The following is a 55,520-nucleotide window of genomic DNA, read 5'->3' on the forward strand; positions in this document are numbered from 1 at the left end:
GCCGCCAGGGCCGCCCCGCCGCCAGGGCCGCCCCGCCGCGTCCGCCGCCCCCGCCGCGTCCGCCGCCCCCGCCGCCCGTGCCGCGGACGCCGCCCGTGCCGCGTCCGCCTCGCCCAGTGGCTCCCGCCTCACCGCGAAGCGGCAGTGGAGCGGGGCGGACACCGCCCGGATCACCTCGCCCGCGTCCGTACCGGCCGGGACCTCGTCGTCGACCAGGGCATCGGCGGCAGCCTCGTCCTCAACGACTCCGCCTGGTACGGCGAACGCGCCACCGCCCGCTTCGGCCGCGACGCCCCCGGCCGGCCGGGCGTCTCCACCGTCGTCGTCCTCGAAGGGCTCAACGACATCGGCTTCAGCGGGGCGAAGGACCGGCCCACCTGCAAGCCGTCCCCCCTCGTCTCCCCCGTCGTCTTCTCCGCCGAACTCGTCGCCGGCTACCGGAAGCCGATCCGCGCCGCCCACGCCGAGGGCCTGCGGGCCGTCGGCGCGACACTGCTCCCGCTCGCGGGCTCCGACCCCTGGGGACCGCACGTGGCGCAGGTCAGCGACGAGGTGAACCACTGGATCCGTACGTCGGGGGAGTTCGACGCGTACGCCGACTTCGACAAGGCGCTCGCCGACCCGGCCGACCCCGACCGCCTCGCCCCGGCGTACGACCACGGCGACGCGCTGCACCCCAACGACGCGGGCTACCGGCTGATGGCGAAGACCGTCGCCGAGGTCCTGTGAGGCGACAGCGGCGAAGGCCGGACCCGCCGCCTGCGCGCGGGTCCGGCCTTCATTCGTCTCGCGGTGCGGCTAGCCGGGCCAGTACGTCCGGCCCCACGCCGTCGGTCCCGGCTGCGGCAGCCCCTGCCGCGCCACCCTGGCCGGGTCCGACCAGGCGGCCGGCGGCTGCGCCGCGCCGGACGGCGGGCCGGCCGCCGCCGCGGCGCGTGCCCGGACCACCGCCAGGGCGGCGGCCAGCTCCTCCGGGGTCGGATTGCCCCGTACGACCTTGATCATTGTCAGCGGCCCTTTCTGGAGCTCCTAGAGCGGAATGTTGCCGTGCTTCTTCGGGGGGAGGGATTCCCGCTTGGTGCGCAGCTGACGCAGCCCGCGCACGATGTGGCGGCGGGTGTCCGACGGCGTGATCACCGCGTCCACGTAACCGCGCTCGGCGGCGACGTAGGGATTCAGCAGCGTGTCCTCGTAGTCGGCGATCAGCTCCGCCCGGACCGCCTCCGGGTCGTCGGCGGCCGCGATCGTACGCCGGTGCAGGATGTTCACCGCGCCCTGCGCGCCCATCACCGCGATCTGCGCGGTCGGCCAGGCCAGGTTCAGGTCCGCGCCCAGGTGCTTGGAGCCCATGACGTCGTACGCGCCGCCGAAGGCCTTGCGTGTGATGACCGTGATGAGCGGGACGGTCGCCTCCGCGTACGCGTAGATCAGCTTCGCGCCGCGCCGGATGATGCCGCCGTACTCCTGGTCCACGCCCGGCAGGAAGCCCGGCACGTCCACGAAGGTCAGCACCGGCACGTTGAACGCGTCGCAGGTGCGCACGAACCGCGCGGCCTTCTCGGAGGCGTTGATGTCCAGACAGCCCGCGAACTGCATGGGCTGGTTGGCGACGATGCCCACCGGCCTGCCCTCGACCCGGCCGAAACCGGTGAGGATGTTGGGCGCGAAGAGCGCCTGCGTCTCCAGGAACTCGCCGTCGTCCAGCACGTGCTCGATGGCCGTGTGCATGTCGTACGGCTGGTTGGCGCTGTCCGGGATCAGCGTGTCCAGCTCGCGGTCCTCGTCGGACGTCGCCAGGTCCGCCTCCTCCGGGAAGGCCGGCGGCTCGGAGAGGTTGTTCGACGGCAGGTAGGACAGCAGCGACTTGACGTACTCGATCGCGTCCTTCTCGTCGCCCGCCATGTGGTGCGCGACGCCCGAGGTGGTGTTGTGGGTGCGCGCGCCGCCCAGCTCCTCGAAGCCCACGTCCTCGCCGGTCACCGTCTTGATGACGTCCGGACCCGTGATGAACATGTGCGAGGTCTGGTCGACCATCACCGTGAAGTCGGTGATCGCGGGCGAGTAGACCGCGCCGCCCGCGCACGGTCCGACGATCAGCGAGATCTGCGGCACGACCCCCGACGCGTGGACGTTGCGGCGGAAGATCTCGGCGAACAGGCCGAGCGCGACGACACCCTCCTGGATGCGCGCGCCGCCGCCGTCGTTGATGCCGATGACCGGACAGCCGGTCTTCAGCGCGAAGTCCATGACCTTGACGATCTTCTCGCCGTAGACCTCGCCGAGCGAACCGCCGAAGATCGTGAAGTCCTGCGAGTAGACGCAGACCGGGCGGCCGTCGACGGTGCCGTAGCCGGTGACGACACCGTCGCCGTACGGGCGGTTCTTCTCGATGCCGAAATTCGTCGAGCGGTGCCGGGCGAACTCGTCGAGTTCCACGAACGACCCCTCGTCCATGAGCAGGTCGATCCGCTCACGGGCCGTCAGTTTTCCTTTGGCGTGCTGTTTTTCGACCGCGCGCTCGGAGCCGGCGTGCGTGGCTTCGTCGATACGCCGTTGCAGATCCGCGATCCTGCCCGCGGTCGTATGACGGTGTGCATCGGAGTTGGCAGTCTCGGGCTCGGACATCGCGTTGCGGCTCCCTGCCTGGTCAGCGGACGGCTACTGGCACGTAGCGTATCGGCGCGTGTGGCGCTCGGCAGTGCGTCGTTTGCCACACCTACGCTGGGTTGCATGACGCCTCCCGATGCTTCAGACAGCCGCTGGTCCGACCTCGGCCGACCGCCGCTCAGCGCCGACGCGCTGCGCCGCGCACTGGTGCGAGAGGGCGGCCTGTGGACGTCCCTGGACGTCGTCCCCTCCACCGGCTCCACCAACACCGACCTGGCCGCGCGGGCGGAGGGCCTGCCCGAAGGGGCGGTGCTCGTCGCCGAGGAGCAGACCGAGGGCCGCGGACGCCTCGACCGGCGCTGGTCGGCGCCCGCGCGCTCGGGGCTCTTCTTCTCCGTACTGCTCAAGCCCACCGAGGTCCCCGTCGAGAAGTGGGGCTGGCTGCCGCTGCTCGCCGGCGTCTCGGTGGCGACCGGGCTGTCCCGGTCCGCGGGCGTCGACACGGCGCTCAAGTGGCCCAACGACCTCCTGGTGACAGTCGGCAGCGAGGAACGCAAGGCCGGCGGCATCCTCGCCGAGCGGGCGGCGGACGGTGTCGTCGTCGGCATCGGCGTCAACGTCACCCTGACCGAGGAGGAGCTGCCGATCCCCGGCGCGGGGTCGCTCGCGCTCGCCGGAGCGGTCTCGACGGACCGCGACCCGCTGCTGCGTTCCGTCCTGCGTTCGCTCGGACAGTGGTACGGCCAGTGGCGGGACGCCGGGGGCGATCCGGCGGCCTGCCGCCTCCAGGAGGCGTACGCGGTGGGGTGCGCGACACTCGGCCGCACCGTACGGGCGGAACTGCCCGGCGGCCGGTCGGTGACCGGTGAAGCGGTGGCCGTCGACGGCCACGGGCGGCTGGTGCTGGCGACGGCGGAGGGGGTCCAGCAGCCGGTGGGGGCCGGTGACGTCGTCCACCTCAGGCCGGGGCCGGGCCCAGGGGCGGCGCACGGGACGGAGGAGTGAGGTAGGGCACACCTGCCGTATCGTTGAGGCGATCCGCGACGGATCGCGCGACAGACGATCGGCAGGACACAGGGCAGTGCGCAGGGAACGGGCAGGAGGCGGTACGTGACCGTCGACGACACGGGGTCCCCTGCGGGCGAGGGGCGGGACCCGGGCACGGACCCGGAGCCGGGCACGGCCGCGCCGTCCGGCGCGGGCGCGGGCAAGGGGCCGTCCGCGGGTGCGACGTCCTCGTCCCGCCCCGGCGCGTCCTCCTCCCGCCCCGGCTCCGGCGACGGCGCGGTGCACGGTGTCGTCCGGGCGGACGGGACCGGGAGCGGGGTGCCCGCCGCCGTGGAGCCCTCGCCGTACCCCACGCCCCACCACGCCGTCGACCACACCGCCGAGCCGACCGACGATCCGCTCGCCATCCGCCTGGAGCAGCTGATCCTCGGCGCCGAGCGCCGCTACACCCCCTTCCAGGCCGCCCGTACCGCCGGTGTCTCCATGGACCTCGCCTCCCGGTTCTGGCGGGCCATGGGCTTCGCCGACATCGGGCAGGCCAAGGCCCTGACCGAGGCGGACGTCCTGGCCCTGCGGCGGCTCGCCGGTCTCGTCGAGGCGGGGCTGCTCAGCGAGCCGATGGCGGTGCAGGTCGCCCGGTCCACCGGGCAGACCACCGCCCGGTTGGCGGAATGGCAGATCGATTCCTTCCTGGAGGGGCTGACCGAGCCGCCCGAGCCCGGCATGACCCGTACCGAGGTCACGTATCCGCTCGTCGAGCTGCTCCTGCCCGAGCTGGAGGAGTTCCTGCGCTACGTCTGGCGGCGCCAGCTCGCCGCCGCCACCGGACGGGTCGTCCAGGCCGCCGACGACGAGGAGATGGTCGACCGGCGGCTCGCGGTCGGCTTCGCGGACCTCGTCGGGTTCACACGGCTGACGCGGCGCCTGGAGGAGGAGCAGCTGGGCGAGCTGGTCGAGGCGTTCGAGACGACCTGCGCGGACCTCGTCGCGGCCCACGGCGGCCGGCTCATCAAGACGCTCGGCGACGAAGTGCTCTACGCGGCGGACGACGCGGGCACGGCGGCCGAGATCGCGCTGCGGCTCATCGAGACCATGGAGGCCGACCGGACGATGCCGGCCCTGCGCGTCGGCATCGCCTTCGGCACGGTCACCACGCGGATGGGCGACGTCTTCGGCACGACCGTGAACCTGGCCAGCCGGCTCACCTCGATAGCGCCGAAGAACGGGCTCCTCGTCGACGGCGCGCTCGCCGAGGAGCTGTCGCGGACCGGTGACGCGCCGGTCTCCGAGGCGGAGGCGGCGGCCGAGGCGGAGAAGGCGGAGCAGGAGGGCGTCACCCCGCCCTCGTACCGCTTCGCGCTCCAGCCGATGTGGCAGCGGCCGGTGCGCGGGCTTGGCACGGTCGAACCATGGCTTCTGACCAGGCGCCCCACCTAGGATCCTCCTGGTAACGATCGTTAACCGGGAGGGTGTGCGGCATGACTGGGGAACAGGAACGCTTCGGGGAGTTCGTCGGCGTACGGCGGCACGGTCACGTCGCCGAGCTGGTCCTCGACCGCCCCGAGGCGATGAACGCGGTCTCGACCGACATGGCCCGTTCCGTCGCGGCGGCGTGCGACGCGCTGGGCGCGGACCCGCGGGTGCGCGTCACGGTGGTGACGTCCAGCCACGAGCGGGCGTTCTGCGTCGGCGCGGACCTCAAGGAGCGGAACTCCTTCACGGACGCCGAGCTGGTACGTCAGCGCCCGGTCGCCCGGGGCGCGTACACCGGCGTACTGGAACTGCCCATGCCGGCGATCGCCGCCGTGCACGGCTTCGCGCTGGGCGGGGGCTTCGAGCTGGCGCTGGCCTGCGACCTGATCGTGGCGGACCGCACGGCGGTGGTCGGGCTGCCCGAGGTGTCGGTGGGCGTCATCCCGGGCGGTGGCGGTACGCAGCTGCTGCCCCGGCGGGTCGGGGCGGCGCGGGCGGCGGAGCTGGTGTTCACGGCGCGGCGGGTGGAGGCGGACGAGGCGGCCGGGCTCGGCCTCGTCGACGTGCTGGTGGAGGCCGGGCGGGACCGGGGGGAGGCGCTGGCGCTGGCGGCCCGTATCGCGGGGAACTCGCCGGTGGGGCTGCGGGCGGCGAAGCGGGCGATGCGGCTCGGGCACGGGCTCGATCTGCGGGCCGGCCTGGAGGTCGAGGACGCGGCATGGCGGTCGGTGGCCTTCTCGGGCGACCGGGCGGAGGGGGTGGCGGCGTTCAACGAGAAGCGCGCGCCCCGGTGGCCGGGCGAGTAGGGCGGGTAAGCCGGGCAACGGGCATATCAATACAAATCTCACCAAACTCCCTAAGCTGAGGAGATGGGTGAGGATGCGCGGTTGCGGGCCGTGGTGACGCTGGCGCAGGCCATGGCGGCGGCGCACACCCCGCGCGAGTCCTGGCGGGCGGCCGCACTGGGGGCGAAGGAGGCCCTGGGGGGCAGCTTCGCGGCGATCTCGGTGTGGGAGCGCGAGCTGGGGCGGTTGCGGGTGCTCGTCAACGCGGGGGCGCGGGTGGTGGGGGAGGAGGAGTTCCCCGAGGAGGAGACCTACCCCGTGCACCAGTTTCCGGAGATCGCGGAGTTCCTGCACGAGCGGTGGGCGGGCGGGGGCGGCCCGCACGCGTGGGTCGAGACGGCGGAGGGGCCTCCGGAAGGGACCGCGGGTCCCTCCGGGTACTGCCACCAGCGGGTGGCGGCCCTGCGGCGGCGCGGGCGCGGATCGTGCGTGGTCGCGCCGATCGTGCTGCGGGGGCAGGCGTGGGGGGAGCTCTACGTGGCGCGGCCGGCCGGGGAGCCCGTCTTCGGCCGGCCCGACGCGGACTTCGCGACGGTGCTCGCGTCGGTGGTGGCGGCCGGGATCGCCCAGACGGAGCTGCTGGAGGAGGTCCGCAAGCTCGCGTTCACCGACCCGCTCACGGGGCTGGCGAACCGGCGGGCCGTCGACATGGGGCTCGACGGGGCGGTGGAGCGGCACCGGGAGTCCGGGGCGGTCGTCAGCCTGGTCGTCTGTGACCTGAACGGCCTGAAGCGGGTCAACGACTCCCTCGGCCACGCGGTGGGCGACCGCCTGCTGGAGCGCTTCGGCTCGGTGCTGTCCGTGTGCGGCGCGATGCTGCCGGGGGCGCTGGCGGCGCGGCTCGGGGGCGACGAGTTCTGCCTGCTGGCGGTGGGGCCGTCGTCGGACGCGGTGGTGAGGGTGGCCGAGGACCTGTGCGTACGGGCGGCGGAGATGGACCTGGGGGAGGGCGTCGCGTGCGGCGTCGCCTCGACCGGCGATCCGATCGGGCCGGTGCGCACCGCGCGCCGCCTCTTCCGGCTGGCGGACGCGGCGCAGTACCGGGCGAAGGCGGCACGTTCGGCGAAGCCGGTGGTCGCGGGGCGGGACGGGGCGGTGGTCCGCCTCGCCGACGCGCCCCCGGCCGCGCCGCACGAGCGGCGGGCGTTCCGGGGGCGGTGGCCGGGTGGGTGACGGGGCGGGGAAGGTGCCGCGGGCCAATCCGCACCGCACCCGGCCCGGTAAGGGGCTCACACCCCGCCCACTAGTGACAGAGGCGGATTCAATCCGTAGGGTTCTGAATATGAATATGCAAACAGTCGTGCTGGGGACGTCCGGGACCACCGCGGCGGACGTCATCGCCGTCGCCCGGCACAACGCCAGGGTCGAGCTCTCCGAGGAGGCCGTCGCCGCCCTCGCCGCCTCGCGCGAGATCGTCGACGCGCTCGCCGCCAAGCCCGAACCCGTCTACGGCGTCTCGACCGGATTCGGCGCCCTCGCCACCCGGCACATCAGCCAGGACCTGCGCGCCCAGTTGCAGCGCAACATCGTCCGGTCGCACGCCGCCGGCATGGGCCCGCACGTCGAGCGCGAAGTCGTACGCGCGCTGATGTTCCTGCGGCTCAAGACCGTCGCCTCCGGCCACACCGGCGTACGCCCGCACGTCGCCCGGACCATGGCGGCCCTGCTCAACGCCGGGATCACCCCCGTCGTCCACGAGTACGGTTCGCTCGGCTGCTCCGGCGACCTCGCCCCCCTCAGCCACTGCGCCCTCGCGCTGATGGGCGAGGGCGACGCCGAAGGCCCCGACGGGGTCGTCCGCCCCGCCGGGGAGCTGCTCGCCGCGCACGGCATCGTCCCCGTCGAGCTGCGCGAGAAGGAGGGCCTGGCCCTCCTCAACGGCACCGACGGCATGCTCGGCATGCTGCTCATGGCGATAGACGACCTGAAGCGGCTCTACACCTCCGCCGACATCACCGCCGCGCTCAGCCTCGAAGCGCTGCTCGGGACCGACAAGGTCCTGGCGCCCGAGCTGCACGCCATCCGGCCCCACCCGGGCCAGGGCGCGTCCGCCGACAACATGCTCCGCGTCCTCGCCGGGTCCGGCCTCACCGGCCACCACCAGGACGACGCCCCGCGCGTCCAGGACGCCTACTCCGTGCGCTGCGCCCCCCAGGTCGCCGGCGCCGGGCGCGACACCCTCGCGTACGCGCTCACCGTCGCCGAGCGGGAGCTCGCCTCCGCCGTCGACAACCCCGTCGTGCTGTTTGGGGGCACCTCCCAGGCCGAAGGCTCCGGGGAAGGCCGCGTCGAGTCCAACGGCAACTTCCACGGGGCGCCCGTCGCGTACGTACTCGACTTCCTCGCCATCGCCGCCGCCGACCTCGGCTCCATCTGCGAGCGCCGCACCGACCGGCTCCTCGACAAGAACCGGTCGCACGGGCTGCCGCCCTTCCTCGCCGACGACGCCGGCGTCGACTCGGGCCTGATGATCGCCCAGTACACGCAGGCCGCCCTGGTCAGCGAGATGAAGCGGCTCGCGGCTCCCGCCTCGGTCGACTCGATCCCGTCCTCCGCCATGCAGGAGGACCACGTCTCCATGGGCTGGTCGGCGGCGCGCAAGCTGCGGACCGCGATCGACAACCTCACGCGGATCGTCGCCGTCGAGCTGTACGCCGCCACGCGCGGCATCGAGCTGCGCGAGGGACTCACCCCCGCGCCCGCCTCGCAGGCCGTCATCAAGGCCGTGCGGGAAGCGGGGGTCGAGGGCCCCGGGCCCGACCGCTACCTCGCGCCCGACCTGGCCGCCGCCGACGCCTTCGTACGGGCGGGCGGGCTCGTCGAGGCCGTCACGGCGGTGACCGGGCCCCTCGCGTAACCGGACGGAACGTCGGAGGGCGACAAGGGCCGCGCGTCAGACCGGGCGCGCGGCCCTTCGCGTCGAGAACACCAGGAAACCGGCGCCCACGCCGAGGAACGCCGTGCCGCCGAGCAGATACGGGGTCGTGTCCACGCTGCCCGTGTCGGCGAGCGCGAGCTCCTGCGAGGCGTTCACCCCGGTCTGCTGGAGCTGAGGCTGGGACTGGGGTCGGGACGGGGACTGGGCTGGTGTCTCCTTCTCCGCCGTCGCGTTGGCGGACGGGACGAACCAGAGGGCACACAGCAGTGTGCCCGCAGCGGTGGCGGTCAGCAGCGGTCGGCGTGCGGACACGTGATCGATCCCCCTTGGGGCAACCGGGAATTGGCCGTGTACGCCGATGCTAATGAAAGCAGCGGGTCGCAGGAAAGTCGCGAGAGCCCGTGGGCCTACGCTCCGACGCATGAACGCAACTGACACGTCACGCTTTGTCCGTCTCCAGGTGGAATTGGTGCTGGAAATTTCCGACGCCGAAGCGCTCACCGGCGCCGCTCTGGCCCACGTCACGGAGGACACGCACGCCCAGGACGCCGAACGTACGCATGCCCGGTCCGCGGTGCGGGAAGACGTCGCGGAGGCCCTCGCTCATCTCGTGGACCCGTTCGACCTGATCGGCGACGTACCCGGGGTGGAGCTCGCGCAGGCGTCGTGGAGCAGCGAGCGGATCGACTACAACCCGGACGCCGTGGAGTGGGATCTGGATGAGGACGACGAGGACGACGAGGACGAAGAGGACGGCACGGAAGGGCCGGCATAGCTTCTCGGGTAAGCCCGGCGAAGAAAAACACGCCGCCGCCGCAACCGGCGGCGGCGTGGCCGCGTCGATGAGTGGTGTTCCCCACATCCCCCCCAGATGTGGAACGGACGGATCGGTCCAGGAGTTCTAAGACATTGGCAGGGAAGCGCTGCCCAGCGCCCCTGCCCGGGGATGTGTGGGGAATCGGCAATGATGGAGAAGCGTGTGATCACGGACAGCAAGCGGCGCAGGGGCCTCATGGCCGCTTCCGCACTGCTCAGCGGCGTTCTGGTCCTTTCGGCCTGCAGCGAAGGCGGCGACCGGAGCGGCACCACGGCTGCCGAGAGCTCGAAGAAGTCACAGGCCGAGGTCGACGAGGCGGCGGCCAAGGACACCTCCGAGGCGCGAATAGCGATCACGCCCAAGGGCGGGGCCGACAACGTCAGCATCAACCGCGGCACCGAGGTCACCGTCAGCGACGGCAAGCTGACCGAGGTGACCATGACCTCGTCGGCCGGCGAGAAGGTGGCGGGCACCATCACCGCCGACGGCAGGAGCTGGAAGCCGGACGCGCAGCTGGAGCGCTCGACGACGTACAAGATCTCGGCGACGGCGGCCGACTCCAAGGGCCGTGAGGCGCACGAGAACGGGTCCTTCACCACCGTCTCGCCCGCCAACAGCTTCATCGGGAACTTCACGCCCGACGACGGCTCCAAGGTCGGCGTCGGCATGCCGGTGTCGATCAACTTCGACAAGCCGATCACCGACAGGGCCGCCGTCCAGAAGGGCATCACGGTCACGTCGAGCAGCGGCCAGGAAGTCGTCGGCCACTGGTTCAGCGCGCAGCGGCTGGACTTCCGCCCCCAGGAGTACTGGAAGGGCGGCTCCACGGTCACCATGAAGCTGGAGCTCGACGGAGTCGAGGGCGCCGAGGGCATCTACGGCGTCCAGGACAAGACCGTCACCTTCAGCGTCGGCCGCAACCAGGTCAGCACCGTCGACGCCCGGACGAAGACCATGACGGTCACGCGGGACGGCAAGACGGTCAAGACGATCCCGATCTCCGCGGGCGCGCCCGAGAACCCGACGTACAACGGCCAGATGGTGATCTCCGAGAAGTTCAAGGAGACCCGGATGAACGGCGCGACGGTCGGCTTCACGGACGACGACGGCAAGGGCGAGTACGACATCAAGGACGTGCCGCACGCCATGCGGCTGTCCACGTCGGGCACGTTCATCCACGGCAACTACTGGGGCGCCGACTCGATCTTCGGCAGCGCCAACACCAGCCACGGCTGCGTGGGCCTGAACGACGCCAAGGGCGCGAACGACCCGAACCAGCCGGGTGCGTGGTTCTTCGACAACTCCCTCGTCGGTGACGTGGTCATCGTCAAGAACTCCCCGGACAAGACCATCAAGCCCGACAACGGCCTCAACGGCTGGAACATGGACTGGGAGCAGTGGAAGGCCGGCTCCGCGGTCTGACCAGAGCTCTCCGGGCCCCTTCCCCGGTTCTCCGCGGAAAGCACGGCGGCGGGCGCCGCCCCAGTCTCCGGGGGCGGCGCCCGCCGCCGTTCGCGTTCCCGCTTCCCCTGCGGCCCTCAGGCCGGCGGCGCCCACACGTAACGGACGTCCGGCTCGCGCTCCTCGTTGCGCGAGCCGTCCGTCCGCTCGGCCGCGCGGAAGCCGTGCCGTGCGTAGAAGCGGTGGGCGGGGCCGTTGACCTGGAAGGACCACAGCTCCAGACCGCCGGGCGAGCGCTCCTTCGCGAGCTGGACGAAGCGGTCGCCGATCCCGCGCCCCCGGTGGTCCGGCGCCAGGTACAGCTGCTCGATCCGGCCGGGCTCCAGCGCCATCATCCCCACCACGGCGCCGCCGCTCTCCGCCACCCATGTCTCCTGCTCCGGCACCACGACGTACCGGAAGAAGTCCCGCACCCCGTCGTCGCCGTGCGCCCGCTCCACGGTGGGCAGCGCGGCGTCGTACGACCGCAGCCACACCTCGGCCAGGGCGGCGGCGTCCTCGGGTCCGTCCGCCCGGCGCAGGGTCACCTCCGTGTCGCTCATCCACGTACCTCCACGGCCACGTCCGTCCCCCAGTTCGCCAGCAGTTGCAGGGATTCCCACGAGGGCGAGCCCGGCTCCGCGTGGAAGGTGATCAGATGCTGCTCCGGGTCGTCGGGCAGCGTCAGTGTCTCGTACGCCAGGGTCAGCTCACCCGCCAGGGGGTGGTGCAGGCGCTTGGTGCCGTGGCCCTTGTCCTTCACGTGGTGCGCGGCCCACAAGCTCCTGAACAGCTCGTTCTTCACCGACAACTCGCCGACCAGCGCGGACAGCAGCGGATCGTCCGGGTGGCAGCCCGCGTCCAGCCGCAGGTAGCTGACGACCTCGCACGCCTTGAGCTCCCAGTCGGCGTACACGTCCCGGAAGCCGTCGCCCAGGAAGAGGAGACGCGCGAGGTTGCGCTCCTCGGCGGGGAGCGCGGTGATGTCGCCGAACAGCACGCGCGCCATGCGGTTGCAGCCGAGGACGTCGGTGCGCCGCCCCATGACGTACGCCGGCACCCCTTCCATGGCGTCCATCAGCTGCTGGAGACCGGGCCGCAGACGCTGCGGCCGCGTCGGACGCCTGCGCTTCTGCGAGGGCTTGGCGAGGTGCGTGAGGTGGTCGCGCTCGGCGTCGGACAGCCGCAGGGCGCGGGCGATCGCGTCCAGTACGCCCATGGAGACGTTGCGGCCGTTGCCCTGCTCAAGACGGGTGTAGTACGCGACCGAGACCCCCGCCAGCTGTGCCAGCTCCTCGCGGCGCAGGCCCGGGACGCGGCGGTGCCTGCCGAAGTCGGGCAGGCCCACGTCCTCGGGCTTGAGCCGCGCACGGCGGGAGCGGAGGAACTCACTCAGTTCGGCGCGCTGGTCCATAAGGCCAAGTATCGCCTGTCGTACGACGGTGATCCTGACCCCGCCAGTGGTACGCACGGCGGACGTACGCTCAACAGGGGGCTGGGTGGATGCCCGCGGTTCCCGCAGGCTGGTCGCCATGAGCACTTCTGTTTCCCCTGCCACCCCTGTTACTTCTGTCGCCGCATACGCCGCCCCCTCCGCCGGCGCCCCGCTGGAGAAGACCTCCGTACCGCGCCGCCCGGTCGGCGAGCACGACGTGCTGATCGAGATCAAGTACGCGGGCATCTGCCACTCCGACATCCACCAGGCCCGCGACGGCTGGGGCGAGGGCATCTACCCGATGGTCCCCGGCCACGAGATCGCCGGCATCGTCACCGCGGTCGGCCCCGGCGTCAGCAAGTACGCGGTCGGCGACCGGGTCGGCGTCGGCTGCCTCGTCGACTCCTGCCGGGAGTGCGAGGCCTGCCTCGCGGGCCAGGAGCAGCACTGCGCGAAGGGCTCGACCGGTACGTACAACGCCCTCGACAAGAACGGCGAGCCGACCTACGGCGGCTACTCCACCCACCTCGTCGTCGACGAGAACTACGCCGTCCGCATCCCCGAGGGCCTCTCGCTGGACGTCGCCGCCCCGCTGCTGTGCGCCGGCATCACCCTCTACTCGCCGCTCAACCACTGGCAGGCGGGCCCCGGCAAGAAGGTCGCGATCCTCGGTCTGGGCGGTCTCGGCCACATGGGCGTCAAGATCGCCGACGCGCTGGGCGCCGAGGTGACCGTACTGAGCCAGACCCTCCGCAAGAAGGAGGACGGGCTGAAGCTCGGCGCCGACCACTTCTACGCGACCAGCGACCCGAAGACCTTCGAGGAGCTGGCCGGCTCCTTCGACCTGATCGTCTCGACGGTCTCCGCGCCGCTCGACATGGACGCCTACCTGAGCCTGCTCAAGGTGGGCGGGGCGTTCGTGAACGTCGGCGCCCCCGAAGAGCCCAACTCGCTCAACATGTTCTCGCTGATCGGCGGCAACAAGACCCTGGCCGGCTCGATGATCGGCGGCATCCCCGAGACGCAGGAGATGCTCGACTTCTGCGCGCGGCACGGGCTGGGCGCGGAGATCGAACTGATCGACGCGGACCGGATCAACGAGGCGTACGAGCGGGTGCTCGCGAGCGACGTCCGCTACCGCTTCGTGATCGACGCGGCGACGATCTGACGCCGGGGCCGGGGCCGGGGCCGGGAGCCGGTTCCGCATCGCACGGTCCCGCATGACCCGGGAGGTAATCGACGGCCGTGGCGCCCCCCGGAAGGATGTGACGCACCAGCTCGTCACATCCTTCCGGGGAGGAAGACCATGAGCGCCTACGCCGTCGGTCACCTGCACGCCGCCGCCCGGCACGAGGACGTCTTCGTGTACATGGAGCGGATCCAGGCCACCCTCGACCCCTTCGCGGGCCGCTTCCTCGTCCACGGGACCGAGGTGGAGGTCCGTGAGGGGGAGTGGCCCGGGTACCTGGTCGTCATAGGTTTCCCGGACATCGACCAGGCGCGTGGCTGGTACGACTCCGACGCCTACCGGGAGATCGTGCCGCTGCGTACCCGGCACATCACCGCGGACGTCGTCCTGGCGGACGGCGTGGCCCCCGGCTACGAAGCGGCGCACACGGCGGCGAGGATGCGGCAGCAGGCGGGGTGACGCGGTGCCGCCCCCGGCTGCCCGCTACGGGCGGCCGGCGTCGCCGCGGCCGTTCCACCGGCTCCGCTCCAGGGCGTACTCGACGTCCCCGTGCTCCCAGCCGTCGATCCTGTCGGGCCACTCCCCGTACCACCGGCGTACGAAGACGAGCCCCGCCTTCTCCATCACGCGCCGCGAGCGGGAGTTGACGTACATGGTGTCCGCGGTGACCCTCTGCACGCCGAAGTCGGTGAACCCCTTGCGGATCAGGGCGCGGGCTCCCTCGGTGGCGTAACCGCGCCCCCAGGCGGACCGCCCCAGCCGGTACCCGAGCTCGACGGCATCGGCGCAGTCGTCCGCCGGCGGCCGGAACTCGAACCAGCCGAGGAACGCGCCGGTCGCCTTCTCCTCGGCGGCCCAGAACCCGCGGGTCCCGATGCACGGGTGATCGTGCGTCAGCCGCGGAAGCACCCGCTCGACGACGTGCGCGCGGGAGGTGGGCCGCCCGCCGTTGACGAAGCGCATGACTTCGGGGTCGCTGTCGAGCCGGACCAGCCGCTCGACGTCGTCGTCCTCGCCGAACGGCCGCAGTACGAGCCGCTCGGTCTCCAGGAAGGTGCGCATTCCCCGATGCTCGCGCCTGCCGCCGCCGGCCGCCAACGAATAAACGAAGGACGGAGCGGGAACGGCGGCGGGCCCGAGCGGCCGGCGGGCAGCGCCTCCGGCGTCGCCGCCGCGGCCGGCCGGGGGGCTCAGCCGTCGGCCTTCGCGACGCCGATCGGGCAGGAGACGCCCGTCCCGCCGATGCCGCAGTAGCCCGCCGGGTTCTTGTCGAGGTACTGCTGGTGGTACGGCTCGGCCGGCCAGAACGGGCGGGTGTCGGCCGGGAGGATCTCCGTGGTGATCGTGGAGTGGCCGGAGTACGTGAGGACCTTCTGGTACGCCTCGCGGGAGGCCTCCGCCGCCGCGGCCTGGGCGGGGGAGTGGGTGTAGATCGCCGAGCGGTACTGCGTGCCCACGTCGTTGCCCTGGCGGAAGCCCTGGGTCGGGTCGTGGTTCTCCCAGAAGACCTTCAGCAGCTGCTCGTACGAGACGACCGACGGGTCGAAGACGACGCGCACCGCCTCCGTGTGGCCCGTCAGGCCCGAGCAGGCCTCCTCGTACGCCGGGTTCTCGGTGTAGCCGCCCTGGTAGCCGACGAGCGTCGTCCAGACGCCCTCCGTCCGCCAGAACGTGCGCTCCGCGCCCCAGAAACAGCCCATGCCGAAGTCCGCGGTCTCCAGGCCGTCCGGATACGGGCCCACGAGCGGGTTGCCGAGGACCGTGTGGCGGGAGGGGAGCTCGAACTCGGGGGCCGGGCGGCCCTTCAGGGCCTGCTCGGGGGTGGGGAGCTGGGGGGTACGGCCGAACAGCATGAGTCGGTCTCCTTCACGGGGGCGTGGGGCGTGGGGCGCGGGGAGCGGCACCGGGATCAACGCTCCGGCGCCGCCCGGAATTCCGCGTCGGCCGGCCGCCGCCGTGGCGGCCACGCCTGCGACGCGCAGCTCGCAGTACGACGCCGCCGGGTCGCCCCGGTGGCGCCACGGCAGGGCGTCGGCATGGCCGTCGACGAGGCCGTCGACGAGGCGGAACTGTTCGACGGCGGCCTCGTCGCGGTCCTGGAGGGACAGGTAGTACGCCAGCAGGTGGCGGACCTCCGGCAGGCGCGGGTGGTCCGGGCCGGCCGGGGCCGCGTCGGCCGGCGCGTGCATCCCGGGCGTGCGGTCGGCGTCCGTGGAGTCCGACTCGTCGTGCTCGAAGTGCGCGATCAGCGGGAACGCCGTCATCAGGCTGCCCGGCGGAGCGTTTCGCGCCGCCTGCGCGGCGAACGCGCGGGCCGGCTCCTCCGAGCCGCGCCACTTCCCGCACCCGTACCGGAGCGCCGAGAAGGGGCCTCGTAGTGGTGCGGGGCGCGCTCGGTGACCTCCTGGCGGATGCCGGCCGGGCAGGGCGGAGGCGCTGCCCGCGAGGACGGGGCGTCAGTGGGGCAGCGTCGCCGGGCTGCCGCCGTTCGCCTCGTACCCGGCGACCGCCAGCGCCCGGTACACCGCGTAGTCCGCCGCCGGGTCGGGGCTGTGCGTCCAGGGCAGGGCGCCGACGTGCCCGTCCACGTGCCGCAACTGGTTCATCGCCTCGGACCAGCGTTCGGCGCGTACGAGGAAGAGGACCAGCAGGTGGCGCACGTGCGCCAGCATCGGGTCGTCGGGCCGTGCGGCGTGCACCGCGTAGAGCGCGCCCTCCATCGCCCTCGACACGACCGCGCTCTGGTAGAAGCCGTTCACGAGATTGACCTCGGGCAGGTGCTCGTACACCGCGAACAGGGGCAGCGCCGCGAGCAGCGACCCCTGCGGGGCGCGGGCGGCGGCCGCGGTGGCGAAGGCGTCGGCGGCCTCGCGCGAGCCGTGCCACTTCTCGCTGCGGTAGCTCAGCGCGGCGAGGTGCGCGCCCATGTGGTCCGGCGCGCGGTCCAGGACCTTCGCCCACAGCTGGTCGAACTCCGGCTCGGAGTAGGCCAGTCCGCGCGCGACGGCGAGCTCGGTGATGCAGGGGACGGGGTCGCCCGGCGCCAGCAGCGCCGCCTCGCCGCACACCGTACGGGCCTCCTCCAGGATGATCCGGAAGTCGTCGGTGCCCGGCGTCGACGTGCGCCACGCCTGCTGCACCAGGAACTCGGCGTGCACCTGCGCGCCGCCCGCGTCCTTCGGCGAATCCGCCCGCCATGCCCGCAGCCAGCGCCCGCCCTCGCCGGGCCGGCCCGCCAGTTCCAGCGACGCGGCCCCGGCGAAGGCCTGCACGCGCTGCCAGCGCACCTCGCCCTCCCCGGGCGTCCCGGCCAGCAGCTGCGCGGCGGCCCGCCAGTCCTGGGAGCGCTGCACCACTTCGAGTACGTCCTCCAGGTCCTGGTCCGGGCCCGGCATGCGGACGTCGAGCAGTTCCTGGCGTACGAAGCCGTAGTCGGCCGGGTCGGCGGCGTCGGGGGAGCCGGGCGCGACGAGGCGGATGCCGCCGCCGCGCCTGCGCAGTACCACGGGGCCGATGACCGCCGCCAGCATGCACAGGGCGATCAGGAACCAGAGAATCTCCATGGCTCCATTGTCCCGGACGCTCGCGGACGCTCACGGGCACTCCCGGACGCCGGCGGGACGGGACAGGGAAGGGACAGAAAAGGGACCGGGACGGGACCGGGACGGACCCGAATGCAGCCGGGGCGCGGGCGCCGACGAACTACCCTCGTTCCCATGAGCGACCAGCACAGTTTCGAGACCCTCGCGATCCACGCCGGCAACACCGCGGACCCCCTCACGGGCGCGGTCGTCCCGCCGATCTACCAGGTGTCCACGTACAAGCAGGACGGCGTGGGCGGACTGCGCGGCGGCTACGAGTACAGCCGCAGCGCCAACCCGACCCGCACCGCGCTGGAGGAGAACCTCGCGGCGCTCGAAGGCGGCAGCCTCGGGCTGGCCTTCGCGTCGGGCCTGGCGGCGGAGGACTGCCTGCTGCGGACCCTGCTGAGCCCCGGCGACCACGTGGTCATCCCGAACGACGCGTACGGCGGCACCTTCCGGCTCTTCGCCAAGGTCGTCTCCCGGTGGGGCGTGACCTTCTCGGTCGCGAACACCTCCGACCCCGCGGCGGTACGGGCCGCCCTCACCCCGAAGACCAAGGTCATCTGGGTCGAGACGCCCTCCAACCCGCTCCTGGGCATCAGTGACATCGAGGCGCTCGCGGGCGTCGCGCGCGCGGCCGGTGTGCGCCTGGTCGTCGACAACACCTTCGCGAGCCCCTACCTCCAGCAGCCGCTCGCGCTCGGCGCGGACGTCGTGGTGCACTCGACGACGAAGTACATGGGCGGGCACTCGGACGTCGTCGGCGGCGCGCTGATCGTGAGCGACGCGGCGCTGGGCGAGGAGCTGACGTACCACCAGAACGCGATGGGCGCGGTCGCCGGGCCGTTCGACGCGTGGCTCGTGCTGCGCGGCATCAAGACGCTGGCGGTGCGGATGGACCGGCACAGCGAGAACGCCACGCGCGTCGCGGACATGCTGACCCGCCACCCCCGGGTCAGCCAGGTCCTGTACCCGGGGCTGCCGGAGCACCCGGGCCACGAGACCGCGGCCAAGCAGATGAAGGCGTTCGGCGGCATGGTGTCGTTCCGCGTCGACGGCGGCGAGGAGGCGGCGGTCGAGGTCTGCAACCGCGCGCGGCTCTTCACGCTGGGCGAGTCGCTGGGCGGCGTCGAGTCGCTGATCGAGCACCCGGGCCGGATGACGCACGCGTCGGCGGCGGGGTCCGCGCTGGAGGTTCCGGCGGACCTGGTGCGGCTGTCGGTGGGCATCGAGTCGGGCGACGACCTGCTGGCCGACCTGAAGCAGATGCTGGGCTGAGGCGCCGCGGCGGGCTAGAAGCCCTCCAGGGGCGGTGTCACCTCCGTGGGCGGCGCCACCCACGGCTGCTCCACCGACGCCCACACCGCGAACGCCACCGCCGCCACCACGAGCAGCAGCCACAGCAGCCGCCGCACGCGCCGCCGCCGTCGCAGGACGCGTGCGCCGCGTGCGGCGGCGCGCGGGCCGAGGTCCGCGGGGACCGGCGGGTGCGCTCCCTCCAGCATCCGCCGGACCTCGTCCTGCTTGCGGTCGGGGAAGCTCACGGGGGCGTCGCCGCCTTCGGTACCGGCCCGGCCGGCGCGGGCGGCCGGCTGCGCATCGCCGCCACCGCGCGCGTGCAGATCGCCCGGACCCGCTGCGCGGAGAGGCCGAGCTGCGCCGCGGCCTGCTCCTCGGTGACGCCCTCGTACAGGCGCAGGACCAGGACCAGCCGCTCCTGCGGGGTCAGCCGCGCCAGGACCCCGTCCCCGGTGCGGGGCCCGCGGCGGTGCCACGCGGTGCGCGCGAAACGGGTCGCGAGTTCCTGGCGGGTGTGCTCGTACGGGTCCTCGCCGCGCAGCCGTTCCCAGGCCGCGTACGTACGGGAGAGCGCGGCCGTCAGCAGCCGCCGGGCCCGCGGGTTGTCCTCCCGGGGCTCGGCCGTCAGCAGTGTCGCGGCATGCAGCAGCCGTCCTGCCGCGCCCGCGACGAACGCCTCGAACTCACGGGTCCTGCGGCGGTGCCGGACCGCCTGCCGCTCTCGCACGCCCTCATATCAGGGCAGGAGAAGGCCCCGGGTCAAGAGGCCGGAGGCACCTCGGATCCGGCTGCGGGCCCGGCCTCGAATCCGGCTGCGGGCCCTGCCCCGGACCCGGTCACGGTCAAGGTCCCGGCCTCGGCGCCGCTCCCGGGGCCGGCTTCCGCCCCCGCCGCGCTCTGGCGCGCGGACAGCGCGGAGTTGAAGCGCGTGAGGAGCGTGCAGAAGGAGTCACGTTCCTCCTGGGTCCAGCCCTCGGTCACCTGCGCCATCAGTTCGCGCCGCGACGACCGCACCTCGTCGAGCCGCGCCTGGCCGCGCGGGGACAGCTGGAGCACGACCGCGCGGCCGTCCTCCGGGTGCGACGTGCGCTTGACCAGGCCCGTGTCGACGAGCGGCGCGACCTGCCTGGTCACGGTCGAGGAGTCGATCCCCATGCCCGCGGCCAGTGCCTTGACGCCCATCGGGCCCTCCCGGTCGAGCCGGTTGAGCAGCAGGTAGGCCGCGCGGTCCATGGAGTTGCGGACCTGGCCCACTCCGCCGAGCCGGGTCTGCTCGGCACGGCGGGCGAAGACGGCCACCTGGTGCTGGAGGGCATCGAGGAGGCCGGTGTCCGGATCAGTCGTCATGTCCTGGGAAATGGGCATGGCTGGGGGCTCTCTTCGTGCGGCGGTCGGTGTGGTGGGGGACAGAGTACGCGGGTGGCAGCGGACGCGTACCGGCGCTGCGGGAAACGGTGGCGGGGCCCGGGCCCGGACCGTCCCGTGGCGGGTGAGCTGCCAGACTTGCCGTCATGAGCTTCAGTACGCCCGACCCCTTGCGCACCCTCCTCCTCGACGACATCCGCGGGGCGCAGAAGATGCTCTCCGGTGTGGCGCGGGCCACGGCGATGGAGGGCAGCCGGTACCTGTCGCACCTGGTCGGCTCCCCGGTCCACCTGAAGTGCGAGAACCTCCAGCGGACCGGTTCGTTCAAGCTGCGCGGCGCGTACGTACGGATCGCCGGACTGTCCCCGGAGCAGCGCGCGGCGGGAGTGGTCGCCGCCAGTGCGGGCAACCACGCGCAGGGCGTCGCCCTGGCCTCGACCCTGCTCGGCGTACGGTCCACGGTCTTCATGCCGCTCGGGGCGCCCCTGCCGAAGGTCGCGGCGACCCGGGAGTACGGCGCGGAGGTGCGCCTGCACGGGCAGGTCGTCGACGAGACGCTGGCCGCCGCGGAGGAGTACGCCGACACGACGGGCGCGGCCTTCATCCACCCCTTCGACCACCCCGACATCGTCGCCGGGCAGGGCACCCTCGGCCTGGAGATCCTGGAGCAGTGCCCCGAGGTGCGGACGATCGTCGTCGGGGTGGGCGGCGGCGGACTGGCCGCCGGGATCGCGATCGCGGTCAAGGCGCTGCGCCCCGACGTGCGGATCATCGGCGTCCAGGCGGCGAACGCGGCGTGCTACCCGCCGTCGCTGGCGGCGGGGCGGCCGGTGTCGATCGACACGGCGCAGACGATGGCGGACGGCATCAAGGTGGGGCGTCCCGGCGACGTGCCGTTCGCGGTGATCGACCAGCTGCTCGACGGGGTCGTGACGGTTTCCGAGGACGAGCTGTCGAGTGCCCTGCTGCTCTGCCTGGAGCGGGCCAAGATGGTCGTCGAGCCGGCCGGGGCGAGCCCGGTCGCGGCCCTGCTGAGCAAGCCGGACACGTTCGAGGGGCCGGTGGTCGCGGTGCTGTCGGGCGGCAACGTCGACCCGCTGCTGATGCAGCGCATCCTGCGGCACGGCATGGCGGCGGCGGGCCGGTACCTGTCGCTGCGGCTGCGTCTGACGGACCGGCCCGGGGCCCTGGCCACGCTCCTGGGGGCGCTGTCGGTGGTGGACGTCAACGTCCTGGACGTGGGTCATGTACGGACCGACCCGCGGCTCGGGCTCACGGAGGCCGAGGTGGAGCTGCACCTGGAGACGAAGGGGCCCGAGCACTGCTCGGAGATCGGGGCGGTGCTGCGGGAGGCGGGGTACACGGTTCTGCCGTAGGAGGCGCAAGGGTTGCGCAAAACCCTCCCCCGACGCGATGTATCGCGTTATGGTGTGCCGTGCGTCACTGTTTCGTCGCGCACGAAAAGTGCGGCAAACCTAGGATTCGCGTAGGAAATCACCGGAAACCATGGGGGACCCCTTATGCCAGGCGCCATCTACGCCGAAGGTCTGGTCAAGACCTTCGGCGACGTGAAGGCCCTCGACGGTGTCGACCTCGACGTGCCGGAAGGCACGGTCCTGGGCCTGCTCGGCCCCAACGGCGCCGGCAAGACCACCGCCGTGCGCGTCCTGACCACCCTCCTGCGGCCCGACAGCGGAACGGCGGTCGTCGCGGGCATCGACGTCCTCAAGCACCCCAACGAAGTGCGCCGCTCCATCGGGCTGTCCGGCCAGTTCGCCGCCGTCGACGAGTACCTCACCGGGCGCGAGAACCTCCAGATGGTCGGCAGGCTCTACCAGATGTCCGCGAAGGCGTCGAAGGTACGGGCGGCCGAGCTGCTGGAGCGCTTCAACCTGGCCGACGCCGCCGACCGCACGGCCAAGACGTACTCCGGCGGCATGCGCCGCCGCCTCGACCTCGCCGCCGCGCTGGTCGTCTCCCCGCCCGTGATGTTCATGGACGAGCCGACGACCGGACTCGACCCGCGCAACCGCCAGCAGCTGTGGGAGGTCATCCAGGAACTGGTCGCGGGCGGTACGACGCTCCTGCTCACCACCCAGTACCTCGAGGAGGCCGACCACCTCGCCCACAACGTCTGCGTCATCGACCACGGCCGTGTCATCGCACGCGGCACCTCCGACGAGCTCAAGGCCCAGACCGGCGGGGAGCGCATCGAGGTCGTCGTGCACGACCCCGAGCACCTCACCACCGCCGACGAGGTACTGCGCGCCTTCGGCAAGGGCGCGAGCAAGACCGAGCGGCACACCCGCAGGATCACCGTCCCGGTCACCGGCGGCGCCAAGCTGCTCGCCGAGGTCATCCGCGAGCTGGACACCCGCGGGGTCGAGATCGACGACATCGGACTGCGCAGGCCGACCCTCGACGACGTGTTCATCTCCCTGACCGGCCACGCGGCCGAGGCCGCCGAGGAAGAAGCGGAGGCTGCCAAGTGAGCGTCATGACGGACACCACACCCGGTACCCGGGCCCCGAGGCCGACCGGCGGCCTCTCCCAGTCGGTCACCGACTCGCTCGTCATCGCCAAGCGGAATCTGATCCGGATGGCCCGGATCCCCGAGATGGTCATCTTCGGGCTGATCCAGCCCATCATGTTCGTGGTGCTGTTCACCTACGTGTTCGGCGGCTCCATCCAGGTCGGCGGGTCCACCTCCGCCGCGGCGTACCGCGAGTTCCTGATGGCGGGCATCTTCGCCCAGACCGTCACCTTCGCGACCGCCGGCGCGGGCGCGGGCATCGCGGACGACATGCACAAGGGCCTGATCGACCGCTTCCGGTCGCTGCCCATGGCCCGCGGGGCCGTCCTCACCGGCCGTACCCTCGCCGACCTCGTGCAGACCGCGCTCACCCTGGTGGTGCTGGCGATCGTCGCCCTCGTCGTCGGCTGGCGCGTCCACGAGAACATCGGCAAGGTCCTGGCCGGCTTCCTGCTGCTGCTCCTGCTCGGCTACGCCTTCTCCTGGATCGGCGCCCTGATCGGCCTCTCCGTCCGGACTCCGGAGGCGGCGACGTCCGGCGGGCTGATCTGGCTCTTCCCGCTCACGTTCATCTCGAACGCCTTCGTCGACGCGAACCAGATGCCGGCGTTCCTGCGGCACATCGCCGAGTGGAACCCCTTCAGCGCCACCGTGCAGGCCTGCCGCGAACTCTTCGGCAACCTGCCGCCCGGCTTCCAGGCATCCGACGCCTGGCCCATGCAGAACCCGGTCCTCGCCTCGGTGCTGTGGTCGCTGCTGATCCTGGTGGTCTTCCGCACCCTCGCGGTCCGCAAGTACCGCTCGGCGTCGGTCTGACCGTACGGACGCACGAAGCCCCCGGCCGGGGCATCCCGGCCGGGGGCTTCGGCTCTCTCCCGCTCAGCCCTGGTACGGCGTGGCTTCGAGGATCTTCACCGAAGCCTTCTTGCCGTTCGGCAGTTCGTACTGCGCGTCCTCGCCGACCTTCTTGCCCATCACGCCGGTGCCCAGGGGGGACTGCGGCGAGTAGGTCTCGATGTCGGAGCTCGCGTACTCACGGGACGCGAGCAGGAACGTCGTCGTGTCGTCCTCGTCACCGTCGAAGGCGATCTTGACGACCATGCCGGGGGCCACGACGCCGCTGGTCGTGGGGGCCTCGCCGACCTTCGCGTTCTCCAGGAGCTGGGTCAGCTGGCGCACACGGAGCTCCTGCTTGCCCTGCTCCTCCTTGGCCGCGTGGTACCCGCCGTTCTCCCGCAGGTCCCCCTCTTCGCGGGCAGCCGCGATCTTGCCGGCGATCTCCGTGCGTGCGGGACCCGACAGGTACTCCAGCTCGGCCTTGAGCTGGTCGTACGCCTCCTGGGTCAGCCAGGTGACGCTCTCGCTGGTCTGGGTCACAGGTGCTCCTCGTCGGTACTGGGAATACAAAGCAAGCATCGCCCTCCCCAGAAGGATGTGCCTCCAGGGGCGGGCGAAACCACGAGCCTAACAATTCAGGCGGAAAAGGGGGAGGAAGAAAACGGCCGGACGGGCGTCGGGGCAGGTCAGCCCGCGGAACCGCCGTCCGCGGAGCAGCCTGTCAGCTCGGTGCTCGTCGCCCTGGACGTCGTACGCACGGTGTAGATCTCGTCGGTGCGCCCGGCGCCCGACGCGTCGATACGGACGTCCCTGCGGCCCACTTCGGTGCCGTCCTCCGCGAGGGAGCGCAGCGTGCAGGTGCCGGCCGCGTCCGCCTGCTTGCGCACTTCGAGATGGACCTTGACCTCGGAGTCCGAGACGGTGTCGAACTTGATCAGCTCGGCGCTGATCTTCTGGCCCGCGACGTAGTCGTAGCCGAACCAGCCGACCATCGCCACGAGCGCGGCGCCCAGCACGGCGCCCACGATCTTGAGCTTGCGGTCCGCGCGCTCGTCCGCCGAGCGGCCGTAACGGCCTTCGGGAAGCCGGGCGGCGGAACCGCTGACCTGGCCGTCGCGCACCGTGGTCATGATCGTTCCTCCTGGGTCGGGGTCTCCGGAATTTTCCGCCCCTCGATTCGGTCACTATAGAAGCCGCTTATTGCGCCGAATCACTGAGGATCGAGTCTTGACTGAGCAGCTGCGACTGATGGCCGTTCACGCCCACCCCGACGACGAGTCGAGCAAGGGTGCGGCGACCATGGCCAAGTATGTGTCCGAGGGGGTGGACGTGCTGGTCGTGACCTGCACGGGAGGCGAGCGCGGCTCCATCCTGAATCCGAAGCTCCAGGGCGACAGATACATCGAGGAGAACATCCACGAGGTCCGCAGGAAGGAGATGGACGAGGCCCGCGAGATCCTCGGCGTCCGCCAGGAGTGGCTGGGCTTCGTCGACTCCGGCCTCCCGGAGGGCGACCCGCTGCCGCCGCTGCCGCAGGGCTGCTTCGCGCTGGAGGACGTCGACGTGGCGGCGGGCCGGCTGGTGAGGTCGATCCGCTCGTTCCGCCCGCAGGTCATCACGACGTACGACGAGAACGGCGGCTACCCGCACCCCGACCACATCATGACCCACAAGATCACGATGGTGGCGTTCGAGGGGGCCGCGGACACCGGGAAGTTCCCGGAGGCGGAGTTCGGCCCGGCCTACCAGCCGCAGAAGCTCTACTACAACCAGGGCTTCAACCGGCCGCGCACCGTCGCGCTCCACGAGGCGCTGATCGAGCGCGGCATGGAGTCGCCGTACGGTGAGTGGCTGGAGCGCTGGAAGGAGTTCCAGCGCGCCGAGCGCACGCTGACCACGTACGTTCCGTGTGCGGACTTCTTCGAGATCCGCGACAAGGCGCTGATCGCGCACGCCACGCAGATCGACCCCGACGGCGGCTGGTTCCGCGTCCCGATGGACATCCAGCGGGAGGTCTGGCCGACGGAGGAGTACGAGCTGGCCAAGTCGCTCGTCGATACGTCCCTCCCCGAGAGCGACCTGTTTGCGGGCATCCGCGACAATGTCTGACGTGAACGTAACCCTGGCAATGACGCAGTTCGTGCCGCTCGCCGCGGACAAGTTCGACAAGAACAAGGTGACCCCGGGCGTTCTGGGGTTCCTGGTGTTCGCGGCGCTGGCCGTCGGCGTGTGGATGCTGATGAAGTCGATGAACCGCCACATGGGACGGGTCGACTTCGAGGAGGCGCCGGATCCGGCGGCGGAGCGGGAGAAGGCCGCCGCCCCGGCTTCCGCTTCCGGCTCCGCCCCGGCGCCCTCCCCGGCCCCGGAGGACGGTCCCGCGGGGGGCCGGCCCAAGGACGCGTAGGGCGGGGGCGGGCCCCGGACCCCGGACGCCCTTCGGGCGTGTCCTCGACCGCCGGGCGGGCCGGATTTTCCGGCCCGCCCGGCGATCGAGGGCCGGAGGCCGGGGCGGAACCCTTCACGCGGCGGAGCCGCACGATCATGCGGGAGGACGCCCAGCGGCAGGGCAAGCACTACGGCTTCAAGGACGTGCTGCTGATCGCCGAGGTGGTGTCGGTCTCCTGTACACAAGGACTACGACGACTGCACCGTGAAGTACGGCCGCTACGGCATCCCCGTCTACCCGGTGGTGGGCCCGTGCGCCAGGGAGGTCGCCGCCACACCCAGCCCACCGGCTCCGGCTGCATCGCCGCCCACACGCACAAGTACGGCTCGGTCAACTGCCCATCAAACTGGCCGGCGGACGGACCTAGACCCTTGACCTGGACGAACTGCCCGGGCCTGAGTCGGACGCCTGCTGACTGTACAGCGGAGTTCGGCTCACACCCCGCGGCCGGAGGTGTCGTACACGTGCCTGGCGAGGGCCTGGTACTACCACTCTGTACGGCGCAGGAACTGCCAACCCAGTACGGCCAGGGCGAGCGTCTGCCCGAGAGAAGCGAGCATGAGCACGGGCTGAACTACGGGGAAGCACCAGAACGCGGTCGTGCAGACCATGGGCAGGACCAGGTACGTGAACAGGTCCACCGCAGTCTGAAGCCGCTTGCGCATGGTGCGGCCCGCGACGTTGCGGTGGTAGATCTCCCAGCCGAACACTGCGCCGTGGGCGGAGGTGAGTTCCCCCAGGCGCGGTCCCAGCCGGTCGCGGACGTAGCAGCCGATTGCCGAAATTTTCTCGTCGTTGACCAGGTAGGTCCAGCCCAGGATCAGACAGATCGCGGGGACGGATAGCAGCAGTCGGGACTGTCCGCTCTGGGCGGTGATCGCCACGACCGCAGTGGCTGCGGCGAGCGTGAAGTAGAGCAGGTTGTCGCGGAACCCTATGCGGGTCTTCTGTTCCTCCTTGAGGCGGTCGTACTCGGCCAGCAGGATCTTGCTCTCGGTGACGTCATCCGTGGAGGTCACAGGCACTCCTTTGCTCGAGTTCAGGATCAGCCGGCGATCTGGAAGGGCGCCAGGCTGTCGGGGCCGCGCCGTTCGATCCAGCTCTTCCCGTCCGCCGCGATCCCCTCCAGGAGGCGGAAGGTGTGGGTGGAGCCGGCTGCGCTGAGGTTGATCTCGGAGATTTCCTGGGAATTCTCGGTCGGCGCCAGTTGATGGGCGTCGGCGTCCTTGACGCGGATCTTCCTGGCCTGTCCGTTGGCGAGGACGAGCTCCAGGTCGTAACCGACGTCGGCGTTCTCCGTCACCTGCACGGAGGTCAACGCGTCGAACCGGTAGTTGCTCCGCTGCTCGTTCCTGCGCGTTGCGTCGGAGAAGTTGAACTCGGAGCTGATCTCGCGGATGCCGTACTGGGTGAAAAGGAACAGGCGGAACACGTAGTGCGAGTACCGCCATGGGCCGCCTCGGACCCGGCCACGCTTGTAGGAAGGACCCGGGGCCACCAGGATGGTGTGGGTGATCAGGTCGCGCCAGGTGAGCCGGTGGTGCCGGAGCGCCTCATCGACGAACGAAGTCTTGTCGCAGGCGAGCCAGGTCTCCATCTCCAGTTCGCTGGGGCGCGTCTCGTCCAGGAACGACCGCCAGCGCTGGTAGGCGATCTGTCGTCCGGTCAGCTGTTCGAGGTACTCCTGGGTCTCCCGGTCCAGCCGGTGCTCTTCACGCCGAACCTCCAGCCATCGGGAAGCGGTCGCGTGCCCGGACCAGGCCGCACCGAGCACGGCCAGGAACGCCCACAGGGGCCGCGGTTGGGCGGCACCGGTGACCGCCGTGCCGAACGCGGCCAGAGCCGCGACGCCGAGAACGGCGAGGGCCGCCACGGTCAGGGCCTTTGTCCTGCCCGAAGCCTGGTCCTGGCGGTGCCGATCGAACAGGGTGCCGTTGTTGTGGCGATTTCGGGCGTCCTCGGCGAGGTACCGGATCAGCCAGTCGACCCGCTCCACACCGATTCGACTCTCCCGGTAGAGGTCTGCGATCTCGGCGGCGAGGCTGCTGCGGATCTGAACCGTGTGGGCGAGCCAGGCATCCGAAGTGAACCCGTGGGGCCTGCGAACGCTGAAGTAGTGATCGAACGAATGACGGACGCGTTTGGTGAACCCGTCCTCGGCGACGGCGGGATCGCGCGGGTGCGGGACGTGGGCCTCGGCCGTGAGGCCTGGCTTGGGCTCCCGGCCCCACCACCGGACGCCGAAGCGGGCCGCGGTCAGGCCCGCGCCGAGTGCCACCGGTAACTCGACGATCGCTTGGGCCGGATCCGCGATCAGTGCCAGGGCCCAGAGGAGCGCACTGCTGATGACGAACAGGACCGCCCGGACAGGGAGGGCCGCCTTGGCGGCGGCAGCGGTGCTCGGGCGGGGCCGAACGGCCCGCGCCCCGATGGGGGCGGGTGCGAAGTAGGCCCAGACCCGCTGGACCCGGTCGTTGCCGAAGCGCTCCGCCCTGGCCCGTCCGAGGGTCTCCGCCCACAGGTCGTCCTTCAGCCCTCCGGTGAGTATGACGTCGAGGTGGCGGAGGATCGCGTCGTGCTGGCGGAGCGGCAGGTCCTGCAGCTGCTTCAGCACGGGGCCGGTCTCGCTGCCGGTGGTGCTGAGTACCGCCAACAGGTCGAAAGTGACGCGCAGGGCTTCCTTCCACTCGTCCTCGGCGTAGGTCCGCACGAGCCTGGAGGCGTAGCGCAGCCGCTCGACCTCTTCGGTGGTCAGGTCGTGGTGGGTGCGTGCGCTGAGCATGGCGAGCACCCAGTGGAAACGAACCTCCGTGCCGTCGTGCCCGTGGACGATCGCATCAGTGATCATTTCGCGGGCCCGGCTGGGGACGCCGTCCTCCAGGAGCCGTACGCCGACCCGGTACTTCTCCTGCGGCGAGGCGTCCGGGTGGACGAAGTAGATGGTGGAGTCGTGTACGGTCTCGGCCTGGATCCCGATGGTGGAGTTGTACGCGGCCGAGCTGTAGGCGGCACCGTCGTTGTGGCTCATGCCAGGCCACCGGCCGCAGCAATCATGGGAGCCAACGTGGCCACCAGCGCGGGGCACTCCGCGACCAGTCCGCGCAGCCTCTTGAGCGTCATGAGCGTCCGCTTCGACGATTCAGGGGTGCGCTCCCCTGCCGACCGGAGGGCGGAGTCCAGATCGGTCAGGGCTTCCTGGTAGCTGTCCTCGTCGAGGACGCCCTCGGTGCGGTGCCACCCCAGCTGATCGCGGAAACCGTTCAGTTCCGTGATCAGGGCCGTCGGGCCGGATGCCTTCGAGGCCGCGTTCATGTGGACACTGCTGCCCGTGACTGAGCTGGCCATGATGCCGACGGTGCTGTTGTGGACGGTGTTGCTGACGCGCCGGTCGAACCGGTCGGCCGAACGGGCCCTGTCGTCCTGGGGCATTGCCGCCTCCTCCTGCTCGCCCACCAGTTCCACTGCCAACCGGATGGCGAACGCCGCCGCATTCGCCGCGGCCCGCGGCTGCCAGTTGCGGTCCTCCGAACTGTTCTTCGTGCCGTCCGCCCGGTCGCTGATCCCCCGGACGATGGCCACTGGCGCTCCGCTGAGATGGCCGGCCTGGGCCACACCGGCCGCCTCCATCTCAATGGCGAGCGCGTCGTTGTAGTGCTGCCGGATCCACTTCGCCTCGGCCGAGATTCTCGAGTTCTGGACGATCTCGCCGGCGGCGATCGCCCCGAAACGCACCTGCGGTCCGTCCTCGTGACCGGGTGTGGGGTCCGCCCAGTCGTTCAAACGGGCCAGGTGCGAGGCGAGCTGGCTGATGCCGTGCGGCGCTTCCCACACCCGGGGACGGGCTTTGAGCCCGTCGTCCTCGCTGGTCCCGCCGTGATAGGCGTACACGTGTGACGCCATCACCACGTCACCCAGCCTGGTGGCATCCCACAGGGCGCCGGCGACCCCGACGAACAGCACGGCCACCGGCGAGAACTCCTGGATCGCACGTTCGGCGATCACCGCGGCGGAATGGTTCCCCTTGTTCGTCAGGCCGAGCGCGACGCGGCACGATGTGCCCCGTGCGGTTCCCACCTCGAACCGGGTACCGCGCTCATGGCGATGCACCAGAAGATCCGCCAACCTCTGGCGTACGGACTGATATTCAAGATTGAGGGCGGTGAGAATCACCACTGGGCCCTTCGGCATTTACTCCTCTTCCCCTCTCGTGTTCTCTTCCGTCGCAGATGGCGCGGGTCGGATCAGCGGTGGGAACAACACGGTTGTCGGGCCGGCCCGGTACAGCCGTGCGGGCCGTCCTCCCGTGGTCCTGCGGTCCGTGCCGACGGGAACGATGAATCCCTTCGCGGCTTGGACCTTCCGATAGAAATTGCGGGTGTCGAGTGTGGTGCCCCAGACGGCCTCGTACACCTGCTGCAGCTCTGCGATGGTGAAGCTCTCTCCGCAGAACGCGGTGGCCAGTGCCGAGAATTCGATCTTGGTGCGTGCGCGTTCGATGCCGTCCGCGGCGATTCGGTGGTGGTCGAAGGCGAGGGTCGCCTCGCCGGACAGGACGGCTTCTGCGGGAATCCACGCGGCATCGGTGGCATCCGTCCCCGCGACAGGGTCGGGCAGCCCCGGTGCGATCGCCAGGTGAGCGACGGAGATGACTCGGCCCCGCGGGTCGCGGCCCGATCTTCCGTATACGGCCAGCTGTTCAAGGTGTACCCAGCCGGAGCTCAGGGCTGTTTCCTCACTCAGTTCGCGGTGGGCGGCGTCCAGGATCTCCTCGCCATCGTGGCTCAGGAAGCCTCCGGGCAGCGCGAGCATGCCCCGGAAGGGATCTTCGCCCCGCTCCACCAGGAGGACGTGCAGACGGCTCTCGCGCAGTGTCAGGATCACGAGATCGACCGTCAGCAGGACAGAAGGTGGTGACCATACGTCATCTTGCATGTCATGCAAGGTAGTTCAGTTACTGTCACTTGCACAAGAAGTGGGGCGTTGGGATCGACGCACCGCTCGACCTCATGGCCGTGGCGCGTATGGAGGATCAGCTGGTGGTCGAACATGTCAGCTCGTACCCGCCTGCAGTGCCACGGTTTTCCAGCCCGCGACTGGCGCGCTCGTGGCGTCGATGGCAAAGCGGGGCAGTCGTGGCCCGTTCGCGTCGATGAGCCGCAACCGGATGCCGAGACCTGAGTCGGTTTCGTAGGTAGATGCCCCGTTTGGTGCGATCTTCCGTCAACGTGACCTTGATCAGTGCCTGACCGGGCACGGCTGAACGATCGCTTACGAGCTGGCATGGCATCCGCAGGTGGTGCATCGGGCCCGGGGGTGGGGAATGTTCCGATCGGTCCGCGAACAACAACTGTCCGGGCGCTACCGGTCGGCTGTCGAAAGCGGGGAGACCTCTCCGTCCTTACATGACCCCAAGATCGACCGTGATGGAGAGAGGCGCGGTGGCCTTCACCGTGCCGGTGAACATCTCGCCGTCCCTGTAAGCCTTGGTGGCGGGGTCGAGGACGTACGTATAGACGATCGGGACATCGGTGGCGGCCTGCTCGACCCGCCAGTAGAAGGGGATGCCGGCCTTGGCGTACTGGTCCGCCTTCACGATCCGGTCAGTTGTTTCCGAACCGGGCGACACGATCTCGAGGACCAGGAGCACGTGCTCGGGTCGGGTGGGCGTGAGGTCGATGGTCCCCGCCCGGTAGACGATGACGTCCGGACGACGGTTGGTGAGCGGAACGTCCTGCAGGCGGACGTCGAAGTCCGTGTCTGCGTTCCAGTCCGGGCCCGCGGCGGCGTCCAGAGCATTGGCCAGGATCCGAGCCGGCCGGTTGTGCCGTTTGGGGGCGCGCGGGCCACGACGACCATCCCGTCCACGATCTCGATGCCGGCGCACTGCTCCTCGGACCAGGAGTCGTACTGTTCCGCGCTGATCTGCGCATGCATCCACGCGGGCGCCACCATCTCGGCGGTCATGGTGTACCTCCTCCGAGGAGCCTCGGCAGGTCCGGCGCTGCTGCGCTCAGCCTACGGTTCCGAGGTGTCGGGCCGCCCGGGCCGGGGAATGCCGGGAAGGGTTTGACGCTGACTCGGAGGAGAAGGCGCTGCCCACCACGTGATGGCCCACACGTGCAATTCGGCCGGGCGGGGCGGGCTCGTGAGGGTTTCGTCGGTCGCGCGAGGCGCTGTGAGAGGCTGGGACGTATGAACCGGTTGGCTGGTATGACCTCGCCTTATCTGCTTCAGCACGCCGACAATCCGGTCGACTGGTGGCCGTGGGGGCCCGAGGCGTTCGAGGAGGCGAAACGCCGCGATGTACCCGTGCTGCTGTCGGTCGGATACTCTGCGTGTCACTGGTGCCACGTCATGGCGCATGAATCCTTCGAGGACGAGCCGACCGCCGCCTACCTCAACGAGCACTTCGTCAACGTCAAGGTCGACCGCGAGGAGCGGCCGGACGTGGACGCCGTGTACATGGAGGCCGTGCAGGCCGCCACCGGGCAGGGCGGGTGGCCCATGACCGTCTTCCTGACCGCCGACGCCGCGCCCTTCTACTTCGGTACGTACTTCCCGCCCGAGCCCCGTCACGGCATGCCCTCCTTCCGCCAGGTGCTGGAGGGCGTCAGTGCCGCCTGGACCGGCCGGCGGGGAGAGGTCGACGAGGTCGCCGGGAAGATCGTGCGGGATCTGAGCGGGCGCTCGCTCGCGTACGGGGCGCCCGAGCTGCCGGGGGAGGAGGAGCTCGCGCAGGCGCTGCTCGCGCTGACGCGGGACTACGACGCCACGCACGCCGGATTCGGCGGGGCCCCGAAGTTCCCGCCGTCCATGGTGGTGGAGTTCCTGTTGCGGCACTACGCGCGCACCGGCTCCGAGGGAGCCCTCCAGATGGCCGCCGACACCTGCGAGGCGATGGCGCGCGGGGGGATGTACGACCAGCTCGCCGGCGGTTTCGCGCGCTACTCGGTCGACCGCGAATGGGTCGTGCCGCACTTCGAGAAGATGCTGTACGACAACGCGCTGCTGTGCCGGGTCTACGCCCGTCTGTGGCGGGCCACCGGATCGGATCTGGCGCGGCGGGTGGCGCTGGAGACCGCGGACTTCCTGGTGGGCGAACTGCGGACGCGGGAAGGCGGATTCGCGTCCGCGCTGGATGCGGACAGCGACGACGGCACGGGCAGGCACGTCGAGGGCGCGTACTACGTATGGACGCCGGAGCAGCTGCGCGAGGTGCTCGGCGAGCAGGACGCGCAGTTCGCCGCGCGGCTCTTCGGGGTGACGGAGGAGGGGACGTTCGAGGAAGGGGCGTCCGTGCTCCAGCTCCCCGTGGGGCCCGCGGGGGAGGGGGCGGCGGACGAGGCGCGGGTGGCCGATGTCCGGGCGCGGCTGCTCGCGGCACGCGCGAAGCGGGAGCGGCCCGGACGGGACGACAAGGTCGTGGCCGCGTGGAACGGGCTCGCGATCGCCGCGCTGGCCGAGACCGGGGCGTACTTCGACCGGCCGGACCTGGTCGAGCGGGCGACCGAGGCGGCCGATCTGCTGGTGCGGGTGCACCTGGACGAGGGGGCCCGGCTGGCCCGTACGTCCAAGGACGGGCGAGTGGGTCCGAACGCCGGTGTGCTGGAGGACTACGCGGACGTGGCGGAAGGGTTCCTCGCGCTGGCGGCGGTGTCGGGGGAGGGGGTGTGGCTGGAGTTCGCCGGGTTCCTGCTGGACATCGTCCTCGACCAGTTCGTGGGGGAGGGCGGGACGCTGTACGACACGGCTCACGACGCCGAGAAGCTGATCCGGCGCCCGCAGGACCCGACGGACAATGCGACGCCTTCCGGGTGGACGGCCGCGGCGGGCGCGCTGCTGGCGTACGCCGCGCACACGGGGTCCGAGGCGCACCGGAGCGCGGCGGAGCGGGCGCTCGGTGTGGTGAAGACCCTCGGGCCGCGTGCGCCGCGCTTCCTCGGGTGGGGCCTCGCGGTGGCCGAGGCGGCGCTGGACGGGCCGCGTGAGGTGGCGGTGGTGGGCGCGGGCGACGACCCGCTGACGAAGGAGCTGCACCGGGCCGCGCTGCTGAGCGGGGCGCCGGGGGCGGTGGTGGCGGTGGGCGAAGTGGGCAGTGACGAGTTCCCGCTGCTGGCGGACCGGGGGCCCGGCGCGTATGTGTGCCGGCACTTCGTGTGCGATGCGCCGACCTCGGACCCGGGGGTGCTGCGGGAGCGGATGGGCGAGACTTCGCGCTAGCCCCGCGCTAGCCCCTCGCGGGGCCGCGGCGTCCGCAGGCCCCGCCGGTTCCTGGGGTTCCGGCGGTCCCGGCGGTCCCGGGGCGGTGTTCCGCCCCGGACCCCGGTCCTCGAACGCCGGTCGGGCTTGGTTTTCCCCGGCGGCGGGCCCGGTGGCCCGGCCCTCAGGCGGTCCGGGCCACCGGGCCGCCCGCGGTCACAGCCGGAAGCCGTTGCCGAGGGTGTCCAGCGTGCGGTCGACGAGGCCGGCCAGGTCGTCCTGCCGGCCGTGCTCGGCCCAGTACACGGTCGTCTCCAGCAGAGCGGCGACGAATCCCATCGAGAAGACCCGCACTTCGAGGTCGTCCGCGCGCCGCCCCGTCCGCTCGGCCACGACCTCGCACAGCATGCGCCCGGTCGCGGACATGCTGTGCATCATCCGGGCGCGTACGGCGGGTACCTCGGTCAGCAGCTTCGTGCGCAGCAGCATCTCCTCGGGCTCGTGGTCGAGCGAGTGCCGCAGGGCCTGTGTCACCACGGTCCGCAGGGACTCGACGAGCGGCTCACCGGGCGGGCGGGCGCGCAGGGCCGCTTCCACGAGCGGGTCGTACTCGTCGGTGATGACGATGTCTTCCTTGGCCGGGAAGTAACGGAAGACGGTCGAGGGGGAGACCTCGGCGGCCTCGGCGATCTGCTCGACGGTGGTGGCCTCGTACCCCTGCTCGGCGATCAGCCGGTAGGTCGCGGTACGGATCGCGAGCCGCGTCTTGAGCTTCTTGCGCTCGCGCAGCCCCGGGCGGGGCGGTGCGGCGGCGGCGAAGGGGTGGGGGGTGTCGGCGGCCATGCCCGCCATTGTCGGGCATGGGCCCCGGGCCGCCCCGGCTGTCAGTGGGGCATGTCACGATGCGTGTGGGGTAGGTGTACGACGTGTGAATTCGGTCAGGTGTGCGGAAGGGGGCAGTCGGGGTGAGGGGAATCGTCAACGCGTCGGCCGCGGTGGTGGCGGCGCTGTGCGTCGTGAGTTTCCTGCTGGGCGGCGGGGCCGCGGTGCTCGGGGTGGTGCTGGCGGTGGTCGTGGTCGTGGCGTGGCAAGTGGCCGCGGCTTCGAAGCCGCGGCCACTGCGAGGAGGGCGGGTGCGGGGGCCGGGCGGGCCCTCAGGCCGAATAGGCCACCAGTGAGATGCCGATGTAGTGCGCGACGAAGGCGGCCAGGGTCAGTGAGTGGAACACCTCGTGGAACCCGAACCACCGCGGTGACGGGTTGGGGCGCTTGAGGCCGTAGATCACGCCTCCCGCGCTGTAGAGGAGGCCGCCGACGACCACCAGCACCAGTACGGTGATGCCGCCCGCGCGCATGAAGTCGGGGAGGAAGAAGACCGCGGCCCAGCCCATCGCGATGTAGCAGGGGGTGTAGAGCCAGCGCGGGGCGCCGACCCAGAAGACCCGGAAGGCGATCCCCGCGAGGGCCGCCGCCCAGACCGCCCACAGCAGCGTGCGGCCGGTGGACCCGGGCAGCAGGAGCATCGTGAGGGGCGTGTAGGTGCCCGCGATGATCAGGAAGATGTTGGCGTGGTCGAGCCTGCGCAGCACGGCCTCGCCGCGCGGGCCCCAGGTGCCGCGGTGGTAGATCGCGCTGATGCCGAAGAGCATGCAGGCGGTCAGGACGTAGATCCCGCAGGCCACGCGGGCGCGAGTCGAGTCGGCGAGGGCGATGAGCACCAGGCCGGCGACGACGACGGCGGGGAACATCCCGGCGTGCAGCCAGCCGCGCAGTTTCGGTTTGACCGGGTTCGGGAGGTCGATCTCGACAGGCCCTCGCCCGGGGCCGTCGGGGTTCGTGAGCTGATCGGACTCGGCGGAGGTCATACCCGCAATCCTACCTACGCGACCGTAGGTTACGGCCAGGTACGGGCACTCCGAGTGGCGATGCTCACGTGTGCGGCCCCCTGGACATATGGGCGGCTGGGTCGGATGATCAAATGAGTGCGGTCGGCACCGGATGAGCGCCAATGAGTCACCACGTGAAGCGTCCGGGTCGCAGCCCCCACGGGGCCTACACCTACATACCCCTCACTTAGGAGCAATCGTGGCGCGCGACAACGCGGCTCCCTCCCCCAGGCACTCCGACGAGCCTCGTGCGGGTGGGACCTCCGTCCTCCCGACGGACCACCAGGAGCTGATCTCCTGGGTCGACGAGATCGCAGCCCTCACCGAGCCGGACCAGGTCGTCTGGTGCGACGGCTCGGAGGCCGAGTACGAGCGGCTCGCCGAGGAGCTCGTCGCCAAGGGCACGTTCAGGAAGCTGGACCCGGTCAAGCGCCCGAACTCCTACTACGCCGCCTCCGACCCGAGCGACGTCGCCCGCGTCGAGGACCGCACGTTCATCTGCTCCGAGAAGGAGGAGGACGCGGGCCCGACGAACCACTGGAAGGCTCCGGCGGAGATGCGGGAGATCTTCGCCGGCGAGAAGGGCATCTTCCGCGGTTCGATGCGCGGCCGCACCCTGTACGTCGTCCCGTTCTGCATGGGCCCGCTCGGCTCACCGCTGTCCGCCATCGGCGTCGAGATCACCGACTCGGCGTACGTCGCCGTCTCCATGCGCACCATGACCCGGATGGGCCGGGCCGTCCTCGACGAGCTCGGCACCGACGGCTTCTTCGTCAAGGCCGTCCACACCCTCGGTGCCCCGCTCGCCGAGGGCGAGGCCGACGTGCCGTGGCCGTGCAACTCCACGAAGTACATCTCGCACTTCCCCGAGGACCGCGAGATCTGGTCCTACGGCTCGGGGTACGGCGGCAACGCCCTGCTCGGCAAGAAGTGCTACGCCCTGCGCATCGCGTCCGTGATGGCGCGCGACGAGGGCTGGCTGGCCGAGCACATGCTGATCCTCAAGCTCACCCCGCCGAAGGGCGAGGCGGAGTCCCCCAAGTACATCGCCGCCGCGTTCCCGTCCGCCTGCGGCAAGACCAACCTCGCCATGCTGGAGCCCACGATTCCCGGCTGGACCGTCGAGACCATCGGCGACGACATCGCCTGGATGCGGTTCGGCGAGGACGGCCAGCTGTACGCGATCAACCCCGAGGCCGGTTTCTTCGGCGTCGCGCCCGGCACCGGCGAGCACACCAACGCCAACGCCATGAAGACCATGTGGGGCAACTCCGTCTTCACCAACGTCGCGCTCACCGACGACGGCGACGTGTGGTGGGAGGGCATGACCGAGGAGGCGCCCGCGCACCTCACGGACTGGAAGGGCGACGACTGGACCCCCGGCTCCCCCACCCCCGCCGCCCACCCCAACGCGCGCTTCACCGTCCCGGCCGGCCAGTGCCCGATCATCGCGCCCGAGTGGGAGGACCCCAAGGGCGTACCGATCTCCGCGATCCTCTTCGGCGGCCGCCGCGCCACCGCCGTGCCGCTGGTGACCGAGTCCTTCGACTGGCAGCACGGCGTCTTCCTCGGTGCGAACGTCGCCTCCGAGAAGACCGCCGCCGCCGAGGGCAAGGTCGGCGAGCTGCGCCGCGACCCGTTCGCCATGCTGCCGTTCTGCGGTTACAACATGGGCGACTACATGGGCCACTGGATCAAGGTCGGCGCGGACAAGCCCGACCAGTCCAAGCTGCCCAAGATCTACTACGTCAACTGGTTCCGCAAGAACGACGCGGGCAAGTTCGTGTGGCCCGGCTTCGGCGAGAACAGCCGCGTGCTCAAGTGGATCGTCGAGCGCCTGGAGGGCAGGGCCGAGGGCGTCGAGACCCCCATCGGCATCCTGCCGGCCAAGGGCGCCCTCGACACCAAGGGCCTGGACCTCTCCGAGGAGGAGCTGGACTTCCTCCTCACCGTCGACAAGGAGGTCTGGCGCGAGGAGGCCGCCCTGGTCCCCGAGCACCTCGACACCTTCGGTGACCACACCCCGAAGGAGCTGTGGGACGAGTACCACGCGCTGGTCCGGCGCCTGGGCTGATCCCCGGCGCAAGGGCCGACTAGTCTCCGCGGCCGGGCCTTCCGACATCCGTCCTGACCTGTGGGGTCACCGGCCCGCCGCGGCACGGCCCCCGAAGCCCCCTCACGGCTTCGGGGGCCTCCTGCACGCCCGGACCGGCGCTCCCGCGGAGGCGGCCGGGCGCCGGGTCGATCGGTGGCACCCGGCCCGTACGCCGCTGAGGCACACGGGCCGGGGCCGTCAGTGGGCTCCGACGGGACGGAGTTCTTCGAGCGCGGCCGCGTGTGCGTCCATGCGCTCGGCGGAGAGGATCGCGACCGCCGTGTCGGCGCGCGAGGCGGCGACGACCAGCGCGCGGCCCGCGAGCTCGTGGGCCCGGCGGTGGAGTGCGGCCGGGGTGGCGTGGGTGAGGCCGGCGTGCCGGGCGGGCGGGGCGCCGCGCAGCCGGGCGACCTGGGAGGCGATGCGGTCGGCGGCGACGTCGAGACCCAGCTCGTCGGTGACCGCGAGAAGCGCCGCGAGGTGCCCGGCGAGCTGGATGTCCAACTCCTCCTCGCGGGAACGGTGCGGGAAGTCGGCCCGGTCCTCGTCCATGCGATGGACCGACTTGCTGCGGATCGGCTCGTACATGGGATGGCCTCCTGGCAGAGTCAGGAGACCATCCTACATTGGAATCTGTCTAAGGTTGATCCGAGTCACGCTCGTCTCGCCTAGGGTTGCGCGTATCCGTCCAGGAAGGTGCCGATCCGTGTCACCGCGTCCGCCAGGACCTCCGCCGCCGGCAGCGTCACGATGCGGAAGTGGTCGGGCTCGGGCCAGTTGAAGCCCGTACCGTGCACCACCATGATCTTCTCGGCCCGCAGCAGGTCGAGGACCATCTCCCGGTCGTCCTTGATCCGGTAGACCTTCGGGTCGAGCCGCGGGAAGAGGTAGAGCGCGCCCTTGGGCTTCACGCAGGTGACGCCCGGGATCCGGGTGAGCAGGTCGTACGCCGTGTCCCGCTGCTCCAGGATCCTGCCTCCCGGCAGCACCAGGTCCTCGATCGACTGCCGCCCGCCGAGCGCCGTCGCCACCGCGTGCTGCGACGGCATGTTGGCGCACAGGCGCATGTTGGCGAGGATCGTGAGCCCCTCGATGTACGAGGAGGCGTGCGCCTTCGGGCCGCAGACCGCCAGCCAGCCGCTGCGGTAGCCGGCGACGCGGTAGTTCTTGGACAGCCCGTTGAAGGTGAGGGTGAGCAGGTCGGGGGCGATGGCGGCGGTCGGGGTGTGCGTGGCGCCGTCGTACAGGATCCGGTCGTAGATCTCGTCGGAGCAGACGACCAGGTTGTGGCGGCGGGCGATCTCGGTCAGGGCGCGCAGCATCTCGTCGTCGTACACCGCACCCGTCGGGTTGTTCGGGTTGATGACGACGATGGCCTTGGTGCGGTCCGTGATCTTGCGCTCGATGTCGGCGAGGTCCGGCATCCAGTCGGCCTGCTCGTCGCAGAGGTAGTGCACGGCCGTACCGCCCGCGAGCGAGACGGACGCGGTCCACAGCGGATAGTCCGGCGCGGGGACGAGCACTTCGTCGCCGTCGTCGAGCAGCGCCTGCATCGACATCTGGATCAGCTCGGAGACGCCGTTGCCGAGGTAGACGTCCTCGACGTCGAGCTCGATGCCCTTGGTCTCGTAGTGCTGCACGACCGCGCGGCGCGCCGCCAGCAGCCCCTTCGCGTCGCCGTAGCCGTGCGCGCCCGAGAGGTTGCGGAGGATGTCCTCCAGGATCTCGGGCGGGCACTCGAAACCGAACGCCGCCGGGTTTCCGGTGTTGAGCTTGAGGATGCGCTGGCCCGCCGCTTCGAGCCGCATCGCCTCCTCCAGCACGGGGCCGCGGATTTCGTAACAGACGTTTGCGAGCTTCGTCGACTGGATCACCTGCATGACGGCCACCTTACGGGCGCCCGAAGGGACCCGCCCGGTGTTTTTGGCCACGCGGCCCGGCCGGCTGTTCGTACAGCTCCGATAAATTGACCGGTCATGTGGACGCTGAGTGCTGTCGGGTATCGCCGGCTGGGTGCCGCCGGATCGGTGGCGGTGGCCGTGGGCGGTGTCGCCGCCGGAAGGCTGCCGGCCCACGATCCGTGGGGGATGTGGGTTCCCCACGGATCCGTGACGACCGTGGCGGCCGCCGTCCTGGCGTACCTGGGCCTGACCCTCCTGGTCGTGTCCTGGTGGCGGTACGGGCGGCTGGTCGCCCGGGGCGCGGCGGGCGGGGTGCGCGAAACGCTGGTCACGCTGGTCTGGTGGGCGGCGCCGCTGGTACTGGCCCCGCCGCTCCACAGCGCCGACGTCTACAGCTACGTCGCCCAGGGCGCGATGGTCCTCGAAGGCCATGACGTCTACACGTCCGGGCCTTCGGTCCTCGGCCCGGACGAGCTCGGAGCCGACGCCGCGGCCAGTGTCGGCGGCCACTGGACCGACACCCCCGCCCCGTACGGACCCGTCTTCCTGGTCCTGGCGCAGGCGGTGGTGGGGGTCACGGACGGGCAGATCGTCCCCGCCGTCTTCGGGATGCGGCTCGTCGCCCTGGCCGCGCTCGCCCTGACCGCCTGGGCGACGCTGCACATCGCCCGCGCCCGTGGTGCCAGTGAGACCGGCGCGCTGTGGCTGGGCGCCCTCAACCCGCTGACGCTGATCCACGTCGTGGGCGGCATGCACAACGACGGCCTGATGATCGCCCTCATGCTGACCGGCGTGGTGTGCGCGCTGCACGGGCGGTGGGTCGCCGCCAGTGCGCTCGTCGCACTGGCGGCGACGGTCAAGTCGCCCGCCGCCGTCGCCCTGCTCTTCATCGGCGTACTGGCGTTCCGCCGCACCTCCGGGCCGCTCCTGTGGCGCCTCGTGAAGGCGTTCGCCGTCCCCGGACTGGTGGCCGGGGCGGTCGCCGTCGCCGCCACCCTGCTCAGCGGCACCGGTTTCGGCTGGCTGCGGACGCAGAGCGTCGCCGCGACCGTCCACACCGCCCTCTCCGCCTCCAGCGACATCGGCCTGGGGCTCGGCGAGCTGACGCGCCTGCTGTTCGGCTGGGACCCGGACCCGGTCAAGAGCGCGGTCCAGACGCTCGGCCTGGTCCTCGCGCTCGTCGTGATCGGCTACGCCGCCCTGGCGACGTTCCGCAGTGTGCGCCCCTGGCGCGGTGCCCCGCCCCCGCACCCGGTCCATGCCCTGGGCGTGGCCCTGCTGGCCCTGGTCGCCCTCTCACCGATGGTGCAGCCGTGGTACCTGCTCTGGGGCATGGCGGCGGTCTCCGCCACCGCCTGGAACGGCCGGCTCGGCCGGATCCTGGCGGTGCTGTCCGCCGCCCTGGTCTACGAGACCCACCCCGACGGCAGCACCCCGGCGTACGGCTTCGTCGTCGGGGCCGCCGTGTGCGTGCTGGGCGCGGTGCTGCTGCGCAGGCACGGGCGCGGACAGGACGGTGAACCGTTCCGGGCCCCCGCCCCCCGGACCCCGGCGGCCGCGGCGCCGGAGGCCATAACGCGGTGAGGGGGGGGCAACCGGGAGCTCCTGCACGCCTGTTCGCACCCCTACGGTCTCGGGACACCTCACGTACCCCACCCCCACCGAGACCGAGGAGATCCCTCATGCCCCGCAGACACGCCAGAGCGGCATGCGCCGCCGCCGGTGCGCTGGTCCTCGCCGGACCGCAGGGCGCGGCCACGGCGCAGCAGGTTCCCGGGGCCGCCGGGTCCGCCGAGGCGGTGACCGGGTCCGCCGCCGCGTACGGGCTGACCCTGAAGACGGCCGCCGGCGGCCCGGGGGCCCGGGCGGTCCCGGTGGCCCGGGCGAGCCCGGCGGCACGTGGGCGGCGGGCAGGGTCTGCGCGGCGGGCGACCAGGTCACCTACGGCGGCGCGGCCCACCGCTGTCTCCAGGGCCACCGGGCCCAGGCGGGCTGGGGGCCGCCGAACGTCCCGGCCCTCCGGCAGGGCGTCTGAGCGTTCCGGACCGGCGCGGAGCGTCGCGTGTCACGGCTCCGGGGGGAGCCGTGACACACGCACGCCGTTCAGGGCGTGCGCCGGACCGACCGGCCCGCGAGGACGTCCGTCCGCCGCCCGTCCTCGATCACGAACCGGCCGTCGATCAGGACGTGCGGGATGCCGGTCGGCAGGGTGCGCGGAGCCTCGAAGGTGGAGCCCGCCGCGACCGTCGACGGATCGAAGAGGACCAGGTCGGCGCGGTACCCCTCGCGCACCAGCCCCCGGTCGGGCAGGCGCAGGCGGGCCGCCGGGCGGGAGGTGAGGTGCGCGACCGTCTCTTCGAGGGTGAGTACGCCCAGTTCGCGGGCGTAGTGGCCCAGGTAGTGGGGGAAGGTGCCGTACGCGCGCGGGTGCGGCTTGCGGCCCTGGAGGATGCCGTCGCTGCCGCCCGTGTGCACGCGGTGGCGCATGATCTGCCGGACGTTCTCCTCGTGGCCGACGTGCTGGAGGATCGTCGAGCCGAGGTCGTCCTGGACCAGCAGGCGCCGGGCGGTGGCCCAGGGCGCCTCGCCGCGCCGCGCGGCGGACTCCGCGATCGTCCTGCCCACGCAGTCCGCCAGGCCGGGGTCGCTGACGCCGGAGATCTCGATCGTGTCCCACTCGATGGGGACGCCGTGGCAGCCGTCCGCGCCGACGACCTCCATGTGGTGGCGGATCCTCTCGGCACTCCCGTCGTCGCGGAGGCGGGCGAGTGTCGCCTCGGGGCCGCCCTCGCTCGCCCAGCTCGGCAGCATCGCGACGAGCGTGGTGCAGCCGGGGGTGTAGGGGTAGGTGTCGAGGGAGATGTCCGCGCCCGCGTCGAGCGCCTTGTCGAGGAGGGCCAGGAGGTCGGGCGCCCTGCCCTCGTTGACGCCGAAGTTCATGGTGGCGTGGGCGAGATGGAGCGCGCAGCCGGCGTTGCGGGTGAGGGTCACCATCTCCTCGTACGCGGCGAGGGCCCCGGCGCCGTACGAGCGGTGGTGGGGGCAGTAGTAGCCGTCGTACCGCGCCACCACGCGGCACAGCTCGGTGAGTTCGGCGTCGTCGGCGTACATGCCGGGCGTGTAGGTGAGACCGGACGACATGCCGACGGCGCCCTGCTCCAGGCCCTCGGCGACGAGCTGCTTCATGCGGGTGAGCTCGGCGGGTGTCGCCGGGCGGTCCTCCCAGCCCGTCACGTACATGCGGACCGTGCCCTGCGGGACGAGGTACGCGGCGTTGACGGCGATGCCCTGGCGGTCGAGCCGGTCGAGGTACTCGCCGACGGTCCGCCAGTCGAAGTCGACGGTCGTGTCCCCGGGCGCACCGCCGTTCCAGCCGGCGATCGCCCTGCGGACCTCGGTGAGCGTGCGGTCGTCGACGGGCGCGTACGACAGTCCGTCCTGGCCGAGGACTTCGAGGGTCACGCCCTGGGCGGCCTTGGCGCTGTGGTCGGGATCGCGGAGCAGCGCGAGGTCGCTGTGCGCGTGCATGTCGATGAAGCCGGGGGCGAGGGCGAGGCCGTCCGCCTCCAGCGTGCGCCGGCCACGGGGGCGCGGGCCGCCGTCGCCCTCCCGCCGGATCCCGGTGATGCGGCCGTCGTCCAGGGCGACGTCGGCCCGGTAGGAGGCACCGCCGGTGCCGTCGACGACGCGTACGTCACGAATGACGAGGTCCATGGCTGTTCGCCTCTCTGAGTGCCTGCGGGGAGGGGGCGGGGAGGGGCGGGGGCGCCGCTGGGCCGCTGCGCGGGGGCCTTTCCCCTGCCCGCCCCTTCCCGAACCGGGGCAGGCCCCGGGTCCGGACGCCCTTCGGGCGCGTCCTCAAGCGCCGGACGGGCTCGATGTGCCGTTTGCGGCAACTCTCAGCCTGTCCGGCACTTGAGGACCGGGGTCCGGGGCGGAGCCCCGTTACGGGAAGGGGCGGGCAGGGGAACAGCCCCGCGCGGCGCCCCGGCGAGCCCGCCCCCGGGGTTAGAAGAACGTGCGGACGTAGTCCGTGACCGTGCCGTCCGCCTCGACGACAGGGATCAGCTGCCACTTGTCGAAGACCGTGCACGGATGGGACAGGCCCAGGCCGAGCCAGTCACCGACTTCGAGCTCCGCCTCCGGACCCGTACGCACCCAGCCGTGCTGGTCCGACAGCCCGGTGACCGTGATGCCGGTCGCCGGACGCACCTCGCCCGTACGGGCGTCCCGTACGGCCCGCGCCTGCGGCAGGTCCAGGTCGTACGCCGCGTCGCGCTTGCCCGCGTTGACGAAGGCCTGCTCGGGGGTGGGCCGGGAGACGACCTGCGCCCAGAGGCGGAACGCGGGCTGGAGCGCGCCCTCGTCCGGGACCCGGTTGAAGGGGGTGAGGTGGCGGTAGTGGCCGTCGTCGTGCGAGACGTACGCGCCGGAGCGGAGCAGCTTGAGCACGGGCAGCGAGAGTTCGGGGATCTCCGTGAACACCTCCGCCACCGCGTCGAACCACGCGCTGCCGCCCGCGCTGATCACGATCTCGGGGGAGCCGGCGAAGCGCCCCGCCCTGTCGAAGTCCGCGGCGACGGAGACCAGTTCGCGCAGCCACGCGCGGACCTTGTCGCCGTCCGCCTGCGGGACCTCGCCCTCGTATCCGGCCACACCCACCAGGCGCAGGGTCGCCGTGGCCGCCACCGCGTCCGCGACCGCCGCGCAGTCGGCGGCCGTCCGGGCGCCGGTACGGGCCCCCTCGCCCGCGCCGAGTTCGACGACCACGTCGAGCGGGCGCGAGGCGGACGCGGCCCGCAGCGCCTCGTCCATCAGCTCCACGCCGCGCACCGAGTCGGCGTAACAGACGAAGCGGAAGCCGGGGTCGGCGTCCAGTTCGGCGGCCAGCCAGCGCAGCGCGGCCGCGTCGACGACCTCGTTGGCCAGGAAGATCCGCTGGATGCCGTACGCCCGGTAGACGCGCGCCTGGTGCGGCACGGCGGCGGTGATGCCCCACGCGCCGTGCTCCAGCTGGCGCTCGAAGAGCTGCGGTGCCATGGAGGTCTTGCCGTGCGGGGCGAAGGCGAGGCCGTGGCGTTCGGCGTACGTCTCCAGGAGCGCGAGGTTGTGCGCGACCGACTCGGCGGAGAGCGCGAGCACGGGGGTGGTGAACCCGCCGGTGAAGAGGTTGCGGCGCTCGGCCGCGAGCTCGCCGACCGTCAGTCCCCCGGCGTCCGGCGGGAGCGCCTTGAAGCGGTGGTCCACGCGCTCGTCGGCGAGTCGGCCGACCGGGTTGCCTGCGGCCATGGGAGCCTCCTGGTACGTCGTGTTGCAGCATGTGCAACGACCATTGCGCATATCGCTGAACGCTGTCTAACATCCGAGCCGACGCAGGGTCAATGGTGAGTTCAGTGGTGTGCCGGTGGTGAGGAGTCCGATCGTGACCGCGTCCGCGGACGTATCAGCAGAGCGAGACGGAGGTGCCGCGACGGCGGACGTGGTCTGCCTCGGCGAGTCCATGGTGACGTTCCTGCCGTCCCGTCCCGGCCGCCTCGCCGACGTGCCCTCCTTCGGACGCGGCATCGGCGGCGCCGAGTCGAACGTCGCCTGCGCCCTCGCGGCCGCCGGGCACCGCGCGCGGTGGGTGGGCAGGGTCGGCGCCGACGGCTTCGGCGACCACCTCGTCGAGGCCGTCGCCGCGTACGGCGTCGACACCTCCGCCGTCCAGCGCGACCCGCACCGTCCCACCGGCGTCTACTTCCGTACGGCGGCCGACCGTGACACCGACGGCTTCGAGGTCGTCTACTACCGGGCCGGATCGGCGGCCTCCGCGATGTCCCCGCGGAACATGCCGCTCGACGAACTGGCCGCGGGCCGCGTGCTGCACCTGTCCGGGATCACGGCCGCGCTGTCCGCGGACTGCCTGGCCCTGACGCGCGAGCTGACCACCCGCCGCCCCGGCCGCCCCCTGGTCTCCTTCGACGTCAACCACCGCGCCCACCTGTGGCACGAGGCCGAGGGCCCCCGCGTCCTGCTCGACCTCGCGCGCGGCGCGGACCTGGTCTTCGTCGGCGAGGACGAGGCGGAGGCGGCCTGGGGCGTCCGGGGCGCGGCCGCGATCCGCCGCGCCCTGCCCGAGCCGGAGGTCCTGGTCGTCAAGCAGGGCGCGGAAGGCGCGACGGCCTTCACCCGTGCCCCCGGGGAGAGCCGGGACGCCGACACCGTCACCGCCGTCCCCGCCCTGCGCGTCGACGTCGTCGCCCCCGTCGGCGCCGGGGACGCCTTCGCGGCCGGGTTCCTCTCCGCGACCCTGCGCGGTCTGCCCGTACGCGACCGGATCCGGCACGGCCACCTCATGGCCGCCGCCGCCCTCACCGTCCCCGGCGACCTCGCCGCACCGCCCTTCCGCGCGCACGCCGACCGCCTGGCAGCCCTGGACGACGACGCCTGGGGGAGACTTCGTCTCGGCCCCGGCTGGACGGGCGCCGCCGACCAGGAGGTACGTACGCCATGAGCCAGACCGTCGACCGCGCGCTGAGCATCCTGCCGCTGCTCGCGCAGGGACCCGCCGACCTCGGTCAGGTCGCCGAGCGGCTCGGGGTGCACAAGTCCACGGCGCTGCGCCTCCTGCGCACCCTCCACGAGCACGGCCTCGTCTACCGCCAGCAGGACCAGCGCTACCGCCTCGGCGCCCGCCTCTTCGCGCTCGCCCAGGAGGCCGTCGAGAACCTCGACATACGCGAGATCGCGCACCCCCACCTGACCGCCCTGAACCACGAGTGCGGGCACACCGTCCACCTCGCGGTGTACGAGGAGAACGAGGTCCTCTACATCGACAAGGTCGAGAGCCGCTATCCGGTCCGCATGTACTCGCGCATCGGCAAGCCCGTGGCGATCACCGTCGCCGCCGTGGCGAAGCTGCTGCTCGCCGACCTCCCCGAGTCCGAGCGCCGCACCGTCGCGGAGAAGCTCGACTACCCCGCCTACACGTCCCGTTCGACGCCGAACGCCGCCGCCTTCCTCGAGGAACTGGCGCGCGTACGCGAACAGGGCTGGGCCACCGACCTCGGCGGCCACGAGGAGTCCATCAACTGCGTCGGTGCTCCCGTCCGCGGTACGGACGGCCGGGTCGTCGCCGCGATGTCGGTGTCGGCGCCGAACGTCGTCGTCACGGCCGAGGAACTCCTCTCCCTCCTCCCGCTGGTGCGCCGCACCGCCGACGCCATCAGCCGGGAGTACTCAGGAAACACACCCCCGAAGGAAACGAGCGCATGAGCGACACGAACAGCACCGGCGGGAAGACCGTGAAGACCGCGATCACCCCCTCCACCCACACCGCCCCGCCCGCCAAGTTCTCCCACGGCGTCCGCAAGGGCAACATCCTCCAGGTCGCGGGCCAGGTCGGCTTCCTGCCGGCCGTCGAGGGCCAGGCCCCCACCCCCGCCGGCCCGACCCTGCGCGAGCAGACCCTCCAGACCTTCGCCAACGTCAAGGCGATCCTGGAGGAGGGCGGCGCGAGCTGGGACGACGTGATGATGATGCGCGTCTATCTCACCGACACCGGCCACTTCGCCGAGATGAACGCGATTTACAACGCGTACTTCGAGGAGCAGGGCCTCAAGGAGGCGCCCGCCGCCCGTACGACCGTCTACGTCGGCCTCCCCCGGGGCCTCCTCATCGAGATCGACGCGCTCGCCGTCCTGAGCTGACGCCCGTCATCCGCTTCCCCACCCCGCACGCCGTACGTCGTCACGGCACGGCGCCCACCGCCCGGGCGCCGTGCCGCGACACCCCCTGCCCCGAAAGCCCCATGGAATTACGAGGCCCTCCTCATGCCCCTGCTCGCTGCCGCCGCCCCCGTTCCCGCGGAGACCCCACCCCACACCGGCGGTCTTCTCACCCTCGTCGACGGCACGGCCGGTCTGCTGACCGTCGCGGCCCTCGGTATCGTCCTGCTCCTCTTCCTGATCATCAAGGCCAGGCTCCAGCCGTTCGTCGCGCTGCTCGCCGTCTCCATAGCCGTCGGCCTCGGCGCGGGCCTCTCCGTCACCGAACTCTTCGGTACCGTCCAGAAGTCCGCCGTCGTCTCCGTCATCGAATCCGGCATGGGCGGCATCCTCGGCCACGTCGCGATCATCATCGGCCTCGGCACGATGCTCGGCGCGGTCCTCGAAGTCAGCGGCGGCGCCGAGGTGTTGTCCTCCCGCCTCCTGGGCCTCTTCGGCGAGAAGCGCGCCCCGTTCGCCATGGGCCTCACCGGCCTCATCTTCGGCATCCCGGTCTTCTTCGACGTCGGCATCTTCGTCCTCGCGCCGATCGTCTACGCCGCGGCCAGGCGCTCCGGCAAGTCGATCCTGCTGTACGCCATGCCGCTGCTCGCCGGCCTCTCCATGACCCACGCGTTCCTGCCCCCGCACCCGGGCCCGGTCGCCGCGGCCGGCCTCTTCCACGTCTCGCTCGGCTGGGTCATCCTCATGGGCGTCGTCTGCGGCATCCCCGCCGTCCTCGCCGCCTGGGCGTACGCCGGCTGGATCGGCAGGCGCGTCTTCGTCGAGGTCCCGCAGGACATGGTGGAGGCCGCCGAGGACGCCAGGGCCGCCGTCCTCGCCGAACAGACCGCCGCGGGCCGCACCCCGCAGGAGCACCCCGTCCCGCTCGCCACGGTGCTGACCATCATCGGTACGCCGCTGTTCCTCATCCTCGCCGCGACGTTCTCCTCCATCGCGCTCGACGAATCCACCCTCCGCTCGGTCGTCGAGTTCTTCGGCAACCCCTTCGTCGCGCTGACGATCGCCCTGCTGATGGCGTACTACCTGCTCGGCATCCGGCGCGGCTGGTCGCGCAAGTCCCTCGAACAGGTGTCGACCTCGTCCCTGAAGCCGGTCGGCAACATCCTGCTGGTCGTCGGCGCCGGCGGCGTCTTCGGCGCGGTCCTCAAGGCGAGCGGCGTGGCGCAGGCCCTGTCCGACACCTTCAACGACGTGGGCCTGCCGGTCGTCGTCCTCGCGTACCTGATCTCCCTCGTCCTGCGCGTCGCCCAGGGATCGGCGACGGTCGCGATCGTCACCACGGCCGGCATCGTGCTCCCGCTGGTCGAGAACGGCGACCACTCGCAGGCGTTCCTGGCCCTGGTCATCATGGCCATCTCGGCCGGTTCGATCTTCGCCTCGCACGTCAACGACGGCGGCTTCTGGATCGTCGCCAAGTACTTCGGCATCTCCGAGCGCGACACCCTCAAGTCGTGGACGGTGCTGGAGTCGGTCCTGTCGGTCGCGGGTTTCGCGGTCGCCGCGATCCTGAGCCTGGTGGTCTAGCCGTACGTACAGACAGGGCGTACGGAGACGGAAGGCGTGCCGGGACCGGCCCGTCCCGGGGCGCCTTCCGCCGGTCGGCGATACTGGCCCCGGAGACGAACGCGAGGGGCTGACTTCAGTGGAACAGAACCAGGCCGGACACCCGGGCGGCGGGGCGCCGGGCCCGTATCCCCAGCCGCCGTACCAGCCGCGGCAGGGATTCGGCCCGCCGCCCCCGGCCTTCGCGCCCGCCCCCGGGCCCTTTCCCGCGCCCGTCCCCGCGCCCGCAACCGCGCCCGGGCCTTTCCCCGGGCCCGCGCCCGCAACCGCGCCCGGGCCTTTCCCCGGGCCCGCGTCCGTGCCCGCCGGCCCCGACTTCCTGGCGACGGATCCCCGTAACGCGGTCGTGGTCGACGCCCAGGGCGTCTCGCTCGAACGCGACGGCGCCACGGCCGACTTCCCCTGGCAGGACATCCGGACCGTCCACTGCAAGCCGGGCACCTGGGGCCACGTCCTGACGGTGGCGGTGGTGCTCCCCGACGGCAGGTTCTTCGAGGGCGCGGTGACCGCCCGCGACCAGGCGAAGCTCCAGGAGTGGTTCGCGGAGCTGGCCCCGGTGCTCGCCCACTACCTCGCGGGCCGCGCCGGCCGGTGAGCGCGTCTCCCCGACGCGCCGGCCGGACGCCCTCACCGGCCCGAGCGGGCGCGTTCACCTGGACGCCGCCCGAGCACAACTCTCCGTACGACTCGGGTGTCACACCTTCGGAGGCCCGATCCACCTCGCCGGGAGACACCGCGCCCGGACGAGCCCTGGTCACGACCGCCACCGTATGCCGCCGACCGCGGCTCACGGCTTCAGTTTTCTTCACGACGTACGGAGAGACCTTTGCGCAACAGGAAGACCCTTTCGGCCGCGATCCTCTGCTCGGCCGGCGTGCTCGCCGTCTCGGCCCTGACCGCGGGGACCGCCTCCGCGGCGCCTTCGAACCTCAAGGGCGACTTCAACGGCGACGGGTACGCGGACCTGGCGGTCGGCGTGCCGAAGGCGACCGTCGGCGGCAAGGCGAAGGCCGGGTACGTGAACGTGCTGTGGGGCAGCGCGAACGGGCCCGCCCGGTCCACCGTCATCAGCCAGAACACCGCCGGCGTGCCCGGCACCGCGGAGGCGGGCGACGAGTTCGGCTCCCAGCTGGTGACCGACGACGTGAACGGCGACGGCTACGCGGACCTGGTCGTCTCGGCCCCCCGCGAGTCGCTCTCCGACATCTCCTCCCACCGGCACGGCATCATCACCGTGCTGCCCGGCTCCGCCACCGGCTTCGGCACCGCGTTCACCGCCGCCCGCGGCGCCCACGAGGGCGCCCGCATCGGCGAGTCCCTCTCGACCGGCGACTACGACGACGACGGCGACCGGGACCTGGCGTACCGGTCGAGCAACGAGGAGTCGGCCGGGGTGCTGTGGCAGCCGGGCCCGGTCGTCCCGGCCCCGGCCGCCCCGGCGCAGAGCATCGTGAGCTACCGGTTCTCGGGCCCCACCGCGATCGCGACCGGCGACTTCGACGGCAACGGCACCGACGACCTGGCGGTGACCTACACCGGCCAGGAGATCCGCGGCACCGCCGTCTACAGCTGGGAGCAGGGCGCGCCGGTCAGGGACTGGTCCACCCCCGACTACGCCGCCTCCCTCGCCGTCGCGGACTTCGGGAAGGACGGCGCCGACGACCTCGTCCTCGGCGGGGTGAGGGCCAACCCGGAGGTGGAGGAGACGTACTGCCCGCAGGCCGTCGGCGGCACCGTGCGCACGGTGGACGGGGAGCCCGGGACCGGTCTCGGTTCCGCCCACGTCTGCCTGGACCAGGACACCCCGGGCGTGCCCGGCACCGGTGAGTCCGGCGACGACTTCGGCGCCGCGGTCGCGGCGGGCGACGTCAACGGCGACGGCTACCCGGAGCTGGCGGTCGGCGTCGGCCAGGAGGCGCTCGGCAGCGAGGCCGCGGCCGGCTCGGTCTCCGTACTGACCGGCTCCGCCCACGGAGTGGACGGCGGCTCCGGCGGCTACGCCTTCCACCAGTCCACGGCGGGCATACCCGGCGCGGCGGAGGCGGGCGACCGCTTCGGTGCCGCCGTGGCCCTCACGGACCTCAACGGTGACGGCCGCGCCGACCTCGCCGCCGGCACACCGGGCGAGAACTCCTCCACCGGCGGCGTCTGGTACGTACCGTCCCCGGCCACGGCGACGCCGGCCGGGGCCCGTGCGCTGACCCCGAACAGCCTGGGCCTGACGGGCGCGGTCGAGCACGGCGGGGTCTTCGGCCGGTAACCACCGGACGGACGCACGGACGCACGGACGCACGGACGCACGGACGCACGGACCGGGCCCGGGCGCAGGTGCGGGCCCGGAGCACGCAAGCGGCTGGAGAGCGCCGGACGGGCGCCCTCCAGCCGCATGTGCCGGAGGCTCAGCTGCCGCCGCAGTACTGCTGTTCCTTGCCGATGGACCGGTACATGCAGTCGGAGTTCTCCAGCAACTGGAGCACCGCGTCGCGGTTGCGGCTCGTCTCGCGCTCGATCACCTCGTCGGGCGGGTAGAAGCCGCCGCCGCCCGAGGAGCCCGGGTACATCTCGAAGGTGTAGCCGAAGATCTTCTGGTCGCCCCACAGCCAGTCGTCGATCGACCCGTCCGTGATGTAGAGGTCGCTCGACTGCTCCGGGGTGTAGCCGTTGCTCGCGGCCATCTTCTGCCCGACGGCGGCGAAGGCGTTGCGGTCGTCCTGAGTCATGCCGGGCGCCGTGTCGGCGTTCGTGTAGCCGAACGGCCAGAGGATCAGCTCGCTGTACGTGTGGAAGTCGATGCCGGTCCTGATCTGCTGCTTCCCGCCGACGATCCGCGAACGGACGAAGTCGGCGACGGCCTTCACCTCGGGGGCGGACTCGGCGGCCCGGCCCCGGTACGTGTCGGAGCTGAACGATCCCGAGGAGCCGCCGCAGCAGCCCCACTTGTAGTTCCAGTTGCGGTTCATGTCCGTACCGACGTACGACGAACCGGAGTTGGGCTGCCGGTTCTTGCGCCAGCTGCGGTACGCGCCGGAGGCGATGTCGTACTCGCCGCCGTCCGGGTTGAGGTCCGGCACGATCCAGATCTCGCGGTTGTTGACGGCGTTGGTGATCCGGGAGTCGGAGCCGTAGCCCGCGCCCAGCTCGCGCAGCAGGTAGAGCGCCATCTCGACGGTCAGGTGCTCACGGGCGTGCTGGTGGTGGGTGAAGAGGACCTCGGGCTCGTTCTCGTCGGCCGCCACGTTGTCGCTGATCTTGATGGCGATGAGGTCGCGGCCCTGGTACGACTTGCCGATGACGCGCTTGCTCATGATGCCCGGGTACTGCTGGAGCCGCTGGTTGATCTCCGTGTTCATCTCGGCGTAGTTGTGGTAGCGCGAGTCGGCGGACGGGAAGTCGAACGGCTCGACGGCCTGCCCCGCGGTGCGCGCGGGCGGTCCGGGCAGCGCCTTCGGCGCGTATCCGAGCGCCTTGAGCCGCCCCAGCTGCGCGGCGTTGGCGCTGACGACGACCGAGTGGTCGTCGGCCTCGTCCACCGAGACTCCGGTGGCCGCGACGGCGGTACGGGCGGCGGCGGTGGCCGGGCCGTGGATCTCGTACTGCCTGATCACTTCTTCGGCGGTGGCGGCGGCGGGGGAAGCTGTCCCCTCCGCCGTGGTCGCGCTCGCGGTGAGGGGCGCCGCTACGGCGAGTGCCACGAGGGCCGCGAAGCCCGCGAGGGTGGCGGACTTGGCGGACCCTCTTCCGCGTATGCGAAGTCGCATGCTGTCTCCTGGGTGGGGAGTGTGGGGGTGTGCGACGCATGTCGTGCGGGAGTGCTGGGCCACATGGTGGGCGCATGACATGGACTGGTCAAGAGCGAGGACCGGCCACACGGACCGGCCACGGGGTCCGACCGACCGTTCGACCGCCGGGGCGGCGCGTCGGCCGCACGGACCCGCCCTACCCCTTGCGCGAACAACCCGTCCCCGCTTTGGTGACTTGGATCACCGTCGGGGACAAACGGGAGGACGCCGGAGATGACAGGCACGACAGAGAGCGGCACGGGAGAGGTCGTATCCAAGCCGCGCAAGTCCAGTTGGAAGTACATCGGCCCCGGCATCGTCGTGGCCGCGACCGGCGTCGGAGCCGGTGACCTCGTCGCGACGCTGATCGCGGGCAGCAAGTTCGGCTACACCCTGATGTGGGCCGCCGTCATCGGCTGCGTCGTCAAGATCGCGCTGGCCGAAGCCGCCGGCCGCTGGCACCTCGCCACCGGCCGCACGCTCTTCGAGGGCTGGCGCAGCCTCGGTCAGTGGACCACCGTCTACTTCGCGGTCTACGTCGTCGTCTGGGGCTTCGTCTACGGTGCGACCGCCATGTCGTCCTCCGCCCTCCCCGTCGTCGCGCTCTTCCCGGACGGGCCGAGCCTCAAGACGTGGGCGGTCGTCATGGGCCTGATCGGCCTGGTCTTCGTCTGGTTCAACCAGTACGCCGTCTTCGAGAAGGTCATGACGGTCCTGGTCGGCGTGATGTTCGTGGTCGTCGTGTACGTCGCGGTCCGCGTCGGCCCCGACGTCGGCGCGTCCTTCGCCGGCCTGCTCCCCGTCCTCCCGGACGGCTCGCTCCTCTACACCCTCGGCCTGATCGGCGGCGTCGGCGGCACGATCACCATGGCGGCGTACGGCTACTGGGTGAACGCCAAGGGCTGGACCAGCACCGGCTGGATGAAGGTGATGCGCCTCGACAACCGCGTCGCCTACATCACCACCGGCATCTTCGTCGTCGCCATGCTGATCGTCGGCGCCGAGCTGCTGCACTCCTCCCAGCTCGCCCTCACCAAGGGCGACCGCGGCCTGATCGACCTCGGCACGATCCTGGAGGACCGGTACGGCACGGTCACCGCCAAGCTCTTCCTCGTCGGCTTCTTCGCCACGTCCTTCTCCTCCCTCATCGGCGTCTGGCACGGCGTGAGCCTGATGTTCGCCGACTTCGTCGAGCGCCTCCGGCGCGACCGCGAGGGCGCCCCCGTGGACGAGGGCACGACGGCGGAGGTGGCGGCCGGGGTGAAGGAGCGCTCGCTGCCCTTCCGGGCGTACCTGCTGTGGCTGACGTTCCCGCCGATGACACTGCTCTGGCTGGACCAGCCGTTCGGCCTGGTCGTGGTGTACGGCGTGCTCGGCGCGTTCTTCATGCCCTTCCTCGCGCTCACCCTGGTGTGGCTGCTCAACTCCTCGCGCACGCCCGCCGAGTGGCGCAACGGCGTGCTCAGCAACGTGATGCTGGTGGCGGCGGGCCTGCTGTTCGTCGTGCTGTGCGTACAGCAGGTGCGCGAACTGCTCCGGTAGCGGTCGGCACCCGGTCCGTGCGGACCCCCGCGGGCGCGCGGGCCGGGTGCCCTCACCCCGTGCCCCGCCGGAATCAGTCGGCGACGCGCCCGGTGGCCGCACCGCTGATGTTGAACAGCAACCTGTACTTGGTGCCGTCCCCGACGTCGGTCGCGATCACGTTCCACTGCCCCGAACGGGCGTAGGTGTAGTCGGCCTGGCAGTACGAGCCGCCCGAACTCGGGTAGAAGCACACCTTGATGTACCGGTTCGTGGCGGGCCTCACGTTGATGTCGGTGCAGTTGGAGGACGTCGTCAGCCGCGCGGTGCTGGACGTGGGGTAGTAGAAGTTCCCGTCGGGCTTGGAGTAGGCCACCGAGCCGCCGTAGCAGTCCGCCTGGACACCCGAGGCACTCGGCGGGGCCTGTGCGGCGACCGCGGTGTTCGCCGTGATCCCGCCGGCCGCCATGACGAGTCCGCCGGTCACCGCGGCGAGTTTCCTGGCTGTCTTCCGCATTGCTTGCCTTCCTTCCGCTTTCGGCACCCCGGGCCCGGTCACGCCCATCGCGCCACCGTGTGTCCCGTTCGGCCTGTTCTGTGGTTCACACCCTCCTTCACCCCTGACACGCTTGACCACGACGTTGCGACTGAGCGCAAAAGCCATGGTCAACGGGGGGAACAGAATGCTCCGAGTCCATTTCACCGATGCCGATCTGGCCCGCACCCGGGTGGCGGCCGCACCGGATCCGATGTGGGAGACCGCCACGAGCCTGCACCGCTTCCAGACGCGTCGCGGGCGCGTGACCCACGCGGAGTGGTACCGCACCGCCCGTCACCGCCTGCGGGAGCGCGGGCTCGGACGCGCCGTGCGCACCGTGCTGCTCCCGCTGTTCCCGAGGGCCGCGTACTTCCCGGACTTCCTCACTCCGCCCCCACGCGGCGAGGGGCTGTCCGGTGCTCTCGAAGCCGTCCTGGACACACCGCCGAGCCGGGTCCGCACGGAGGTGGCCCTTCTCGACCGCATCGTCGGAGCGCCGTCCTGGGC

Annotated in this window: 53 protein-coding genes and 2 pseudogenes (1 of these 55 running past the window's edge); 29 read left to right on the forward strand and 26 right to left on the reverse strand. The window is 71.7% G+C overall.

Annotation, left to right across the window (positions count from 1 at the left end):
* On the forward strand, positions 1–729 hold a 729-nt coding region (locus ABD374_RS21575; protein ID WP_344497232.1), incomplete at its 5' end, for a GDSL-type esterase/lipase family protein.
* 69 nt (positions 730–798) lie between these two features.
* Here the strand turns inward: ABD374_RS21575 and ABD374_RS21580 are convergent.
* Both ABD374_RS21580 and ABD374_RS21585 read right to left on the reverse strand, forming a co-directional pair.
* Positions 799–1,005 carry an acyl-CoA carboxylase epsilon subunit gene (locus tag ABD374_RS21580; protein ID WP_344497233.1) on the reverse strand — a complete coding sequence of 69 codons (207 nt, stop codon included), beginning with the start codon at positions 1,003–1,005 and terminating at the stop codon, positions 799–801.
* A gap of 24 nt (positions 1,006–1,029) precedes the next feature.
* Complete coding sequence (locus ABD374_RS21585) at positions 1,030–2,625, reverse strand: acyl-CoA carboxylase subunit beta (RefSeq protein ID WP_344497234.1); 1,596 nt, start codon at positions 2,623–2,625, stop codon at positions 1,030–1,032.
* Between the two features lie 105 nt (positions 2,626–2,730).
* Between ABD374_RS21585 and ABD374_RS21590 the strand changes: the two genes are divergently transcribed.
* From ABD374_RS21590 to hutH, 5 genes are all read left to right on the forward strand, one after another.
* Positions 2,731–3,612 carry a biotin--[acetyl-CoA-carboxylase] ligase gene (locus ABD374_RS21590; protein ID WP_344497235.1) on the forward strand — a complete coding sequence of 294 codons (882 nt, stop codon included), beginning with the start codon at positions 2,731–2,733 and terminating at the stop codon, positions 3,610–3,612.
* Between the two features lie 333 nt (positions 3,613–3,945).
* On the forward strand, positions 3,946–5,052 hold the full coding sequence (locus ABD374_RS21595; protein ID WP_344497303.1) for an adenylate/guanylate cyclase domain-containing protein: 1,107 nt from the start codon (positions 3,946–3,948) through the stop codon (positions 5,050–5,052).
* A 41-nt stretch (positions 5,053–5,093) separates the two neighbouring features.
* Complete coding sequence (locus ABD374_RS21600; RefSeq protein WP_344497236.1) at positions 5,094–5,894, forward strand: enoyl-CoA hydratase/isomerase family protein; 801 nt, start codon at positions 5,094–5,096, stop codon at positions 5,892–5,894.
* 63 nt (positions 5,895–5,957) lie between these two features.
* Complete coding sequence (locus tag ABD374_RS21605; RefSeq protein ID WP_344497237.1) at positions 5,958–7,106, forward strand: GGDEF domain-containing protein; 1,149 nt, start codon at positions 5,958–5,960, stop codon at positions 7,104–7,106.
* 115 nt (positions 7,107–7,221) lie between these two features.
* Positions 7,222–8,790 carry a histidine ammonia-lyase gene (gene hutH, locus ABD374_RS21610; RefSeq protein ID WP_344497304.1) on the forward strand — a complete coding sequence of 523 codons (1,569 nt, stop codon included), beginning with the start codon at positions 7,222–7,224 and terminating at the stop codon, positions 8,788–8,790.
* A gap of 36 nt (positions 8,791–8,826) precedes the next feature.
* Here the strand turns inward: hutH and ABD374_RS21615 are convergent, their stop codons facing one another.
* Entirely contained in the window at positions 8,827–9,123 is a 297-nt protein-coding gene (locus ABD374_RS21615) for a hypothetical protein (RefSeq protein ID WP_344497238.1), read from the reverse strand.
* A gap of 109 nt (positions 9,124–9,232) precedes the next feature.
* On the opposite strand from ABD374_RS21615, the gene ABD374_RS21620 reads away from it, so the two are divergent.
* Both ABD374_RS21620 and ABD374_RS21625 read left to right on the forward strand, forming a co-directional pair.
* Positions 9,233–9,586, forward strand: coding sequence for a hypothetical protein (locus ABD374_RS21620; protein ID WP_344497239.1), 354 nt, complete (start codon positions 9,233–9,235; stop codon positions 9,584–9,586).
* 192 nt (positions 9,587–9,778) lie between these two features.
* The gene (locus ABD374_RS21625) at positions 9,779–11,050 is read left to right on the forward strand and encodes a L,D-transpeptidase (RefSeq protein ID WP_344497305.1); all 1,272 of its coding nucleotides are present in this window, start codon (positions 9,779–9,781) and stop codon (positions 11,048–11,050) included.
* 116 nt (positions 11,051–11,166) lie between these two features.
* Here the strand turns inward: ABD374_RS21625 and ABD374_RS21630 are convergent, their stop codons facing one another.
* Together ABD374_RS21630 and ABD374_RS21635 are read right to left on the reverse strand one after the other, a co-directional pair.
* Positions 11,167–11,631 carry a GNAT family N-acetyltransferase gene (locus ABD374_RS21630; protein WP_344497240.1) on the reverse strand — a complete coding sequence of 155 codons (465 nt, stop codon included), beginning with the start codon at positions 11,629–11,631 and terminating at the stop codon, positions 11,167–11,169.
* Entirely contained in the window at positions 11,628–12,482 is an 855-nt protein-coding gene (locus ABD374_RS21635; protein ID WP_344497241.1) for a helix-turn-helix transcriptional regulator, read from the reverse strand. Before ABD374_RS21635 ends, ABD374_RS21630 begins: the two co-directional genes overlap by 4 nt.
* A 118-nt stretch (positions 12,483–12,600) precedes the next feature.
* Here ABD374_RS21635 and ABD374_RS21640 point away from each other — a divergent pair, with 118 nt between their 5' ends.
* Positions 12,601–13,671 (forward strand): NAD(P)-dependent alcohol dehydrogenase, encoded by a 1,071-nt coding sequence (locus ABD374_RS21640; RefSeq protein ID WP_344497242.1) that lies wholly within the window; start codon positions 12,601–12,603, stop codon positions 13,669–13,671.
* 138 nt (positions 13,672–13,809) lie between these two features.
* Positions 13,810–14,151: a DUF1330 domain-containing protein gene (locus tag ABD374_RS21645; protein ID WP_344497243.1), complete on the forward strand. Its 342-nt coding sequence runs from the start codon at positions 13,810–13,812 to the stop codon at positions 14,149–14,151.
* Positions 14,152–14,175: 24 nt separating this feature from the next.
* On the opposite strand, the gene ABD374_RS21650 is transcribed toward ABD374_RS21645, so the two are convergent.
* The 3 genes from ABD374_RS21650 to ABD374_RS21660 all read right to left on the reverse strand — a co-directional run bounded on the left by ABD374_RS21650 (position 14,176) and on the right by ABD374_RS21660 (position 17,255).
* Complete coding sequence (locus ABD374_RS21650) at positions 14,176–14,754, reverse strand: GNAT family N-acetyltransferase (RefSeq protein WP_344497244.1); 579 nt, start codon at positions 14,752–14,754, stop codon at positions 14,176–14,178.
* 128 nt (positions 14,755–14,882) lie between these two features.
* The gene (msrA, locus tag ABD374_RS21655) at positions 14,883–15,545 is read right to left on the reverse strand and encodes a peptide-methionine (S)-S-oxide reductase MsrA (RefSeq protein WP_344497306.1); all 663 of its coding nucleotides are present in this window, start codon (positions 15,543–15,545) and stop codon (positions 14,883–14,885) included.
* Positions 15,546–16,148: 603 nt separating this feature from the next.
* Positions 16,149–17,255, reverse strand: a complete 1,107-nt coding sequence (locus tag ABD374_RS21660; RefSeq protein WP_344497245.1) for a hypothetical protein — start codon at positions 17,253–17,255, stop codon at positions 16,149–16,151.
* 153 nt (positions 17,256–17,408) lie between these two features.
* Here ABD374_RS21660 and ABD374_RS21665 point away from each other — a divergent pair, with 153 nt between their 5' ends.
* Positions 17,409–18,554: a cystathionine gamma-synthase gene (locus ABD374_RS21665; protein WP_344497246.1), complete on the forward strand. Its 1,146-nt coding sequence runs from the start codon at positions 17,409–17,411 to the stop codon at positions 18,552–18,554.
* A gap of 14 nt (positions 18,555–18,568) precedes the next feature.
* Here ABD374_RS21665 and ABD374_RS21670 read toward each other — a convergent pair whose 3' ends face one another.
* The 3 genes from ABD374_RS21670 to ABD374_RS21680 are packed head-to-tail and all read right to left on the reverse strand — an operon-like array spanning position 18,569 to position 19,940.
* The gene (locus ABD374_RS21670; protein ID WP_344497247.1) at positions 18,569–18,820 is read right to left on the reverse strand and encodes a hypothetical protein; all 252 of its coding nucleotides are present in this window, start codon (positions 18,818–18,820) and stop codon (positions 18,569–18,571) included.
* Entirely contained in the window at positions 18,817–19,302 is a 486-nt protein-coding gene (locus ABD374_RS21675) for a sigma factor-like helix-turn-helix DNA-binding protein (RefSeq protein WP_344497248.1), read from the reverse strand. Before ABD374_RS21675 ends, ABD374_RS21670 begins: the two co-directional genes overlap by 4 nt.
* A gap of 32 nt (positions 19,303–19,334) precedes the next feature.
* Positions 19,335–19,940 carry a MarR family winged helix-turn-helix transcriptional regulator gene (locus ABD374_RS21680; RefSeq protein ID WP_344497249.1) on the reverse strand — a complete coding sequence of 202 codons (606 nt, stop codon included), beginning with the start codon at positions 19,938–19,940 and terminating at the stop codon, positions 19,335–19,337.
* A 146-nt stretch (positions 19,941–20,086) separates the two neighbouring features.
* On the opposite strand from ABD374_RS21680, the gene ilvA reads away from it, so the two are divergent.
* The 3 genes from ilvA (at position 20,087) to ABD374_RS21695 (ending at position 23,289) form a co-directional block, all read left to right on the forward strand.
* Positions 20,087–21,316: a threonine ammonia-lyase gene (ilvA, locus tag ABD374_RS21685; RefSeq protein ID WP_344497250.1), complete on the forward strand. Its 1,230-nt coding sequence runs from the start codon at positions 20,087–20,089 to the stop codon at positions 21,314–21,316.
* A 144-nt stretch (positions 21,317–21,460) separates the two neighbouring features.
* On the forward strand, positions 21,461–22,432 hold the full coding sequence (locus tag ABD374_RS21690) for an ATP-binding cassette domain-containing protein (protein ID WP_344497251.1): 972 nt from the start codon (positions 21,461–21,463) through the stop codon (positions 22,430–22,432).
* Positions 22,429–23,289, forward strand: a complete 861-nt coding sequence (locus tag ABD374_RS21695) for an ABC transporter permease (RefSeq protein ID WP_425577298.1) — start codon at positions 22,429–22,431, stop codon at positions 23,287–23,289. Before ABD374_RS21690 ends, ABD374_RS21695 begins: the two co-directional genes overlap by 4 nt.
* Positions 23,290–23,352: 63 nt before the next feature.
* On the opposite strand, the gene greA is transcribed toward ABD374_RS21695, so the two are convergent.
* Positions 23,353–23,850, reverse strand: a complete 498-nt coding sequence (gene greA / locus ABD374_RS21700; protein ID WP_344497253.1) for a transcription elongation factor GreA — start codon at positions 23,848–23,850, stop codon at positions 23,353–23,355.
* 146 nt (positions 23,851–23,996) lie between these two features.
* A complete protein-coding gene (locus tag ABD374_RS21705; protein WP_344497254.1) occupies positions 23,997–24,440 on the reverse strand; it encodes a DUF4307 domain-containing protein in 444 nt (147 codons plus the stop codon).
* Positions 24,441–24,537: 97 nt separating this feature from the next.
* On the opposite strand from ABD374_RS21705, the gene mca reads away from it, so the two are divergent.
* Both mca and ABD374_RS21715 read left to right on the forward strand, forming a co-directional pair.
* A complete protein-coding gene (gene mca / locus ABD374_RS21710) occupies positions 24,538–25,419 on the forward strand; it encodes a mycothiol conjugate amidase Mca (protein WP_344497255.1) in 882 nt (293 codons plus the stop codon).
* Positions 25,412–25,717 carry a hypothetical protein gene (locus ABD374_RS21715; protein WP_425577299.1) on the forward strand — a complete coding sequence of 102 codons (306 nt, stop codon included), beginning with the start codon at positions 25,412–25,414 and terminating at the stop codon, positions 25,715–25,717. The genes mca and ABD374_RS21715 overlap by 8 nt, the downstream gene beginning before the upstream one ends.
* A 527-nt stretch (positions 25,718–26,244) precedes the next feature.
* On the opposite strand, the gene ABD374_RS21720 is transcribed toward ABD374_RS21715, so the two are convergent.
* The 5 genes and pseudogenes from ABD374_RS21720 to ABD374_RS21740 form a co-directional block, all read right to left on the reverse strand.
* Positions 26,245–26,778: a hypothetical protein gene (locus ABD374_RS21720; RefSeq protein WP_344497257.1), complete on the reverse strand. Its 534-nt coding sequence runs from the start codon at positions 26,776–26,778 to the stop codon at positions 26,245–26,247.
* Between the two features lie 26 nt (positions 26,779–26,804).
* On the reverse strand, positions 26,805–28,787 hold the full coding sequence (locus tag ABD374_RS21725; protein ID WP_344497258.1) for a hypothetical protein: 1,983 nt from the start codon (positions 28,785–28,787) through the stop codon (positions 26,805–26,807).
* Entirely contained in the window at positions 28,784–29,947 is a 1,164-nt protein-coding gene (locus ABD374_RS21730; protein WP_344497259.1) for a 5'-methylthioadenosine/S-adenosylhomocysteine nucleosidase family protein, read from the reverse strand. Before ABD374_RS21730 ends, ABD374_RS21725 begins: the two co-directional genes overlap by 4 nt.
* Positions 29,948–30,691 carry an NUDIX hydrolase gene (locus ABD374_RS21735; RefSeq protein ID WP_344497260.1) on the reverse strand — a complete coding sequence of 248 codons (744 nt, stop codon included), beginning with the start codon at positions 30,689–30,691 and terminating at the stop codon, positions 29,948–29,950.
* 466 nt (positions 30,692–31,157) lie between these two features.
* A pseudogene (locus tag ABD374_RS21740) lies at positions 31,158–31,723 on the reverse strand (Uma2 family endonuclease).
* A 228-nt stretch (positions 31,724–31,951) separates the two neighbouring features.
* On the opposite strand from ABD374_RS21740, the gene ABD374_RS21745 reads away from it, so the two are divergent.
* Complete coding sequence (locus tag ABD374_RS21745) at positions 31,952–33,979, forward strand: thioredoxin domain-containing protein (protein ID WP_344497261.1); 2,028 nt, start codon at positions 31,952–31,954, stop codon at positions 33,977–33,979.
* Positions 33,980–34,174: 195 nt separating this feature from the next.
* Here ABD374_RS21745 and ABD374_RS21750 read toward each other — a convergent pair whose 3' ends face one another.
* Positions 34,175–34,801: a TetR/AcrR family transcriptional regulator gene (locus tag ABD374_RS21750; protein ID WP_486388632.1), complete on the reverse strand. Its 627-nt coding sequence runs from the start codon at positions 34,799–34,801 to the stop codon at positions 34,175–34,177.
* Between the two features lie 122 nt (positions 34,802–34,923).
* On the opposite strand from ABD374_RS21750, the gene ABD374_RS21755 reads away from it, so the two are divergent.
* Positions 34,924–35,136 carry a hypothetical protein gene (locus ABD374_RS21755; RefSeq protein ID WP_344497263.1) on the forward strand — a complete coding sequence of 71 codons (213 nt, stop codon included), beginning with the start codon at positions 34,924–34,926 and terminating at the stop codon, positions 35,134–35,136.
* On the opposite strand, the gene trhA is transcribed toward ABD374_RS21755, so the two are convergent.
* Entirely contained in the window at positions 35,113–35,823 is a 711-nt protein-coding gene (trhA, locus tag ABD374_RS21760; protein WP_344497264.1) for a PAQR family membrane homeostasis protein TrhA, read from the reverse strand. The genes ABD374_RS21755 and trhA overlap by 24 nt on opposite strands.
* A gap of 220 nt (positions 35,824–36,043) precedes the next feature.
* Between trhA and ABD374_RS21765 the strand changes: the two genes are divergently transcribed.
* Positions 36,044–37,918 (forward strand): phosphoenolpyruvate carboxykinase (GTP), encoded by a 1,875-nt coding sequence (locus ABD374_RS21765; RefSeq protein WP_344497265.1) that lies wholly within the window; start codon positions 36,044–36,046, stop codon positions 37,916–37,918.
* A gap of 219 nt (positions 37,919–38,137) precedes the next feature.
* Here the strand turns inward: ABD374_RS21765 and ABD374_RS21770 are convergent, their stop codons facing one another.
* Together ABD374_RS21770 and ABD374_RS21775 are read right to left on the reverse strand one after the other, a co-directional pair.
* Positions 38,138–38,527, reverse strand: coding sequence for an SCO4983 family protein (locus tag ABD374_RS21770; protein WP_344497266.1), 390 nt, complete (start codon positions 38,525–38,527; stop codon positions 38,138–38,140).
* A gap of 80 nt (positions 38,528–38,607) precedes the next feature.
* On the reverse strand, positions 38,608–39,819 hold the full coding sequence (locus ABD374_RS21775) for a pyridoxal phosphate-dependent aminotransferase (protein ID WP_344497267.1): 1,212 nt from the start codon (positions 39,817–39,819) through the stop codon (positions 38,608–38,610).
* Positions 39,820–39,915: 96 nt separating this feature from the next.
* Here ABD374_RS21775 and mptB point away from each other — a divergent pair, with 96 nt between their 5' ends.
* Entirely contained in the window at positions 39,916–41,424 is a 1,509-nt protein-coding gene (gene mptB / locus ABD374_RS21780; RefSeq protein WP_344497268.1) for a polyprenol phosphomannose-dependent alpha 1,6 mannosyltransferase MptB, read from the forward strand.
* A 236-nt stretch (positions 41,425–41,660) separates the two neighbouring features.
* Positions 41,661–41,875, forward strand: a pseudogene (locus ABD374_RS21785) (carbohydrate-binding protein); the annotation flags it as partial.
* 68 nt (positions 41,876–41,943) lie between these two features.
* On the opposite strand, the gene ABD374_RS21790 reads toward ABD374_RS21785, so the two are convergent.
* Together ABD374_RS21790 and ABD374_RS21795 are read right to left on the reverse strand one after the other, a co-directional pair.
* Positions 41,944–43,554: an N-acyl-D-amino-acid deacylase family protein gene (locus tag ABD374_RS21790; protein ID WP_344497269.1), complete on the reverse strand. Its 1,611-nt coding sequence runs from the start codon at positions 43,552–43,554 to the stop codon at positions 41,944–41,946.
* A gap of 294 nt (positions 43,555–43,848) precedes the next feature.
* Positions 43,849–45,129 (reverse strand): alanine racemase, encoded by a 1,281-nt coding sequence (locus ABD374_RS21795; protein WP_344497270.1) that lies wholly within the window; start codon positions 45,127–45,129, stop codon positions 43,849–43,851.
* 133 nt (positions 45,130–45,262) lie between these two features.
* Here ABD374_RS21795 and ABD374_RS21800 point away from each other — a divergent pair, with 133 nt between their 5' ends.
* From ABD374_RS21800 to ABD374_RS21825, 6 genes are all read left to right on the forward strand, one after another.
* Positions 45,263–46,336 carry a sugar kinase gene (locus ABD374_RS21800; protein WP_344497271.1) on the forward strand — a complete coding sequence of 358 codons (1,074 nt, stop codon included), beginning with the start codon at positions 45,263–45,265 and terminating at the stop codon, positions 46,334–46,336.
* Positions 46,333–47,097 (forward strand): IclR family transcriptional regulator, encoded by a 765-nt coding sequence (locus ABD374_RS21805; protein WP_344497272.1) that lies wholly within the window; start codon positions 46,333–46,335, stop codon positions 47,095–47,097. The genes ABD374_RS21800 and ABD374_RS21805 overlap by 4 nt, the downstream gene beginning before the upstream one ends.
* Complete coding sequence (locus ABD374_RS21810; RefSeq protein WP_344497273.1) at positions 47,094–47,531, forward strand: RidA family protein; 438 nt, start codon at positions 47,094–47,096, stop codon at positions 47,529–47,531. Before ABD374_RS21805 ends, ABD374_RS21810 begins: the two co-directional genes overlap by 4 nt.
* Before the next feature lie 129 nt (positions 47,532–47,660).
* On the forward strand, positions 47,661–49,136 hold the full coding sequence (locus ABD374_RS21815; RefSeq protein ID WP_425577300.1) for a GntP family permease: 1,476 nt from the start codon (positions 47,661–47,663) through the stop codon (positions 49,134–49,136).
* Positions 49,137–49,473: 337 nt separating this feature from the next.
* Positions 49,474–49,770 carry a hypothetical protein gene (locus tag ABD374_RS21820; RefSeq protein WP_344497275.1) on the forward strand — a complete coding sequence of 99 codons (297 nt, stop codon included), beginning with the start codon at positions 49,474–49,476 and terminating at the stop codon, positions 49,768–49,770.
* A 231-nt stretch (positions 49,771–50,001) separates the two neighbouring features.
* A complete protein-coding gene (locus ABD374_RS21825; protein WP_344497276.1) occupies positions 50,002–51,435 on the forward strand; it encodes an FG-GAP-like repeat-containing protein in 1,434 nt (477 codons plus the stop codon).
* Between the two features lie 139 nt (positions 51,436–51,574).
* On the opposite strand, the gene ABD374_RS21830 is transcribed toward ABD374_RS21825, so the two are convergent.
* The gene (locus ABD374_RS21830; RefSeq protein WP_344497277.1) at positions 51,575–52,933 is read right to left on the reverse strand and encodes a M14 family metallopeptidase; all 1,359 of its coding nucleotides are present in this window, start codon (positions 52,931–52,933) and stop codon (positions 51,575–51,577) included.
* Positions 52,934–53,188: 255 nt separating this feature from the next.
* Between ABD374_RS21830 and ABD374_RS21835 the strand changes: the two genes are divergently transcribed.
* Positions 53,189–54,496, forward strand: a complete 1,308-nt coding sequence (locus ABD374_RS21835) for an Nramp family divalent metal transporter (RefSeq protein WP_344497278.1) — start codon at positions 53,189–53,191, stop codon at positions 54,494–54,496.
* Between the two features lie 73 nt (positions 54,497–54,569).
* Here the strand turns inward: ABD374_RS21835 and ABD374_RS21840 are convergent, their stop codons facing one another.
* On the reverse strand, positions 54,570–54,992 hold the full coding sequence (locus tag ABD374_RS21840) for a hypothetical protein (protein ID WP_344497279.1): 423 nt from the start codon (positions 54,990–54,992) through the stop codon (positions 54,570–54,572).
* Positions 54,993–55,158: 166 nt separating this feature from the next.
* Between ABD374_RS21840 and ABD374_RS21845 the strand changes: the two genes are divergently transcribed.
* Positions 55,159–55,520 carry the beginning of a helix-turn-helix domain-containing protein gene (locus ABD374_RS21845; protein WP_344497280.1) on the forward strand. 679 nt of this gene lie beyond the right edge of the window, so 362 of the gene's 1,041 nt are visible here — the first part of the coding sequence; it begins with the start codon at positions 55,159–55,161; its stop codon lies off the right edge, out of view.

The sequence above is a fragment of the Streptomyces enissocaesilis genome (genome assembly GCF_039533765.1).
Classification (GTDB): Bacteria; Actinomycetota; Actinomycetes; order Streptomycetales; family Streptomycetaceae; genus Streptomyces; species Streptomyces enissocaesilis.

Bases quoted from the DNA above. Each gene is read 5' to 3' on its own strand.
- ABD374_RS21600 (WP_344497236.1), top strand. From the start codon at position 5,094: ATGACTGGGGAACAGGAACGCTTCGGGGAGTTCGTCGGCGTACGGCGG.
- ABD374_RS21640 (WP_344497242.1), top strand. From the start codon at position 12,601: ATGAGCACTTCTGTTTCCCCTGCCACCCCTGTTACTTCTGTCGCCGCA.
- ABD374_RS21830 (WP_344497277.1), bottom strand. From the start codon at position 52,933: ATGCGACTTCGCATACGCGGAAGAGGGTCCGCCAAGTCCGCCACCCTC.
- ABD374_RS21725 (WP_344497258.1), bottom strand. From the start codon at position 28,787: ATGAGCCACAACGACGGTGCCGCCTACAGCTCGGCCGCGTACAACTCC.
- ABD374_RS21735 (WP_344497260.1), bottom strand. From the start codon at position 30,691: ATGCAAGATGACGTATGGTCACCACCTTCTGTCCTGCTGACGGTCGAT.
- ABD374_RS21775 (WP_344497267.1), bottom strand. From the start codon at position 39,819: ATGCAGGTGATCCAGTCGACGAAGCTCGCAAACGTCTGTTACGAAATC.
- ABD374_RS21835 (WP_344497278.1), top strand. From the start codon at position 53,189: ATGACAGGCACGACAGAGAGCGGCACGGGAGAGGTCGTATCCAAGCCG.
- ABD374_RS21805 (WP_344497272.1), top strand. From the start codon at position 46,333: ATGAGCCAGACCGTCGACCGCGCGCTGAGCATCCTGCCGCTGCTCGCG.
- ABD374_RS21660 (WP_344497245.1), bottom strand. From the start codon at position 17,255: ATGGAGATTCTCTGGTTCCTGATCGCCCTGTGCATGCTGGCGGCGGTC.
- ABD374_RS21590 (WP_344497235.1), top strand. From the start codon at position 2,731: ATGACGCCTCCCGATGCTTCAGACAGCCGCTGGTCCGACCTCGGCCGA.
- ABD374_RS21665 (WP_344497246.1), top strand. From the start codon at position 17,409: ATGAGCGACCAGCACAGTTTCGAGACCCTCGCGATCCACGCCGGCAAC.
- ABD374_RS21690 (WP_344497251.1), top strand. From the start codon at position 21,461: ATGCCAGGCGCCATCTACGCCGAAGGTCTGGTCAAGACCTTCGGCGAC.
- ABD374_RS21625 (WP_344497305.1), top strand. From the start codon at position 9,779: ATGGAGAAGCGTGTGATCACGGACAGCAAGCGGCGCAGGGGCCTCATG.
- ABD374_RS21730 (WP_344497259.1), bottom strand. From the start codon at position 29,947: ATGCCGAAGGGCCCAGTGGTGATTCTCACCGCCCTCAATCTTGAATAT.
- mptB (WP_344497268.1), top strand. From the start codon at position 39,916: ATGTGGACGCTGAGTGCTGTCGGGTATCGCCGGCTGGGTGCCGCCGGA.
- ABD374_RS21680 (WP_344497249.1), bottom strand. From the start codon at position 19,940: ATGCCCATTTCCCAGGACATGACGACTGATCCGGACACCGGCCTCCTC.
- ABD374_RS21705 (WP_344497254.1), bottom strand. From the start codon at position 24,440: ATGACCACGGTGCGCGACGGCCAGGTCAGCGGTTCCGCCGCCCGGCTT.
- ABD374_RS21645 (WP_344497243.1), top strand. From the start codon at position 13,810: ATGAGCGCCTACGCCGTCGGTCACCTGCACGCCGCCGCCCGGCACGAG.
- ABD374_RS21620 (WP_344497239.1), top strand. From the start codon at position 9,233: ATGAACGCAACTGACACGTCACGCTTTGTCCGTCTCCAGGTGGAATTG.
- ABD374_RS21750 (WP_486388632.1), bottom strand. From the start codon at position 34,801: ATGGCCGCCGACACCCCCCACCCCTTCGCCGCCGCCGCACCGCCCCGC.
- ABD374_RS21840 (WP_344497279.1), bottom strand. From the start codon at position 54,992: ATGCGGAAGACAGCCAGGAAACTCGCCGCGGTGACCGGCGGACTCGTC.
- ilvA (WP_344497250.1), top strand. From the start codon at position 20,087: ATGAGCTTCAGTACGCCCGACCCCTTGCGCACCCTCCTCCTCGACGAC.
- ABD374_RS21630 (WP_344497240.1), bottom strand. From the start codon at position 11,631: ATGAGCGACACGGAGGTGACCCTGCGCCGGGCGGACGGACCCGAGGAC.
- ABD374_RS21650 (WP_344497244.1), bottom strand. From the start codon at position 14,754: ATGCGCACCTTCCTGGAGACCGAGCGGCTCGTACTGCGGCCGTTCGGC.
- ABD374_RS21745 (WP_344497261.1), top strand. From the start codon at position 31,952: ATGAACCGGTTGGCTGGTATGACCTCGCCTTATCTGCTTCAGCACGCC.
- ABD374_RS21605 (WP_344497237.1), top strand. From the start codon at position 5,958: ATGGGTGAGGATGCGCGGTTGCGGGCCGTGGTGACGCTGGCGCAGGCC.
- ABD374_RS21715 (WP_425577299.1), top strand. From the start codon at position 25,412: ATGTCTGACGTGAACGTAACCCTGGCAATGACGCAGTTCGTGCCGCTC.
- msrA (WP_344497306.1), bottom strand. From the start codon at position 15,545: ATGCTGTTCGGCCGTACCCCCCAGCTCCCCACCCCCGAGCAGGCCCTG.
- ABD374_RS21810 (WP_344497273.1), top strand. From the start codon at position 47,094: ATGAGCGACACGAACAGCACCGGCGGGAAGACCGTGAAGACCGCGATC.
- ABD374_RS21635 (WP_344497241.1), bottom strand. From the start codon at position 12,482: ATGGACCAGCGCGCCGAACTGAGTGAGTTCCTCCGCTCCCGCCGTGCG.
- ABD374_RS21795 (WP_344497270.1), bottom strand. From the start codon at position 45,129: ATGGCCGCAGGCAACCCGGTCGGCCGACTCGCCGACGAGCGCGTGGAC.
- ABD374_RS21580 (WP_344497233.1), bottom strand. From the start codon at position 1,005: ATGATCAAGGTCGTACGGGGCAATCCGACCCCGGAGGAGCTGGCCGCC.
- ABD374_RS21585 (WP_344497234.1), bottom strand. From the start codon at position 2,625: ATGTCCGAGCCCGAGACTGCCAACTCCGATGCACACCGTCATACGACC.
- ABD374_RS21770 (WP_344497266.1), bottom strand. From the start codon at position 38,527: ATGTACGAGCCGATCCGCAGCAAGTCGGTCCATCGCATGGACGAGGAC.
- trhA (WP_344497264.1), bottom strand. From the start codon at position 35,823: ATGACCTCCGCCGAGTCCGATCAGCTCACGAACCCCGACGGCCCCGGG.
- ABD374_RS21790 (WP_344497269.1), bottom strand. From the start codon at position 43,554: ATGGACCTCGTCATTCGTGACGTACGCGTCGTCGACGGCACCGGCGGT.
- hutH (WP_344497304.1), top strand. From the start codon at position 7,222: ATGCAAACAGTCGTGCTGGGGACGTCCGGGACCACCGCGGCGGACGTC.